Origin of the sequence: Sulfurihydrogenibium sp. YO3AOP1 (assembly GCF_000020325.1) — a bacterium.
GTDB lineage: Bacteria > Aquificota > Aquificia > Aquificales > Hydrogenothermaceae > Sulfurihydrogenibium.
Genome location: NC_010730.1, coordinates 173,014 through 230,684, shown reverse-complemented (window position 1 = coordinate 230,684; position 57,671 = coordinate 173,014). Strand labels below are relative to the sequence as shown.

The window sequence follows — 57,671 nt, the reverse complement described above, 5'->3', positions numbered from 1 at the left end:
AATCGCAAAAGAAAACCTTGAAGATGATTCAAAAGATTTAAAACCATTGTTTGATAAAATCATAGAATATATACCGGCACCATCTTATGACCCGGACATGGGATTACAATTTCTGATTACATCCTTAGATTATGACAACTTCGTCGGGAGGTTAGCAATTGGAAGAATTTTTAATGGTTCTGTAAAAGTAAATCAACAAGTGTCAGTGGTAAAAAAAGATGGAACAATAATTAAAGGAACTGTAAGAACATTATATACTTACGAAGGACTCAAAAGAGTAGAAACAAAAGAAGCAAAAGCAGGAGATATAGTAGCAATAGCAGGATTGGAAGATATAACCATCGGAGAAACTATAGCTGACGCTGAAAATCCTGTAGGACTTCCTCCAATAACAGTAGAAGAGCCAACAATATCTATGATATTCTCAGTAAACGATTCTCCATTTGCAGGAAGAAGCGGAAAATTTTTAACATCAAGACATTTAAGAGATAGATTGTACAAAGAGACATTAACTAACGTTGCTATAAGAGTATCTGACACAGAAAATCCAGACTCATTCTTAGTAATGGGTAGAGGAGAATTACAGCTATCCATACTGGCTGAAATGATGAGAAGGGAAGGCTATGAGTTTCAAGTATCAAAACCGGAAGTTATAGTAAAAGAAGAAAATGGTAAAAAATTAGAGCCGGTAGAAAGGGTTTTAATAGATATTCCGGAAGAGTACGTAGGAACAGTTACTCAAAAGCTTGGTTCAAGAAAAGGCAGAATGATAAACATGATTAATCATGGATTTGGAAGGGTAAGGCTTGAATTTATTGTTCCATCAAGAGGACTGATTGGATACAGGTCAGAGTTTAAAACAGATACAAGAGGCGAAGGCTTAATCAACACAATCTTTGAAGGCTGGGAAGAGTGGCAGGGAGAGATTAAAACAAGACAAAACGGAGCATTGATAGCTGATAGAAAAGGTGTAGCAACACCATACGCAATTTTTGGATTACAAGATAGAGGAGTTTTCTTTATAGAACCGGGTACAGAAGTTTACGAAGGCATGATTGTAGGAGAACACAGCAGAGATAATGACCTTGATGTAAACGTAACAAGAGAAAAGAAATTAACTAACATGAGAGCTTCCGGCTCTGATGAAAACATTAAAATCATCCCGGCTAAAAAGATGGACTTTGAAAGAGCCATGGAATGGATTAATGAAGATGAGCTTATAGAAGTAACGCCGGATGCTATAAGAATAAGAAAGAAAATTTTAGAAGCAAACAAAAGAAAGTGAATCAAGAAATTCTAATAAAAGAAGATGAAGATATCTCACCTTTTATTAGAGGAAAGATAAAAATCATTCAAAAAAGGGAAGGCTATAGGTTTAATATTGATAGCCTTCTTCTTGTTGATTTTTTAAACATCAAATCATCCGGAAAAATCATAGATATAGGAACGGGAAGCGGTATCATACCAATTCTAATTAGTCTTAAATATAAAAATCTTAAACTTTATGCTTTAGAAGTTCAGGAAGATTTATTTGATATTGCCAAAAGAAATTTTCAAATTAACAACGTCCATGTTCAAATAGCACTCGGAAATGTTAAGGATGTAAAAAAGATTTATAATCATCAGTATTTTGATTATGTAGTAATTAATCCACCGTATTTTAAAGAGGGTAATTATAAAAATATTCAAGAAAAGATAGCAAGAAGCGAAGCTTTAGCTAAGCTGGAAGATTTTATCTATGGAAGCTGGTATCTTCTTAAAAATAAAGGAAAGCTTCATCTTATAAACATTACAGAAAGATTTTCAGAAACCGTATCGCTTTTAAAAAAATATAATATTCAGCCAAAACGTTACAGATTTGTTCATCCATCAATCAATGAAAAAGCTACCCATTTTTTAGTAGAAGCATCTAAAAATTCAAAAGAAGGTGGAGAAATTGTAGAAGCACCTTTAATTATCTATGAAAATCCCAAAGAAAAAAAATATACTGATTATGTTTGGAATTTATTAGAAAATGGATTTTAAAGCTAAATGAGAAAGTGAGACGTGAAAAGTTGATAAAATTTATATGAAGATGTTCTAAATTTTTTAAACTGTAGAGTGTATATGTAGATATAACTTTAACTTTATCCGACATCCTAAGGACTTTGGTCCGAAGGATCTCCTCTTTTAAAAAATGAGAGGCAATAGGAAAAAAGTAGGAGATTCTTCGCTCACGCTCAGAATGAAGCTATAGAGAGGCAAAAGAGGATATTCTTAATCGGCTGCAGAATGACAACTTTACTTTCTCTTCCACTTTTCCACTTTATTTTTCATCCTAAGGACGTAAGTCCGAAGGATCTCTTTTTTAAATTCTATTAAAAACCACTAATTTATCTCCCAAGGTATTTTCTCTTTAAACTTTATAATAAAATTTGTAAATGTCTCAACTAAGTTCGTTTTTTTTCAGCAAAACCTTTATATCTCTAAACTTATGCTAAAATATAACCTACATTTTTTAAAAAGGAGGGTTCAATTTGGAATATCACATCAAGGATATTAATCTTGCAGATAAAGGTCTTTTGAGAATACAATGGGCTGAAAAAGATATGCCTGTTTTAAGACAGATCAGAGAAAGATTTTCAAAAGATAAGCCTTTAAAAGGTTTAACGATAGGAGCTTGTCTGCACGTTACAACGGAAACAGCAAACTTGATGATAACATTAAAAGAAGGTGGAGCAAATGTTTATCTAACAGCATCTAACCCACTTTCTACACAAGATGACGTAGCAGCAGCACTTGTAAAATACTTTGAAATACCAGTTTTTGCAATACATGGAGAAGATAGAGACACATATTACAGCCATTTAAACGCGGTTCTTGACAGAAAACCAAACATAACCATGGACGATGGAGCCGATTTAATATCACTGCTACATAAAGAAAGGCAAGATTTAATTGAGAATGTATACGGTGGTACAGAAGAAACCACAACCGGAGTAATCAGATTAAAAGCTATGGCAAAAGATGGAGTGTTAAGGTTTCCGGTTATTGCTGTAAATGATGCATACACAAAACATCTTTTTGATAACAGATATGGAACAGGACAATCAACGATAGATGGAATTTTAAGAGCAACAAACAGGCTTATAGCCGGGTCAAAATTTGTTGTTGCTGGTTATGGATGGTGTGGTAAAGGCGTTGCAATGAGAGCAAGAGGAATGGGTGCAGATGTAATCGTAACAGAAGTTGACCCACTAAAAGCTCTTGAAGCAGTAATGGATGGCTATAGAGTTATGCCAATGGAAGAAGCAGCAAAAATTGGAGACTTTTTTGTAACTGTAACAGGAAATATAAATGTAATAGATAAGCATCATTTAGAAGTTATGAAAGATGGAGCTATTGTAAGTAATTCTGGACACTTTGATGTTGAAATAAACTTGAAAGCACTTGAAGAAATGGCAGTTGCAATAAGAGAAATAAGAGATAATGTTAAAGAATACACCCTAAAAGATGGAAGAAACCTGTATGTATTGGCTGAAGGAAGACTTGTAAACCTTGCAGCAGCAGAAGGACATCCAGCACAAGTAATGGATATGTCTTTTGCAAACCAGGCTTTATCTGCTGAATATGTCTATAAAAATGCAGATAAACTTGAAAAAACAGTATACAAAGTTCCTGATGAGCTGGATTTTGAAGTTGCAAGATTAAAACTAAGTGCAATGGGAATAAAAATAGATACACTTACAGAAGAACAAAGAGAGTATTTATCAAGCTGGCAACATGGTACATAAAAAACTATTCAAGGAGGCAGACATGACAAGAGAAGAAGCAATCAAAAAATTATTAGAGACAGATGAAGAATTTAAGCAAATGTATGAAGAGCATCAAGAATTAGAATGGAAAGTTCAAAAGCTTGAAAAACATTTTCCACCAGACCCAGAAATTGAAGCTGAAGAAGAAAGATTAAAAAGAAGAAAGCTTTTCTTAAAAGATATGATGGAATTAAAAATTAAAGAATTCTTATCAAAAACTCAAGGATAACACTCACACAACGGCAAGCCTTAGAGCTTGCCACTTTCATAAATTTAATCTCAAGGTATAATCACATAGATTTTGTCCTATATTTCAGGTGAGGAATTAGGTAAAAGTTGGAAATTCTTCGCCGACTGCATAATGATAACTTTACTTTCGTAAGGGCGATTCATGAATAACTCCTACACTTACCCTGTCATCCTGAGGCCATAAGACCGAAGGATCTCATTTTTAAATTCTATTAAAAACCACTAATTTATCACCCAAGGTATATAAAAACATAGACTTTACCTATTAATCCATTTGATAGGTAATTTACGAATTATTTTGTACTGAAGTTCATGAACTGTATAGTATTTGCCAATTTGTTCAAATCTCTCAGCTTGGAATCTTTAATAAAAAAGGGAAGTTAGCCGGTGGCCAACTTCCAAAATTCTTGCAGGAGGTGGGTCTTGAAGAAAAAGTGCAGCAGGAGCTATAAGTGATATTAAAAATTTATGCCAATTTTCTATTATGTAAATACAAACACTTTTATATTTTACTGTCCAAAAAAGAACAAATGACTGTCCGATTTGGAACAAGAGAGGTGAAATTTGAAGCTATTGTCTAAAAAATTTATAAAATACATGAGTAAAGCCAGTTATAAATACTATCTAAAAAATAGTTTTAGCTATTGTTATTCTTAGCTTTAATAATTGAGCATAGCCGTTGTGAGAATTGTTAATTTATCGCTTTTTTACTCAATCTTATTGCTAATTAGAACACCATCTCTTAAAGGAATTAAAACACTAAAAAACTCTTTATTTTTAAACATATGCTCATTAAATTCTTTAATTTTTGCTGTTTTTTCATCTGGATTATCCTGTGCAACTTTGCCATACCATAGCGTATTGTCAGCGATAACTAAACTACCAACTTTAAGATTGTCTTTTAATGTTAAAATAGCTTCAAGATATTTAGTTTTTTCTAAATCCAGAAATAAAATATCAATATCTTTATACTCTTTTGCTATCTCAATAGCATTTCCTACTCTAAACTCTGTTTTATCTAACAAACCAAATCTTTCAAAATACGATTTTGCCATAGATAGGTTTCTTTCTTGATAGTCTGTTAATACAACCTTTCCGCCATTCATAGCTTTTGCAAAGTAATAAGCAGAATATCCATAACCAGAACCAAGCTCTACGACTAATTTTGGATTTTTTAACTTTGTAATTAGATAAATTAGTCTTCCAACTGTTCTATCAATGATAGGGAAGTCATTTTTATGAGCATAGTCTTCCATTTCTTTTAAGATTTCTTCATCTTCAATGAAGGCAATTCTGTTTAACTGTTCTATGTAAGCTTCTACTTGCGGATTTAGTATATTCATAGGCTAAATTTTAGCATATCTTATAAGATGCTATAATATTTTTAATCATATTTTTGGAGTAAAGATGGTTATATTCTCAACAGGTTTTAACTATAAAACAGCGCCGGTAGAGATTAGAGAGAAGTTAGCCATAACAGAAAACAATTACGGCTTAATTCTTGAAAAATTAAATTCTATTGAAGATATATATGAAATCTGCGTAATTTCTACTTGTAACAGAGTTGAGCTTTACGGAGTATCTAACGATAATATAGAAAAAGTAAAAGAAGAGATTTTAAGAATTCTATCTCAGTATTCTACTGTTCCTGTCAATACTTTAAAAGATTATTTATTTTTCTATACAAACAAAGAAGCAATCAGACATATATTTAGAGTTTCTTCAAGCTTAGATTCTATGGTGATAGGCGAACCACAGATTGTTTGTCAATTTAAAGATTCGTTTACAAAAGCAAAAGAGTATAAAGCCGTCCGTCATATTCTTACAAGATTATTTGATAAAGCTTTAAACGTATCAAAAAAAATCAGAACTTCTACCGGTATATCAAGAAGGGCTGTATCTATAAGCTATGCAGCTGTTTTGCTTGCAAAGAAGATTTTTGGAGATTTGAAAGATAAAAATGTGCTTATAATTGGTGCTGGCGAGATGGCTGAGCTTGCAGCTAAGCACCTTCATTCTCTAAATGTAAAACATATTTTTGTGTCAAACAGAACATTTGAAAAAGCTGTTGAACTTGCAGACAAATTCAGCGGAAGTGCAATTAGATTTGAAAAAATTCAAGAATTTTTACCGGAGGCAGATATTATAATCGTTTCAACAGGTGCAAAAGAACCAATTCTAAAAAAAGAAGATGTTAAAAGAGCAATAAAAAGCAGAAAAGACCCACTTTTTATAATAGATATCTCTGTTCCAAGAAACGTTGAAGAGAGTGTTAACGAGCTTGAAGGTGTTTATTTATACAACATTGACGATTTAAAACAGGTAGTAAATTCAAACTTAGAAGAAAGAAAAATAGAAGCTCAAAGAGCCGAATTTATAATCGACGAAGAAGTAGAGAAGTTTGTCAAATGGTTAAATGCTCTAAAAGTTAGTCCTATTATTTCAAGTGTTAGAGATTATGCAGATAAGCTTAGACAACAGCAGTTGGAAAAATTGTTTAAACAAATGCCTTATCTAAATGAAAAAGAAAGAGAAACCATTGATTTGGCAATGAGGTCTTTGATAAACAAACTACTTCACAGACCAACTATGTATATCAAAGATAAAGCTGCAAAAGAAGGAAATACAGAAGTAGTAAAAATTTTTGAAGATATGTTTAGCTCAAAATGGGATTTCAGAAAAAAAGGCAAGAATTTAGAGGAGATAGAAGATATTGTTAGAGAAGAGCAGTAGAATCTTCTTGTTAGGCTTGATTTTTCTTGTCATTTCTTACATTTTTAATCAAATTAACGACTATATAGAAAGAGAAAATCTAAATAGATTAAGATATACAAATAACACAATAGAAAATTTTATATACATATCTAAGTCAGATAAAGAGTATAAACTGACAGGGCAAAAGATGGTAAAGGTTAAGGAAAACGTTCATATAGAAAAGCCGTATTTAATTTATAAAAGCGATGATAGGTCTTTTGATTTAACAGGAGATTTAGCAACATATTACGGACAGCAAAAAATAATTGATATTTATAATAATGTAAAAGTTATATCTAAGAATCTTCAACTTACGACCGATAAATTATTTATAGATACAGAAAGAAAGATTGCGTACAACTATAGTCAAAATTATATTAATTCTGAAAAAATGCAAACCGTAGGAAAGAATTTGTTTTTTAATTTTGAAGAAGAAAACATAAGATTACAAAATGTTAAAACAACAGTGAGAGGAAAAGATGCATGATATAAATTTTTTAATTAACAAAGAATCCCCTACTTTCCTTGAATTTTTTGCCAGCCGTATTTATAAATTAGCGTTTTTTATTATTTTATTTTTTGTGTTGGTTGCATACAGTCAAGAAAAAAAAGAAACGAATAAAAAAGAGCCGGTGGTAATAACAGCTGATAAGTTGGAATACTTTAACAAAGATAAAATAGCTATATACACAGGAAAAGTTGAAGCTATAAAGGGAAATATTAAATTAAATGCAGATATGATGAAAATATTTTTAGACGATAAAGGTGATGTCTCTAAAATAATAGCTACCGGTAATGTTTATTTTGAGCAAGAAAACAAATGGGGTAAAGGTAAAGAAGCAGAATACTATAAAGATAAAAATTTGATAATTCTTAGAAATAATGCAGAAGTTCATCAAGATAAAAACGTTGTAGAAGGTGATGAAATTTACTATTACATAGATGAGGAAAAAGCTATAGCAACTTCAAAAACTAAGAGAGTAAGAAGTATAATCTTTCCAAAGGAAAAACAAGAGTAAATGAGTTATTTAGATTTTTTTGGTTTAAAAGAAGATCCATTTAAAATAACACCCGACCCAAGTTTTTTCTACGAATCTTTAACTCATAGAACTGCCAAAAATTTATTAAAATACGTTGTTGAAAATGGAGAAGGTTTTTGTGTAATCGTTGGAGAACCTGGAACAGGAAAAACTACCATTTTGAGAAAATTCTTATCCGACCTACCAGATAAATATATTTATGCATTGATTTTAAATCCAAACCTTCAACCAGAAGAGTTTTTAAAGACATTGATGGATGAGTTTTCTCTGGAATATGATAAGGATATTTCCAAAGATAAAATATTAAAAATATTGAAATTATTTTTACTTGAAAATATTAAAAAAGGCATAAAAACATTAATCATAATAGATGAAGCACAGCTTATGCCAGTAGAAACATTAGAAGAGTTAAGATTGCTATCTAATTTAGAAACTGAAAAAGAGAAATTAATTCAAATTATTTTAGTAGGTCAGCCAGAGTTAGAAGAAAAATTAAAGCTTCCTAAACTTAGACAGTTAGACCATCGAATTACAAATAAAATGTTCCTAAATTTTTTAAACTTAAAAGAAGTTGAAAAATACGTTATGCATCGTTTAAAAATAGCAAATGGTGAGAATATAAATATTGACCCAAAAGTTTTTGAAGAATTATATAAAAATACTGAAGGAATCCCAAGATTAATAAATTCAGTTATGTCAAAAGCTTTAATGTCTGCATATTTGGAAAATAGCCAAGTAATAAAACCTCACCATATAAGATCTGCATTGAAATCTCTTTTGAAAGAGGAAAAAGGAGAAAAAAAATATTTAAAAACTATAATCTTATTAGTCATCCCAGCATTTATCTTAATTTTAATATATCTTGTCTTAAGATTTTTAGGAGGATAATCTATGAATAGATTTGATATGGCAGCGTTTACATGGGATGAAAAACCTGCAAGAGTCAATATAGCAAAAAATGTAGCTGAAAAAATAAAAGAGTTGGTTCCATTAAATCAAAACATGAAAGTCTTAGACTTTGGATGTGGAACCGGATTATTGTCCTTTTTCTTACAGCCTTATGTTGGAGAGATTACAGGAATTGATACATCAAAAGGAATGATAGAGGTTTTTGATAAAAAAATTAAAGAAAATCAAATCGAAAATATGAAATGTCTCAATTTAGACATTTATACAGATAAACTATCAGAAAAGTACGACTTAATCGTTAGCTCTATGGTTTTTCATCATATAAAGGATATAAGTCAGATATTAAAAATTCTTTACGATTATCTAAATGAAGATGGTTATATTGCGATTGCTGACCTTGTTAAAGAAGATGGCAGCTTTCATGATGACAATGAAGGGGTTGAACATTTTGGGTTTGAAATACAAGAGATGGAAAATAAACTTAAAGAAGCCGGATTTAAAGAAATCAAGTCTGAAATAGCGCATATAGTTAAAAAACAAAGAGAGAGCATGGAAAGAGAGTATCCAATTTTTTTAGTTGTAGGAAGAAAGTAATGGATTTAGCCCAGCTTAAAAAGATTGTAAATGGTGAGTTTTTAAATCTTAAAGAAAATAAAAAAATAAATAGATTTGAGATCGACAGCAGGAGAGTAAAAGAAGGGGATTTTTTTATACCGCTTAAAGGTCAAAATGCAGATGGTCACCAATATATAGAAGATGCAATTGAAAAAGGAGCGGTTGGCTATTTTTCTGAAAAGCCTTTAAATTTTAAAAACGGAATCTTGGTTAAAGATACCTATCAAGCATTGGTAGAAGTTGGAAAACATAAAAGAAATCAAGTTAAAGCAGTCATTGGCATTACAGGGACAAGCGGAAAAACATCAACAAAAGAACTTATGAATTTTGTATTATCTAATCTTGCAAGCACCTATGCAACACAAGGAAACTATAACAACGAAATCGGCGTTCCTTTAACTCTTGCCAACATTCCAGAAAACATAGATTTAACAATCATTGAAATGGGAGCTGGAAAGGTAGGAGATATTGATTACCTTGGCAAGATGGTAAATCAAGATATTAGTGTTTTAGTATCCGTAGGACATGGACATGTTGGAAAGTTTGGCTCTTTTGAAAACGTTATAAAAGGAAAAGGAGAGATATTCAATTGCGGAGATTATTCAGTGTTGCCATCTGAATTAAAAAAGTTCTACAATCCAAAAAATCCAATAACATACGGAGAAGATGGAGATATTGAGATAAGAGATATAAAGATTGTCAAAGATGGGACAGTTGGAGTTATTAAATATAAAAATGATAAAATAGAGCTAAAAATACCGGTTTATAATATTGGCGTATTTAAAAATATTGGAGCGGTTGCCGGTGTCTTGTACCATTTTGGTTATGATCCAATAAAAAATCTTGAAGTTTTAAAAGATTTTAAATCTTCTTCCGGAAGAGGAGAAATCATAAATATTGGTAATTTTACAATCATTGATGACTCTTACAATGCAAATCCTTTATCTGTAAAAAATGCAATTGATATTTTAAACAGCATGGAAGGTTTTAAAATTTTCGTTTTGGGAGATATGCTTGAGCTTGGGGATTATTCTCAGGAGCTTCATAGAGAGATTGGAAAGTTTTTAAATGTTTCTTATATTGATTACATAATGCTTTATGGCAATGAAACAAAGTATGTTTTTGAAGAGATTGATGATAAGTCAAGGGTTAAACATTTTGATAACAAAGATGGCATAGTAGAGGATATTTTGAAATTTTCTAATTATCAGCCAGTTGTTTTGGTTAAAGGTTCTCGTGGCATGAAAATGGAAGATGTGATTTTAAAGCTTAGAATTATGCTAAAATAGATTCTGAAAAAATTCCAGGAGGAATATTTATGAGAGTAGCTATTAATGGGTTTGGAAGAATTGGAAGAAACTTTTTTAGAATTGTAAACGGCGTTAAAGGTATTGAAATTGTAGCTATCAACGACATAACAGATACTAAAACATTGGCACATCTTTTAAAATACGACTCAGTTCACGGAATATACGATGCTGATATAAAAGCTACAGAAGACTCTATTATTGTAAACGGAAAAGAAATAAAAATAACAGCTATAAAAGACCCTGCACAACTTCCATGGAAAGATTTAAACGTTGATATAGTCATAGAATCAACAGGGTTGTTTACAAAAAGAGAGGATGCGCAAAAGCATCTTGAAGCAGGAGCTAAAAAAGTTATTATCTCTGCACCGGCTAAAAATCCAGACATTACAATAGTTCTTGGAGTTAACCAAGAAGCTTATGACCCGGCAAATCACAACATTATTTCAAATGCATCTTGTACAACAAACGCACTTGCACCGGTAGTAAAAGTGTTGCAAAAAGAGTTTGGCATAAAGTATGGTTATATGGTAACAACCCACGCATACACAAACGACCAAAGAATATTAGACTTACCACATAAAGATTTAAGAAGAGCAAGAGCGGCGGCAGTAAATATTGTTCCAACAACAACAGGGGCAGCAAAAGCACTTGGAGAAGTTATCCCAGAAGTTAAAGGAAAGTTAGATGGTACAGCAAGAAGAGTTCCTGTTGCTGATGGTTCTTTAATAGATTTAACGGTTGTGGTAGAAAAAGAAACAACTGTAGAAGAAGTTAATGCTGCGATGAAAAAATACGCAGAAGGTGAAATGAAAGGAATTCTTGCATACTGCGAAGATCCAGTAGTATCATCTGATATTGTTGGAAATCCGGCATCTTCTATTTTTGACTCATTACTAACGCAAGTGATCGGTGGAAATCTTGTTCATGCGGCATCTTGGTATGATAATGAATATGGATATTCTACAAGATTAAAAGACCTTGTATTGTTCGTAGGCAGTAAACAATGATATTGATGATAGATAACTACGACTCATTTACATATAACATTGTCCAATATTTCTATGACCTTGGCCAAGAAGTCGTAGTTAAAAGAAATGATGAGATAACGATTGAAGATATTAAAAATATGGAAGGAATTGATGCGATTGTAATATCACCCGGTCCCTGCACTCCAACAGAGGCGGGGATCTCTGTTGATGTTATAAAAAACTTTAAAGGAATCTATCCTATTCTTGGTGTTTGCTTGGGACATCAATCGATTGGGCAGGCTTTCGGGGCCAAGATAGTGAAAGCTAAATGCTTAATGCATGGCAAAACATCAAAAATCTATCATAATGAAAAAGGCTTGTTTGAAGGAATACCAAACCCTTTTAATGCTGTAAGATATCATTCCTTAGTCATTGATGAATCGACTCTGCCGGAGGATATAGAGATAACTGCACGGTCTGATGATGATGAAATAATGGCAATAGAACATAAAAAATATCCAATATGGGGCGTTCAGTTTCATCCAGAGTCTATATTGACAGAGTACGGTCATAAACTTCTTGAAAACTTTTTAAAAATGAGTAAAAAAGAGGATATAAAAGAAAACTTAACAACTTAAATATCAAAAAACAAGAAAGACTGTTCCAAAAACCAACACTGTCATTCTGAGCGTAAGCGAAGAATCTCGTTTTCTCTCTTTTTAAAAGAGTAGATCTTTCAGCCTTTGGCTTCAGGATGACACGGAAAGGGAAGCTTAAAAAAATTTGGAACACTCTCCCTATAAATCAGACAATAATTTTCCACCCTTTGCCCAGTTTTCTCTGTCTACTTCTGTAATTACTATATAAGTAGATTGTGGTGGTTTGTTTGCAACCTCTTCTAATACTTTTGTAATACCTTCTACGATTTTTTCTTTTTGTTCTTTTGTTAGTCTTCCAGTTACCTTAACTTCAACGTATGGCATTTTTACTCCTCCAACTGATGCTGTTTTATTTTTCTATACAAAGACGATAAATCAATATCAAGAGCCTTTGCAACTTCTTTTAAATTTTTATTGTATACTTCCAAGGCTTTTTTAATCATCTCTCTTTCAAGTTCTTCTTTTGCATCTTTCAAAGGTCTTATTGTAATTGGAATGCTTTTTTCTTCATGGGCAGTAGTTTTACCAAACATGTTTGGGGGTAGGTCTTTGTTATAAACATAATCACCACTGTTAAAAATAACAATTCTTTCCATTAGATTTTTTAGCTCTCTTACATTTCCGGGCCAAGAATAGTTTAAAAAAGTTCTTTTTACTTCATCAGTCAGTATTGGTGGTTCTACTTTATTTTCTATTGAAAATTTCTTTATAAAGTACTCTGCAAGTAAGATTATATCTTCTCCTCTTTCTCTCAGTGGTGGTACGGTTAATGGAATTACTGATAGTCTAAAAGCTAAGTCCTGTCTGAAAGTGCCTTTTTCTACTTCTTTTTGTATATCTTTGTTTGTTGCTGAGATTACTCTTAAATCAACCTTTATTTTCGTATTACTTCCAAGTCTTGAAAATTCTTTTTCTTCTAAAACTCTTAAAAGCTTGGCTTGGGCAGATAGGCTCATATCTGCCACTTCATCTAAAAATAACGTTCCTTTGTCTGCAAGCTCTAACTTCCCTATCTTTCTTGTGAAAGCATTAGTAAACGCTCCTTTTTCGTATCCAAAAAATTCTGCTTCAAAAAGCTCGTCAGGTATTGCAGCACAGTTTATATCTACAAATGGATAATCTTTTCTGCTAGATTGATAATGAATGGATTTTGCTACAAGTTCTTTACCGGTTCCGTTTTCTCCAAGAATCATTACCCATGCATTTGTTTTTGCTACTTTTTCTATCTGTTTTTTCAATTGAACTATCTTTTCACTATTTCCGATGATTTCAATCTGACTTTCTTCTTTTTCTTTATAGAATTGAAGGCTTTGTCTCAATTTTATTTCTTTTTCTATTTTTTCTATTACTGCAAAAATCGTGTCTGTAGATAGCGGTTTTTCTAAAAAGTCGAAAGCACCTTCCTTTATTGCTTGAACGGCTATAGGTATGTTTGCATGACCGGAAATCATAACTATAAAGCTGTTTGGCTGATGCTCTTTTATAAAAGAAATCAAAGATATACCGTCTCCATCAGGTAGCCATACATCTAAGAATATCAAATCAAAAACTTCTTTTTTTATTAAATCCTTTGCAGATGTCAAACTTCCGGCAACGCTTACAGAATGACCTTCATCGCTGAGAATATCTTTAATCAAACTTTGAATATTTTTTTCATCATCTACAACCAAAATATTTAACATTTTTCGCACCTTACAACCCTTTTTGAGATACCACACATGATTTCGTATGAAATAGTTCCTACAATGTTAGCAATATCTCCAAAGGTTATTCTTTTATTGCCACTTTCTCCAACTATCACAACCTCATTACCAATATTTATATTCTCAATTTCAGAAACATCAACTATTGTCATATCCATTGTTATTTTACCAAGAATTGGAGCTTCTTTACCATTTACTAAAAAAAACCATCTATTGGATAAACTTCTTGGAAGACCATCTGCATAACCAAATGGTACTATGGCAACCTTCATAGGTTTTTTGGCTACAAAGCTTCCATTATAAGAAACTCTATCCCCTGATTTTACATCTTTAATAGAAATAATTTTAGATTTTACACTCATTACTTGTTTTAGCTCTATCGGATAACTTTCAAAAGGCTTTTCCCCATACATAGCAAGACCAACCCTTATAACATTGCAAAAATCACACTCATAAACAACGCCGGCTGAGTTTTGAACGTGTATGTATTTTGGCTTAACATCAAGAAGATTTAAAATCTCTTTAAACTCTTTAATCTGATTTATTGTATACTCTCTATCAGTATCAGCACTTGATAGATGAGTTAGTACTCCTTCTATCTCAAACTCTTTTAAAAGTGGTTTTATTTTATCCACATTCTCTAAATAAAACCCAAGCCTTCTCATTCCAGTATCAAATTTTAGATGTATTTTTCTATTTTTTAGCTTTCTTGCGATTTCCAACTGGTTAAAGTCTGAAATCACGGGAATTAAGTTGTACTGATTTAAAATCTCAATCTCTTCTTTTAAAACCCCGCCAAGAATAAGAATATTTTTAAAAATTCCATTTTCTCTTAATTCTTTCCCTTCTAAAGGAGTAGCAACGCAGAAAGATTCTATAAAATCTAATTCTTGTAGATATTTAGATACCAAAACCGCATTATGACCGTACGCATCTGCTTTTACCACTGCAAAAATTTTTTTCTTTGAAAAAGAGTATAAATTTTTTACATTATGCTTTAAATTTTCTAAATTTATTTCAGCAAAACTTCTATAAAAGCTAATCTTAAACCCTCCATAAAATTGTGATATTATAGTTTAACAAAAACTTAGAATAAAATGTAGGGATGGGTTAAAAATGCCTGAGAGAAAACCAGTTGTAGAAGGTTATCAGAAAGCCGTAGAAAAATTATCTGGTGTTGATATAAATGCAATAGTTTTTTTGCTTTTTATAATTTTAATTATTATTCTCGCTGTTTTATTTTTAAATAGTTTAAGTAAAAAACTTAAAGCGAAATACCATTATTCAGAATTTGTAAAATATGCTAAAGAGAAAGAGTTGAGCGATGAGCAAGTATCTATTCTTTGGGATTATTCTAAAAAGATGGGTAGAGACCCATTTTTAGCTTTAGAGTTTAAATCACCATTTGAGAAAGTTGTTGACCTTTATATAAAGGATAATCCAAATTTTAATGAAAATTTAATCAAAGATATGAGAGAAAAGCTTGGATTTGATGTCGTACCATCTTTTGTTCCAATCACTGTCACAAAAGATATTGATCTTTTCCAAGGAGGAAGGATTAAATTAGAAGATGGAAGAAGTTTTAATGTTGTCTTATATGACAAAGATGAATTATATATGTACTGGGCAATAACTGATAAAAATGTACCGAATTTAAATGTTGGTGATAAGGTAAAAATATCTTTTATAAGAAAATCAGATGGTGCTTATGTTGTTGAGGGGCAAATAGAGGATATCTTGAAAGAAAGTGGAAATGTTATATTAAAATTTCCTCACACATTTGAAATTCTAAGAATACAAAGAAGAGAATATCCGAGAATAGATACAGATATAGAAGCTGTATTAGGTAAAAAAATAAAGGAAGATGATAAAGAAATCATAAAGTGGCATATTGGTAGAATTCTTGATATAAGCCCATCTGGTGCAAGATTTTGCGTAAGTGTAGAAGAAAAAAATACATTAAACCTACGAATTGGGGATGAAATTATATTAACATTTACATTAGAGGAAAAAGATTTTCAGTTGACAGGTGATGTTGTAAATGTTTATGAAAAGCAAAAGATTATTTGTTACGGTATTAAATTTAAAGAAATTAAAGAAAGTATCCAAAAGGATATATTTAGTTATATAAGAAAAGAGCAGCAAAAAATGTTGAGCTTATATAAAAAACAATCTTGAAATTATATATTTTTTTCATATTATATTGATTTATTTTAAAGGAGGTTTCTTAAATGGATTTAGAAAAAATAAAAAAACAACTCTTAGAAAAAAGAGAGCAGATATTAAAATCTATGGAAGAAGCATTAAAAAATGATTTAAATGAAAAGACCGGTGTTGGTGATGATGCGGATAACGTAACAGAAGAGCTTAGTAGAGAAACGTTTTATAGATTAAACCAAGCAGATAGAGAAACTTTATTTTTAATAGACTTGGCTTTAAGAAAAATAGAAAACGGAACATATGGAATATGTGAAGAATGCGGTGCAGTTATTGGAGAAAAAAGACTTGAAGCAATTCCATGGGTAAGACTCTGCATTGATTGTAGCCAAAATGAAGAAATTGTTAGAGCTTTCCAACAAAAGAACGAAGAAGAGATGCTATATAACATCATACCTCCTGCTCTTGGTGGAGAGGAGGAAGAAAACAAAACTGTACCTTCTGAGTAATTAAATGAATAAGAAGGTTTTAACGTTTTTAGGCATTTCTTTTGTTATTATAGTTTTGGATTTAACAACTAAAAGCTTAGCAGAAAAGTATTTAGCAGATAAGGCTATTGAGATTATACCCGGACTTTTTAATCTGGTTTTGGTTTGGAATAAAGGTGCTGCTTTTGGAATGTTAGCAGAAGCTCCGGAGACTATAAGAAAATTAATGCTTGTAGGCTCTTCTATCATTGCTGCGGTAATCACTGCTGGATATGTTTTTAAGTCAAATGCAAAGCTATCTAATTTAGAGGTCTTAAGTTTAGCTTTAATCTGCGGTGGGTCTGTTGGAAATCTTTATGATAGGTTTATGCTGGGTCAGGTAAGGGATTTTTTAGATTTTTATATAAACGACCATCACTGGCCAGCGTTCAATGTAGCAGATGCTTCTATTACGATAGGTATAGCTTTATTTATTGGGTATGAGCTTTTTTGGAAGAAAAGAAGAATTACGAATTAGAAATATATAATACCTTGGATGAGAAATTAGGAGTTTTCATAGAATTTAAAATGAGATTCTTCGGACCAAAGTCCTCGGAATGACGAGGAGCTTCCGAATGATGTCATTCTGAGCGAAGCGAAGAATCTCCTACTTCCTTAATTTTTAAAATAGGAGATCCTTCGGCCTTCGGCCTCAGGTTGACAGAGAACGTTCTAATGGTGTCATTCTGCAGCCGCCAAAAAGAATCTCTTACTTTTACCCAATTTCTCATCCGACGTGTATAATATATAATAAGAATATTAGAATAACTTAAAGAGGTTTTAAAATTGATAGGATATTTAGTTAAAAAAATCTTTGGAACAAAAAACGAAAGAGAGATCAAAAGATTAAGAGAAATCGTAAATAAGATAAATAAGTTAGAGCCCGAGCTTGATGTTTTAAGTAATAAAGAGCTTATAGAAGAAAGTAATAAATTAAAAGAAAAAATTAGAGGTAACCCGCACCTTTCTGAGGCAATTACACAAGGAGAAATCATTGAAGAGCTTCCTTTAGCCTTTGCTATTGCCAGAGAAGCGTCAAAAAGGACTCTTGGGCTTAGACCTTTTGATGTTCAGCTTATCGGTGCTTTGGCTTTACATAAAGGTATGATTGCAGAAATGAAAACCGGTGAAGGTAAAACGCTTGTTGCAGCAATTGCAATCTATCTTAATGCTCTTACCGGAAAAGGTGTTCATCTTGTAACGGTTAACGATTATCTTGCAAAGAGAGATGCAACTCAAATGGGTTCTATCTATAAATTTTTAGGCTTATCTGTTGGAGTAATAAATACAAACAATGTTTCTTATCTTATCCAGTGGGCTGATGAAGAAAAATTCAAAAAAGCAGTAGAGCTTGATAAAAGAGTTTGGGAAAAAGGATTTTTTGGAGAGCTTTTACCACCAGAAAAGTATGATGTAGAAGCAAAAAAAGATTATTTCACTGTTGCTGTAGATTCAGACAGAAGATCGGCTTACGAAGCAGATATTACATACGGAACAAATAATGAGTTTGGATTTGATTATCTTAGAGACAATATGGTATTTTCAAAAGACCAAATGGTACAGGTAAAAGGACATCACTATGCTATCATAGACGAAGTAGACTCTATTTTAATAGACGAAGCAAGAACACCGCTTATCATTTCCGGACCATCTGGTGAAGATGTTTCTATCTATTACATGACAGATGCATTTGTTAAAACACTTACAAAAGATGAAGATTTTATCGTAGATGAGAAAAATAAAAATGCAGTTTTAACAGAAAAAGGCGTAGAAAAAGCAGAGAAATATTTTAACCTTGAAAACCTGTATGACCCAAAAAATATAGAAATCCTGCACGCAATAAATCAGTCTTTAAGAGCTAACTACCTTTATCATAGAGACAGGGATTATGTTGTAAAAGATGGAGAAGTTGTAATCGTTGACGAGTTTACCGGTAGACTTATGCCCGGCAGAAGATGGTCTGATGGATTACATCAAGCAATTGAAGCAAAAGAAGGTGTAAAAATCCAAGCAGAAAACCAAACCTTGGCATCTATTACGTTCCAAAACTATTTTAGAATGTATAAAAAACTTGCCGGTATGACGGGTACGGCAGAAACAGAAGCCTTAGAGTTTAAAGAGATTTACAACCTTGATGTGCTTGTAATACCAACAAACAAACCTGTAAAAAGAGTTGACCATCCAGACCTTGTATATAAAACCAAAAAAGAAAAATTCAATCAAGTAGTTGAAGAGATAGAAAGACTACATAAACAAGGAAGACCTGTTCTTGTCGGAACTGTTTCTGTAGAAACTTCTGAATTTTTATCAGGACTTTTGGAAAAGAAGGGCATTCCACACAACGTATTAAACGCAAAAAATCACGAAAGAGAAGCAGAAATTATAGCTCAGGCTGGAAGATTAGGAGCTGTAACAATATCTACAAACATGGCAGGTAGAGGAACAGATATTTTACTTGGTGGAAACCCAGACTTTTTGGCAAAAGAGATATTAAAGAAAAAAGGGTTAACTCCAGAAACTGCAACAGAAGAGCAGTACAGCGAAGCTTTAAAAGAAGCACAAAGAATTACGCTTGAAGAAAAGCAAAAGGTTATAGAGCTTGGCGGTCTTGCTGTAATAGGAACAGAAAGACATGAAAGCAGAAGAATAGACAACCAGCTTAGAGGTAGAGCAGGAAGACAAGGAGACCCAGGAAGTTCAAGATTTTTCCTATCTCTTGAAGATGATCTACTAAGACTTTTTGGCGGAGATAGATTGATTGCATTGATGGATAGGCTAAAAATACCGGAAAACGAACCAATAGAAAGCACGATGGTATCAAAAGCAATAGAAAACGCACAAAAAAGAGTAGAAGGTCAAAACTTCCAAATAAGAAAAAGGCTTTTAGAGTTTGACGATGTAATGAACAAACAACGTCAAGTTATATACTCTCTAAGAAGAGATATCTTAGAAGGAATAAACTTAAAAGATGAAATAAAACTTTGGCTAACTGATGTAGTTTTATACTTTTTAGATAAATACGCACCAGCTGAAGAATATCAAGAAAAATGGGATTTAGAAGAGCTAAAGAAAACATTTAAAGAATGGCTTGGGGTAGATATAGATATTCCAACAGACAAAGAATGGGACAGAAAAGAATTAGAAGAATACATATTAAAACAACTTGAAGAGTTTTACAATCAAAAAGAAGAAAAACTTGGCAGTTCTTTAATGAGAGAGTTTGAAAGATACATGACTCTTCAAGTATTAGATAATCTTTGGAAGGAACATTTACACAACTTAGACAGACTAAGAGAAAGCGTATATTTAAGAGGCTATGCACAAAGAGACCCACTTGTTGAATACAAAAAAGAAGCATTTGACTTGTTTGAAGATATGATGTTTAAACTAAAATACAACACACTTGAATACTTATACAAACTCCAAGTTCAATCTGAAGAAGAGATAGAAGAAGAAAGAGCTAAAAAAGAAAAAGAAGCTGAGAAAATACTTCAAAAAGCAGAAACAAACATTCAGCCAGAAGAGAAGAAAAAGAAAGTAATAAAGTATAAAAACAGAATGGAAAGAAGAAAGAATAAATAAGTGAGAAAATGAGGTGCGAGAGTATTGTAAAAATTTTTGTAATGAGATTCTTCGCTTTACTCAGAATGACACCATTGGTCGTTCTTTGTCATCCTGAGGACGTTAGTCCGAAGGATCTCCTCTTTTGATTTTTTGACTTAAAAAGAAAAGTATTAGGTTCTTCGCCGGCTGCATAATGACGGAATATGGGCATGAAGGCGGAGGTTCTTCGCCGGTTGCAGGATGACGATCAAAGGATTAATTAATTTTTAAACTTAGTTAAAATTTTAAAGCACGATAGATTGGGAGTGAGTAAATGAAAAACCTATTTCCTAACCTCTTATTTACTACCATCAAATAAAATGGAGAAAAAGTTAAATATTACTTTTTTAATTTTGTTTTTCGTTTTGATTGGAGTTATTTATTTAAGTAGCAAATATCCAGAAATTGCCATCTTAAAAATATTAAAGTTTGGGCTTGAGGCGTCTTTTGTTGGATTTATTGCAGATTCTTATGCCGTCTATGGGCTATTCTACAAGCTTGGACCACACACGGATATAATTTTAAGAAAAAGAAAAAGTATAGAAAACAAAGTTATTGATTTTGTAGCCAACTTTTTATTAAGCAAAGAAGTAATAGAAAAAGAACTCAGCAACATTAGGTTTGATGTAGATATAATCTCAAAAATAGAAAATCCAGAAACAAAAAAGAAAGTTGTTGATTTTTTAAAGTCTGTAATTGAGAAAAAAATAAAAGAAAAAAAAGATTATCTTGAAGAGTTTAAAGAACTTCCATTGGGAGCTTTTGTAAAGACCGCTTTTTATGATTTTGCAGAAAAGTTTTTAGCTAAGTATTTAGACAAAAATTTAGAAAGCATAGTTGACGAGCTTTTAAAAAAGATTAAAGATGATGAGAATATAAAAAAATCTTTAAATAGCGAGCTTAAAGAAGAAATAACAAAAATTATATTGGAGAATCACGATTTTATTGTTGATTTAATAAAGAAAAGACTTGAAAGCATATCAGATGAAGAGTTTATAGATGCAGTTAAAAAAGCTTCTTGGGATGAATTACAGTGGATAAGATTTAATGGAGCAGTTTTAGGCTTTGTAATTGGAATATTCTTAGGAATTTTAAATTTGGATTGGTAAAGTTTTATAATACTAAATTTTTTGTTTTATTCCTTTAAGATAAACTCAAGTTGCTGTAAAATAAAGACGAGTAAAGTTGTATGATAATATATTTATTATATGACTTGTTGTTTTGTTAAAGTTAAGAAATTATAAATTATCATAGAATTTACTTATTTATGGGATAAATGGTATATGTGGTATTATATGTTAATATAAATGTAATTATATTAAAGGAATTCTTTTCATAAAATTCTTCTGATACCAAAAAGTAATGGCTTATATCCAAATCTATTTCTTCTACGATTTTTAGCTTATCTTTAATTTCTTGACCTAATTCATCATAATATTCCTTAAATATCGCTCCAGCATCAGCTTTTCCATTTAATAAAGAATTTATGATTTCATCAAAAGATTCATATAAAATAACTTCTTTATTATAAAGACCTGTTTTGTTTAAAATACAATAAGAACTAAGTTTATCAACTATTGCTATATTTTGGAAATCCTTTTGATTATTTAAACTAATTAAAAGAAATTTATCGTAATAACCTTTAAATCTTCCTATAAGTTTGTAATTTTTTTGTAAAAGAATTAAAGCAGCATCAAAGCTTGCATAATATATATCTGGTTTAAAATTATCTACTGATATTAATGCTTCTTCTTCGTAGAAGTTTTTATAAGGTTTAAAATCTACTTCTTGTTTAAAAATTTGCTTTATTTTATCTGAGATTTTAAGCCATTTTTCCAGTCCCTCTTTTGTATCATGCGGACAAACTCTAAAGGTAATCATGAACCTCTTCCTTTATAATTTAATATAATTACATTTATCCAAGAATTAGATTTACAAGAGATTTCTCAAGACGAAATCAATAAACTTAAAGAATATCATGAACTTGGAAAAATAGTTAGGAATTTAATAATACAGAGGATTCTTATAGAAAGCTTAAAAGATATTAATCAGCTAATTATATCTGCAGAAACAGAAGAGGAATTATTTCAAAGAATATGTGAAAGCCTTGTAGAAAAAAATCATTTTAAATTTGTGTGGATTGGAAAGAGAGAAGGAGACTTTATTAAGCCAGTATGTAAGTATGGCAAAGACGATGGATATATAGATAATTTAGTTGTAAGTGTCAGAGAAGACCTGCCGGAGGGAAGAGGTCAATCAGGAAGAGCTTACAGAGAAAATAGAATTATTATAAATGAAAATACATTAACGTCAGAATTTATGACTCCATGGAAAAATCAGCTTCTAAAAAGAGACATATATTCATCGTTAGCTATTCCGGTAGAAAAAAATGGAGAAGTTTATTTAGTAATTACTATCTATTCAACAAAGCCATTTGTATTTAGAAAAGACTTTCTAACTTTATTTGAAGAACTTAAACAAGATATATCTTTTGCTTTAAATAAAATAGAAAAAGATAAAGAAAATATACTTTTAAGAAAGGCTGTAGATAATTCAAAAATGTGGCTTTTAATCACTGATTCAAATGGAACAATAGAGTATGTAAATCAATATGTTATAGATTTGACAGGATACACAAAAGAAGAAATAATTGGCAAAAATCCAAGAATATTTAAATCTGGAATACAGGATATAGAATTTTACAAAGAATTATGGAACACTATATTGTCGGGCAAACCATTTTCAGCAGTATTTGTAAATAAAACAAAAGATGGAAGACTAATTTATATAGACCAAACCATCTATCCAATTAAATTAAAAAATAAAACACTTAAATTTGTTTCCATTGGAAGAGATATAACACAAGAGAAACTACTTTCAGAGGAAATAGAAAAATATAAATACTATGATAGTTTAACTGAGCTTCCAAATTTTATATCATTTAAAATTCAATTCTCAGAAATAATTAAAAACAAAATATACGAAAAATTTGGATTAATATTGATAGACATTTATAACATGTCTGTAGTTAATGCTTCTTATGAATTTGAAACAGGCAATGAAATTTTAAAAGAAGTAGCAAAAAATCTAAAAAAAGAATTTCCAGATGGATATGCAGCCAGAATTGGAAGTGATGAGTTTGCAATACTTATTCCAAATATAGAAAACGAGTCAATACTTATTTATAAGATTAGAGATGCTTTAGATAAAGATTTAAATACTTCCAAAGGCAAAATTCATATTTCTTACAACGCTTCAATTGTCTTATACAATGAAGATGGTCAAACATTTGAAGAGCTTTATAATAACGCTGTTCTCACTTTAAACACAGCTAAAAAAGAAGGAGAAAATGTAATAAAATTCTATGAATCACAGTTAAATAAAAAATTAGAAGAATATCTAACAGCTGAAAAGATTGTAGAAAAAGCATTTAAAAAGAAATTATTTAAATTTTACTTCCAGCCATACTTTAAATCAGAAGACTTTTCAGTAGCAGGATTTGAATCATTAGTCAGGATAGTAGACGAAGATGGAACTGTTTATCCACCTATAAAGTTTATAGATTATCTTGAAAACAGCAAATATATCACAAAATTTGAAGAATGGGCTTTAGAAGAAGTTTCTCAAAAGATAAAAAAATTTAACTCTTTGAATGATAAAAAAGATAGAACAATATCTCTAAACCTATCACCAAAAGGACTGCTTGGATACTCATTAAACTTAACATCAGATGAACTATCAGATAAAAACTTTGTTGAAAGGTTAAAATCTTTGCCAATAGAAACTCAAAATAACTTAGTAATAGAAATCACAGAAAGAAATGTCATAAAAGATATAGAAAAATCTAAGAAGATATTTAAAGACATTAAAGATTTAAATAAAAACATAAAAATAGCGATAGATGACTTTGGAACAGGATATTCATCTTTAACATATTTAAGAGATTTAGCTATTGATATACTGAAAATAGATATGTCTTTTGTAAGGAACATTGCAAGAAGTAGACAAGACTTATCGTTAGTAAAATTCATAATTGGATTAGCTAAAGATTTTGGATTAAAAACAATAGCTGAAGGTGTAGAAACAGAGGAGCAGGTAAAACTTTTATCCTTACTTGGAGCTGATTATCTACAAGGATTTTATTTTGCAAAACCAATGCCAGAAGAAGAAGCTATTAAGTTAATTATGGAGAATATATAGATAAAAGAGTAAAGATAAAGTGATGAGTGATATGTAAGGAATTTTATCAGCGTTTCACTTATCACTTTTTGCAGCAGAGATGAAGAATAATATTTGCCTTTTTGCCATTCTGTTGTCGGCAAAGAATCCCGTTTTTTTAAAAAACATTAAAAGAGGAGATCCTTCAGTCTTTGGCTTCAGGATGACGAAAGAATTTATGAGTGAAGTGTGTCAGGTTAAAAGATAAACTTTATAAACGCCCCACCTCTCACTTTCTCGCATTTCATATCATGATGTTTAAAATAAATTTCTTGTGCTATAATATTTCTTTAAAATTTTTCAGCGGAGGAAGAATTATGCACCAATTAATTAGAGAAATTGAACAAAAATATTTACCACAAGACATTCCTGAATTTAAAGTAGGAGATACTGTAAGACTTCACTTAAAAGTTAAAGAAGGTGAAAAAGAAAGAACGCAGATTTTTGAAGGTTTAGTTATAAGAGTTAGAGGCAGCGGAACGGGGAAAACTTTTACAGTTAGAAAAGTTTCTTACGGCGTTGGAATGGAAAGAATTTTTCCAATAGCATGTCCATCTATTCAAAAAATAGAAGTGGTTAAACGCGGTAAAGTTAGAAGAGCTAAACTCTACTACATCAGAAATCTCAAAGGTAAAGCTGCTAAAATTAAAGAGCTTAAAGAATGGGAAATCAAGAAAAGACAAGCAGAATCTCAAGCTTCTAAAGAAAATAATGGATAATGTTGAAAAAGAACTTTTTAGTCAAGGTTATGAAAAAATTGTTGGTATAGATGAAGCAGGAAGGGGACCGTTAGCCGGTCCTCTTGTTATTGCATCAGTCATTTTTCCTAAGCATCAAAAACCATTCATACATACTGATTCAAAAGGTCTTTCAGAAAAAGAAAGAGAGTATCTCTTTGAAAAAATTCATGATTATGCTGAAGAAATAAATATTACAATCGTAGAAAATACAGAAATAGATAAGTTTGGCATATCAAATGCTGCAAAAATATACATGGAAAACAATCTAAAATCTTTAAAATCAAAATGGGATATAGCTTTAGTTGATTTTGTAAAATTAGATGAAAGTATAAATCACCTACCTTTAATCAAAGGAGATGAAATATCTCATACAATAGCAGCAGCAAGTATAATTGCGAAAGTAGTTAGAGATAGAATAATGATTGAGTATAAAGAAAAATATCCTAACTTCTCTTTTGATAAACATAAAGGCTATGCAACTAAACAACATTATCAAGAGATAAAAAAATTCGGCATTACTCCAATCCATAGAAGAAGCTTTAATCTTGGAGTTAATGATGATTAAAGATATTATAAAAAAACTTACAGAAAGACAAGACCTAACAAAAGAAGAGATGACCTATCTTTTTGATAATCTAATGGAAGGTAATCTAACCGATGCACAGATTGGAGCTGTTTTAATTGGCTTGAAGATGAAAGGAGAGTCTGTTCTTGAAATAGAAACAGCAGCAAGAATTATGAAGGAAAAAGCTGTTAAAGTTGTAGTTAAAGATAAAAGCAAACTTGTGGATACATGCGGGACAGGTGGAGATAGGTTAAACACTTTTAACGTGTCTACAATATCGGCGTTTGTTGTGGCGGGAGCAGGTGGTAAAGTTGCAAAGCATGGTAACAGGTCTATCTCTTCAAAATGCGGAAGTGCAGATATAATGGAAGCTTTGGGAATAAAAATAGAGCTTACAGCGGAAGAAGTTTCAAGGCAGATTGAAGAAATAGGCCTTGGTTTTATGTTTGCTCCATTGTTCCATCCGTCAATGAAAAATGTAATAAAACAAAGAAGAGAGATAGGCGTTAGAACAATTTTTAACATTCTTGGACCACTTTCAAATCCGGCTGATGCAAATTATCAAGTGATGGGCGTATATGATAAATCCTTAGTTGAACCACTAACAAAAGTCTTACAAAATCTTGGAGTAAAAAAAGCTTACGTAGTCCATGGATTAGATGGGTTAGATGAAGTATCTATCACAGCAGAAACTTATGTTGGAGAAATTAATGAATCTGATATAAACTTTTATACAGTAAAACCGGAAGATTTTGGATTAAAAAGAGCTGAGATTTTTGAAATTCAAGGTGGAGATGTAGAATGTAATAAAGAGATTGCTTTAAGTATTTTACAAGGCAAAGATTATTCTTCAAAAACAGATTTTGTGGCTTTAAATTCAGCATTTGCTTTAAAAGTTATAGGTCTTGTTGATTCTATAAAAGATGGAATAGATCTGGCAAAAGAGACTATTTATAATAAAAAAGGCTATGAAGTTCTTGAAAAATTAAGAAATTTCTCATAAAGGGGGATTGATATGGTTTTAGAAGGAAAGTTGGCATTTGTAACAGGAGCAAGCAGAGGAATTGGAAGAGCAATAGCTTTAAAATTGGCTTCTATGGGAGCCGATGTAATTATTAATTACTATAAAAACAAAGAAAAGGCTGAAGAAGTCAAACAAGAGATAGAAAAGCTTGGAAGAAAGTCTTATATAGTTCAAGGAGATTTTGGAGTTAAGGAAGAGATTGACAGAGTATTTGATGAAATCACAGAAAAATTTGGCTACTTAGATATTTTTGTAAGCAACGCAGTAGCATCAGGAAGAGAAGTAATCGGTGGTTTTGCACCATTTTTAAGACTTAAAGAAAAAGGCACTCTAAGAATATACAACATAACAACCTTTGGTTTTATATGGTCTTCTCAGAGAGCCGTTAAGCTTATGGAAGGAAGAGAAGGAAAGATTATAGCTATTTCATCAACCGGGACAAGGGATTATATGCCAAATTATGCAATACACGGTTCAGCAAAGGCAGCATTAGAAACACTTGTTAGATACTTAGCAGTAGAAGTTGGTCCAATGGGAATTAATGTAAACTGTGTATCCGGTGGACCAATAGATACAGAAGCAATCCAGCTTTTTCCGAACTATGAAGAAGTTAAAGAAGGAACAATCAAGCTAACGCCACTTGGTAGAATGGGACAGCCGGAAGATTTAGCCGGGGTGGTTGGATTTTTATGCACTCCGGATGCAAGATGGATACAAGGTCAAACTATAGTAGTTGACGGTGGATTATCTTTAGTTAGGGGTGGAAGATAAGTGATTAGGTGAGAAAATGAAAAGTCATTTTTTATCATTCTGAAGCCGGCAGAGAATCTTACATTTTTTTAATATATTACATTCCACCTTTTACGTACGGGCAATTCATGAATTGCCCCAACATACTTTTTATATCTCACCTTTATAAGGAAATGTGATGTTTAAGTTAAAAAGAAAAAGATTAAATCACAAAACATTTGTAAAAAGATTCAAACTGTTTTTATACAATCTTTTAGAAAATGATAGAAATTCTCTAAATCATATCTATTCTATCTTTGCAATTTTTTTAGTTTTAACATCCTCAATTACGGTTTTTCTATTAATATCTCCAAAAAGTGAAAAGCTTCCTCATGATTTACATACTTTTCTTATAGACTTTGAAGAGTTTGCATTATTTTTCTTTTTGATTGAATACATACTTAGATGGTGGGTTGTTTCTGATTTTACAGAAGATTTTAAAGATTATTTAACTGAACATAAACAAAGAAATTTAAAAGTATATTTTAATGCCTTTTTATATGCTTTAAAGCCAAAGCTTAAGTGGATGATAAAGCCTTATTCAATCGTAGACCTTCTTGCAATATTGCCAATCATAAGACCTTTAAGAATGCTTAGGATATTCCAACTAATTAGACTACTAAAACTTTTAAGATACTCTTCTGTATTTAGAAATTTCTTTTTTGCGTTTAAAGAAAATGGCTTTGTCTTTACATTTACTTTTTCAAGTTTGTTTGTAAATATTATTTTCTTCTCTTTTTTAACATACATCTATGAACATAACGCAGGAAATAAAAATTTTGACAGCATCTGGGCAGCCATTTACTGGGGTATCATAACATCTTTTACAGTTGGATATGGAGATATAGTTCCTATTTCTGATGTAGGAAAGATTGCAGCATCTTTAATGGTAATTATTAATGTTATTTTAGTATCAGTTTTAACGGCGGGTTTTTCTGTTTCTTTTATAAACAAACTTTTAGAGTTGAAGGAAGGAGAAATAGTCATGAGAGATTTAAAAGACCACATAGTTATTTGTGGATACAATGAAACATCTGAAGAAATCCTTGAAAAAATAATGGAAAGCGATATAGATAAAGAAAAACCTGTTGTGCTTTTAACAAACTATGATAAAAAAGACTTAGGAATAGAATTATCAAGGTATATCATTTATAAAAAAGGGGATTTTATCTTAGAAAAAAATCTTTTAGATGTTGGAATAGAAAATGCTTCAGATGTAATCATCGTCGGTGAAAAGCTACTAAATCTATCTGAGAGAGATATAGATGCAAGAACAGCTTTAGCAGGTATGCTTATTAGAACGCTTAATCCAACAGTAAAACTTTATATAGAAGTTCTTTTGGATGAAGATGCAGAAATTTTTAAAAAACGAGTTGGAGCAAGGGAAGTTTTGATTCATGGTCAGATAGTAGGAAAGATAATGTTTTCAAGTTTATTAAATCCGGGTGCAACAAACTTAATAGAAACGTTATTAGATGTAGAGACAGGAATTCAAAAAGTAAAAGTTAGAGAACTTGGAAGTTATAAAACTTTCGGAGAGATTATAAAAATCGTTAGAAAAGATGGCTATTTACCGATTGCAGTAGAAAGAAGTAAAAAAATAATCTTAAATCCGGAAGATGATTTTGAAATTCAAGAAAGTGATGCAATATTTTTAATACCAAAAGGCGAATCTCAATGAAAAACATAATCATCACGAGAGAAGCGTCAGGTTTTGAAGAAGTAAAAGATTTATTCATAAAAGCAGGATTTAATCCTATATCTTTTCCATTAATCAGATTTGAGCCGGTAGAAATTAAAAATTTTAATCTTGAAGATTATAAATATTTAATCTTTACAAGTAAAAATGCAGTCAAGTATTTCTTTTCTCAAATTCCAAAGATTGATAAAAAAATCATAGCTGTTGGAGAAAAAACAGCAAAATACTTAGAAAAACTTGGATATAAAGATATAATCGTTCCGGAAGTCTTCAGTGCAGAAGGCCTTAAAGCATATTTTGAAAAAAACATAGATACATTTAAAGATAAAAAAATAGCTTTAATAAGAGCATCAGAAGGAATGGACACACTTTTAAACAGCAATTTCAAGATAGACCTTATTCCGGTGTATGAAACGAAGCTAAACATTCCTGAAAATGTTGACGAAATAAAGTCATTAATAGAGAATGAAAAGGTTTATGCAATAGTATTTTCAAGTCCCTCAACTTTTAAAGGTTTTTTAAATATTTTTAAAGAAGAATCAAAAAAGCTTTTAGACAAAATGCTGACTGTCGCTATTGGAAAAACTACAAAAAATTTTATAGAAAGTCAAGGATTTAAAGTTGATGTAGTGCCTGACAAGTTTACATTTGAAGAGATTGTGAAGAAGTTAAAAGTGATAAGTAAGGATTGATTTAATACCTTGCATAAGTCATACCAGTTTGAGAAAATTAAAAAAATGAAAGATATGAGACTCCTTTAGCTAGCTGACAAAAGCTACTCAATGGTGCTATTCTGCAGCTATGCAAAGAATCTCTACCTTCATACCCATACTCTGTCATTCTGCAGCCGTGCGAAGAATCTCCTTCCTTTTACCTCTTGCTTATTCACTGTATGGGCAATTCATGAATTGCCTCTACTCACTTTCTCACCTTTTTAAAAGAGGAGATCCTTCAGCCTTCGGCCTCGGGATGACAGACAAAGGTAATAATGTATCACTCTAAGGCTACAGCAAAGAATCTCAACAATCCTTTTTGAAATCTATTTCCCATACTTCTTTTAACTTATACAACACACTTATCCAAGCATAGAAGAAATTTTTTCAAAATTACCCGTCATTAAAAGAATACCTATTAGAATAAGTAAAATTCCACCTATAAACTCAATAACTGCAAAATATTTTCTAACTACATTAAAGAATTTAAAAAATACATTTATCGCAGCTGCTGTTAGAATGAATGGAATTCCAAGACCCATAGAGAATGCAAACAATAAAATTGTCCCTTGTGCTACTGTTTCTTGTTGAGAAGCTACTAATAAAATTGCTCCAAGAATTGGACCTATGCAAGGTGTCCAACCAAGAGCAAAAGCAATACCTACCAAGAAGGCCCCAATTGGTCCAGGTGGTTTTTTCTTTACTTCTGTAGTTTTTTGCTCATAAAGTATTTTATAAATACCGGTAAAATAAAACAACGCAAGTGCTACACCTACCAAGAAAACATAAAACCCGGTTCCAAAAATCTCTTTTGATGTGTAATAATCATAACCGTAGAACAATAACGTTAAACCCAAAATAAGTCCAACAATCTGCTTTGCCTTTTCGGATTGTAGGATACCTGTAAAATGAATGCCAAGCAAAATTACAATTATTGCAGCCATTTTGGATATAATCGATTTATACTCCTGCAAAAACTGACCTACAAACGTAGAAGCAGCACCAAGAGATGTAAAGACTATAGAAAAACCAATTACGAAAGCTACAGCAGAAATTATTACATTCCAATCAAATGTTTTTTCTTGCTGACCTGAAGCAGTAATTCCTGAAATATAAGCAATATAACCCGGAATGATTGGCAAAACACAAGGAGATAAAAATGCTAATATACCCCCTAAAAACGCTGCTAAAACGGTAATATTTTCCATCACTAACTCCTATTTAAGATTTTAAAGCCTTTTCTAATACTTCTTTGAACTTATTGATATCTTGCGGACCGATAAAGATTTTTACAATCTTGTTATCTTTTCCAATTATATAAGTTATTGGAGTTCCTATTATTCTATATTTTTCCATTACTTCATAGTTGCCAATTAAAACAGGAAATGAAAAGCCCCATTCTTTCTTTACTTGCTTGATTTTACTCACATTGTCAGTATCTATGACGATAGCATAAAATTTTACTTTGTCTTTATAGATTGGATAAAGCTTTGATTGAAGTTCTGGCAGTTCCTTTTTACAAGAATGACAAGTAGTAGCCCAAAAAGTTATTAAAACTACATCATTTTTTAAATCTGATAATTTAACTATTTTCCCATCCTCATCTTTAAGCTGAAAATCCGGTGCTTTTAACTCAGCATAAGATATGTTAAATAAAACAATTAGAAGTAAAATAATCCTTTTCATTTAATTCCTCCTTACATGCCTTATACAAATATATAATTAATACATTGTGTAAGAAATTCAATAAAAGTATGAGATTCTTCATTTACGCCTAAGAATAACGAAATTAGATTGTTCCTCTCATCCCAAGGACGTAAGTCCGAAATATCTCCTTTTTAAATTTTATAAAAACCACTAATTTCTCACCCAAAGCATGCTTGTAGAATAAAATAATATAATAATTACATCATATATGCAAATTTATGAGAAAAATCAGGAGAGAATTTGAGAGAGTTAAGACCAACGTCAAACTTAGTAAAGCAAGCTTTGTTTAATATTCTTTATAGCGTGAAAGGTAAAGACTTTTTAGATTTATTTGCCGGAACCGGTCAAATTGGAATGACTGCATTAGAAAAAGGTGTAAAATCTGTAGTCTTTGTAGATATAGAAAGAGAAAGAATTAATCAGATAAAGGAAAAGCTAAAGAATGTTGAAAATGTTAAATTTGTATCAAAAGATGTTTTAAAATACTTAAAAGACCAACCCGATGAGAGCTTTGATATTGTTTTTGCAGACCCACCTTACGATTATAAATATTATGATAAACTAATTAAAGGAGGTTTAAGAGTTTTAAGAAATGGCGGCATGTTAATAGTAGAACACAGATTTAAAAACGACCTAAGCAGTATTGAACCGGATTTTTATTTAGAATCAAGAAAATATGGAGATACGGTTATTAGTTTTTGGAGAAAACAATGACAGCCAAAATATGCGTTTACCCTGGAACGTTCGACCCTGTTCATTTTGGACATTTAGATATAGTAGATAGAGCATTAAATATTTTTGATACTGTTGTAGTTGCTTTAGCTGAAAATCCAAAGAAAAAACCACTTTTTACTTTGAAAGAAAGAATAGAAATGTTTGAAGATGCTGTCTCAAAGTATAAAGGCAGGGTGATTGTAGAAGGATTTTCCGGGCTTTTGGTAGATTTTATGAAAAAGTATAACACTAAAATCATTGTACGAGGAGTAAGACTTTTTACAGATTTTGAGTATGAGCTTCAAATAGCAATGACAAACTACAAACTTGACAAAGTAGAAACATTTTTCATGATGCCATCTCAAGAACTTATTCATATAAGTTCAACCATCGTAAAGGATGTTGCATTTCATGATGGAGATGTTAGCTCAATGGTTACACCATTTGTAAAGTCAAAATTAGAAGAAAAAGTTAGACAGTTAAGAGAGGCAAGAGAGTGAAAGGTAAGTCAAGAATTTCCTTTAAACTTCTTATTAAAGGTATATTACTGTTGAGTTTAGTTTTTATTTATATGCTCGTAAACGGATGCTCTATTAAAGAATATACAGCAATAAAAAATAAAAATCCTGAAATCTACTGTTTAAAATCAGTAAATGTAAACTATCCAGAACCGACTTTAAGAGATGTTTTGACCAAAAGCATAAGCGATGGGATTTTACAATCCGGAAACAAATTAGAATGCAGTGATAGTACTGAATATTTTGTGTATGCAGATGTTGTGAATCTTAATTTTATACCACTTGGATATTCTCCGGCTCAAAGGGCTAACGTTTATAAAGTTAGCATTGATTTAAGGCTTAAAGTAGAAGATAAACATGGAAATGTTGCTATAGACCGGATGATTAAAGAAAATACTCAGTATGTAGGTGCCGGTTTAAGGTCTGATATTGAAAAAATTTACGCTTTTGAAGAAATTGGAGAATTGATTAAGATAAGAACCCAAGCGGTGCTTACAAAAAATGAGTGAGATAAAAGCAAGCCAGCTTTTAAAAGAATTTAATTTAAGTCAGTTAAAGCCGGTTTTAATTATCTACGGAGATGAGTATCTAACAAAGGCTCTTGTCGTTGAGAAGTTTAAATCGGTTTTGCCTGTAAAAGTTTACTGGGGAGATGAGTTAGATTATACATCTTTTAGAAATCATCTTTTTTCAAAAGATTTATTCTCATCTTCAAAGGCAATAGTTGTTAGAGATTTTGAAGCCTTTACAGATAAGCTTAAAAAGGACGAGTTAAAACAAATCATAGAAGATATTAAAAATATAAAACTACCAGATAGATTGGTTTTAATTGTAAATTTAGAAAAGTTGGATAAAGAGCCTTATAAATCTTTGTTAAAACTTGGTAATGTTGATGTTGTAATTTCTAAAAAATTAACTTTTCAGGGATTTTTGACTTCTTTAAAAAACAAATTGGCAAAGGAAGGAAAAACCGTTTCAGATGAAAATTTAAAATACCTTGCAAGCCTTTTAAACAACGATTTGACAATAGCAAAAAATGAAGTGGAAAAACTTTTATTGTACGTTGGAGATAAGAAAGAAATAACAAAAGAAGATATAGATGCTGTAGTTACTCCTGTTTTTGAAGAGAATGTATTTAATTTTTTAGACAAATTTTTTAAAAAAGATATTTCTGCTTTAAAGATTTTTATCAATCTGCTTAATAACGGCGTTCATCCCTTTGAAATTCAAAGCTTAATCTTATCTCAGTTAGAAAAAGCTTTACAAACAAAGATTTTAATAGAAGCCGGCAACAGTTTAGAAGAAGCTTTAAATAAAGCAGGAATAAACCATCCATTACAAAAGGTAAACATTTCAAATATTTTAAAAAATCTATCTAAGGAAGAGATGGTTAAGCTTTTAGATAATCTTTACAACTTGGAAGTGGCACAAAAAATATACTATCAAGATATAAACGAGACTTCAAAAGAGTTTATTCTTAACTTTGTAAGGAGCTAAAATGGAAAAAAGCAGGCTTGAGCTAAAAAATATAGAAAAAAGCTTTAAAAATAGAACAGTAGTAAATGGTGTGTCTTTGTATGCAGAAGAAGGGGAAATAGTGGGACTACTTGGTCCAAACGGTGCCGGTAAGACAACTACTTTTAAGTGTTTACTTGGTTTTTTAAAGCCGGAAAAGGGAAGTGTTCTACTGAACGGTGAAGATATTACAGACCTTCCTGTTTGGGAAAGGGCAAAAAAAGGAATAAGCTTTCTACCACAAGAATCTTCAATATTTAGAGATTTGACCGTTTGGGACAATCTTATGATGTTTTTAGAGTTTCAAAATTTGACTGTTTCTGAGATGACATCAAAAGCGCAGGAGCTTTTAAAAGAGTTTAATATAGACCATCTTAAACATCAAAAAGCTTCGACCCTTTCAGGTGGTGAAAGGAGAAGGCTTGAGATAGCAAGAAGCTTGATAATAAATCCTTCTTTTTTACTCTTGGATGAGCCATTTGCAGGTGTAGACCCTGTTTCTGTAAAAGATATTAACCAGTTAATCCTATCTTTAAAATCAAGAAATATAGGAATAATCATCACTGACCATAATGTTAGAGAAACATTAAAGATAACAGACAGAGCCTACATAATTGCCCATGGGAGAGTAATAGCAGAAGGAACTCCTCAAGAAATCGTAGAAAATCAAGAAGTTAAAAGAGTTTTTCTTGGAGAGGATTTTGTTTTGGTCTAATTTACCAGTTTTCCAGTAGATTTTTGAGTTTATCCTCTTTTTGTTTTCCTAAATTTAACATTTTTGCTACATATTTGCCGAGAATATCAAATTCAATGTTTACAATATCGCCAACCTTTCTGTATTTTAGGTTTGTATTTTCCCATGTGTGGGGTATGATGTTTAAATCAATGACATTATCGTTTACATAATTAATGGTTAAGCTTATCCCATCTATCGCAATAGACCCTTTTTCTATCACAAGATAATCATACTCAGAAGGAAATTTGATTTTTATGTTTGTATGCTTTCCAAGGTTTGTTATGGAAGTTATTTCTCCCGTTGTATCAACATGCCCCTGTACTATATGCCCCCCAAGCCTGCTTGATGGCGTCATGGCTCTTTCTAAATTAACATATTCATTGATTTTCAAAAACTTAAAATTACTTCTTTTTATAGTTTCATTAGATACTTCAAAGTCTAAGGAGTTTTTATCAATGTTTGCAACTGTCAAGCAGACTCCATTAACAGCCACGCTATCACCAAGCTTTATATCATCTAAAATTTTATTACACTCTACTTTTATTTTTAATCCGTCATTCTTTTTATTTATAGCTGATATTTTCCCTACTTCTTCTATTAATCCTGTAAACATGCTTTCTCACTCCTTGTATTTATAAATAACATAATTCCTTAACACTTTTTTAACATAGTCTCTTGTTTCTTGGTATGGATAAAGCTCTATAAATTCAGCTTCATCTTTTATATTGTTTTTATCTATAAATCTTTTAACCGCTGTCTCTCCAGAATTATAAGATGCAAAAACGTATACTAAATTTCCGTTAAACATATTTAAAAGTTTTTGTACATACCATTTTGCAAAAAGTAAAGCATTATCAGGCTTGTATAAGTCTACCATGTCAAAATCGTTTAATCCTATCTGCTTTGCTGCATAATAACCTGTTTTTGGGATAAACTGAGTCAAACCAACAGCATTAGACCAAGATATGGCATAAGGATTAAAAAAGCTTTCTTGCTTCATGATTGCATAAATGATATTCTCAAATTCCTTTGGCTCAACACTTCCAAACGGTTTTACATAACTACACTCATGAATTTGATTAAAGCATTTAACCCCGGCTTCCGGCAATACTGAATAAACTTCCTCACATTTTCCTTTTTTAACTTGATAAACCCCTTCTATCCAAGCTAATTTATAGTCAATACTTTTTAGCTTATTTAAAATCTCTGATATCTCTCCATATTTGTTAGGACAAGTATTTTCTTTTTTTATGGTTATGCTTTTACCTGTCTTGTACACGATTAAACTTAAATATGGCGTAAATTCTGAGACTTTATAGCTATCTTTAATATTTATCTCGTTTATATTTTTGTTTTCTATTAGCTTACTCCAATATTCTATTTGATACGGATCATTTGAGAATTTTTTATAGCTTAAAAGCTTAGTTTTTGCAAGGTCTAAATCTTTAGACTTGTAATAGTACAAAAATTTTAGCCATTCTAAATCACTGTCTTCTTTATCGTTAAAGCTGTAAAACATTTCATAGTATTTTTGAAAGCTGTTATAATCTCCTTTATAAAAGGCTTTTAAAGCTTTATTTTTTATAAAGTTTATAAATGTTTTAACATCATCTTTTAAAAGCAAAGCACTTAAATACTCTTGTTCGTATATAGGATTTAAATGGCTCATTTTACTTAATGCTTTAAGATAAAATTCTGAATCTTTTGATATCTGATTAAAGTAAAACTCTTTGTCTTGAGAAATACTTAAAAGATAGTAATTTACTGCGTTTTCATCTTTTAGAGTAAACAATAGATTTTTAACTTTTTCATAATGTTTATTTTTTAAGCATGTGTCTAAGGCGTTGTATTTTTCTTTCTCCGTTAGATATGGGTAGATTTCTAAGTATGTTTTATAACCATAGTAGCTGTGGCAGTAGTTTTGTACAAGCTGTTTAAATATGTCTAAATATTTTGAATCTTGCAGGTTTTTTAAAATAGTTCCATAAACATAAAGATAAAAAGGCTTATCTTCTTCTAAAAATGCGTTTACATCTACAAGCTGAATGAATTTAAAGGTTATTTTATAATCTTGTTGATAGGATAAAAAAGAAGCTATTTTTAAAGCTGTATAGCTTGAGATTGCAAAGCTTTGATTTTTCTTGATTAAATCATAAGAATTATCTAAATCTATCTGCTCAAAATCTGATTTATAAATCTTTACTACTTCATCTATTTGTGCGTAGGAATTGGAAAAAAGAAAGAGCATTAGAAGATACATAATTTTGATTAGAGATGAATTCTTTTTCACTTACTTAACTCCTGCAGTATTTCTTCTATTTCTTTTGGTAAGCTTTTAAGCTCTATGCTTAGCATTTGGTTTGTTCTTGGATGTCTGAATGTTAGTTTATATGCTACAAGTGCATGATATTTAAGTTTATCTGATAAATTTTTTGCAAGGTCTGATGATAAGTTCGATTTTTTAAATCCATAAACAAAATCGTTAAATAACGGATGTCCGATGGCTGAAAAATGAACTCTTATTTGATGTGTTCTTCCTGTGTGAAGTTTTATATCAACAAGTGTTAGATTGTGCTTTTCAAAGCGTTTTTCTACCCAGTATTCTGTTAGTGCATCCTTAGGGTTTGTTGCTACCGTTCCCATTTTTTGCCTGTTGTAAATAGACCTTCCAATAGGTAAGTCTATTAAGCCATGGTCTTTTTTTACTATTCCAGAAACGATAGCTTTATACTTTTTGTCTATTTCTCTATCTTGAAACATTTTTTGAAGTTCTTTATGTGCAAATTCTGATTTTGCTACAATCAAAAGTCCGGCGGTATCTTTATCTAACCTATGAACAATCCCTGCCCTTTCTTTTCCTTGATACTGTGATACATTTTTAAAATGATAAAGTAAAGCATTTACCAGCGTTCCCGATGTATGACCAACCGATGGATGAACGACCATTCCGGGTGGTTTATAGACTACTGCTAAATCTTCGTCTTCGTAGTAGATTTCAAGTGGAATATTTTCAGGCTCAATTTCTAAAGGCTCGGGTGGTGGTATGATGATTGTAAACTCTTGCCCGGTTTTTACTTTTGTTGATGATTTTCTAACAGGATTGTTATCTAACAATACAAATCTGTTTTCTATAAGATTTTGATAAAAAGACCTTGAATACTCAGGATAAACTAAGGCTAAAAATTGGTCTAATCTCTTATTTGAAAACTCTTCTTCTACTTTAAAACTGATGATTTCTTCCATACAAATAAGATATTAGAAAAAGCTTTATTTTTCAAGTTTTGATAGAATAATGTTAAGATTATAAATTTAGGAGAGTAAAAATGAACAAGCTTTTTGTAGCAATAAAAACAAAAGAGGGTCATGAAACTGTTATTGATTTTTCAAAAGTAATTGAATTTTTTTATGACTCAAAAGAAGAACAAATTACATTAATTTTTGATATAGATGACGGATTCACCGGAACAATTACACCCTTAGATGTGTCTAAGATGCATTATACTTTAATTTTTGATATTACACCCCAAGAGTATGAAAGAATTAAATCAGTGCTAAAAGTTTTATAGATATTGAAAATTAAGAGATATAAGCGTCAGCGAATTAAGTTAAAACTTCTTCATTTACTTCTTGAGACTGTTCTCCCCTTATTTGATTTATATCCAATGTATAAATGTTAGATATGCCATCTTTTGCTGATACGCCGATTATTCTGTCTGCAAAGCTTGCCATTGCATCTCTATGGGTAACTACTATAAACTGTTCTTCTTTTGATAACTCTTTCATTAACTGACCTACTTTTCTTGCGTTTGCATCATCAAGTGCTGCATCTACTTCATCAAAATAGTAAAATGGTGCCGGTCTGTACTGCTGGACTGCAAATAAAAATGACAAAGCTGTTAATGTTTTCTCACCGCCGGACATCATTTCAAGCCTTTTTACATCTTTGCCCCTTGGTCTTGCCTTTAAGAATACACCACCGCTTAATGGATTTTGCTCGTTTTCAAGCTCTAAGTATGCTTTTCCTGATGGAGATAAGATCTTAAAGTTCTTGGCTAAATTTTTGTTTATGTTTTCAAACACTTCCATAAACGCCTTAACTTTCTTTTCTTCTAAGCTTTCTATAAGCTCTTCTATTGCTTTTTTCTCATTTATTAGTGTGTCTAACTTTTCTTTTATTTCGTTGTATCTTTTTTCTTCTTCTTCATAATCCTCAATAGCTTTTTCATTTACAAATCCAAGATTTCTTCTTCTTTCTTGAAGCTCTTTTAATTTTTTCTCAATCTCTTTAACATCTTCTTCTATTGGCTCGCCGCTGTATTCTTCTTTAAGAAGTATTATCTCTTCTTCTAAATCTGCTATTTTTTGCTCTGCTTTTGCTTTGTCTTGTAAAAGTAAAGTTGTCTGTCTGTTTATGTTGTCTTCTTCGTATCTTAGGTTTTTAAGCTGGTCTTTTAGATTAGATATAGTATTTATAAGCTTTTCTCTTTCTTCTTCCTGTCCTTTTAAGCCTTTCCAAAGTTCTGACAACTGCTTTGTAAGGCTGTCTATCTCCGATTTTATATTTTCTATCTCTGATTTTTTGTCGTGAAACTCTTTTTCTAAAGCAGATTTTTCGCTTTCTATCTGGAACACTCTTATTTTATGGCTTTCTACTTTGGATTTTAATTTTTCTATCTGGTTCTCAAGCTCTTTCTTTTTGTCTCTTAGTGAGTAAACTTTTTGAGTTGTTTCCTCCCATTCTTTTCTTAGTTTGTTTAATCCCATGCTTTCCATACGGCTTAGCATTTTTTCTTTTTTATCTTTTACCTGCGAAAGCATAAGATTTAAGTTTTGTATGCTTTTGTTTATCTCTTCAATCTTGCTTTCAAGTTCTAAACTTTGTTTTTTTAGATTGAAAATCTCATTTTCTATATGTCCAATTCTTAAATTTTTGTTTGTCAGCTCTCTTTCTAATTCTTGTATTCTTGAGTTTACACTTTGAGATTCTGTTTGAAGTTTTACAAGATTTTTTTCATTCTCTGCGATTTTTTGATTTATTAGCTTTAGTTCATTTTCTATTGCTCTTTCTTCTTCTTTTAATTTTTGGTCTATCTCTTCAAGTTTTTTCCTCTCTTCTTCTAAAAATGACCTTCCGATTGTGATGCTTTGCTTTTCTGAGCCACCCGTTATTGTTCCTGATTTTTCAAAGACTTCGCCATCAAGTGTAACCATTCTATAATTTCCAATTCCAAGAACCTTAGCCGTGTCAAATGTATCTATGATAATAGTATCCTGAAATACATACTTTATGGCTTTTTCAACTTTTTTGTCATAATTTACAAAATCTATCGCATAACCTAAAACGCCTTTTGCCAAAGGTAATTTTGGATTGTCTTGAACCTTTATTTTGTTTAAAGGAATAAATGTAACTCTTCCTGCTTTCTCTTGTTTTAGAATATCTAAACATTTTTTTGCTACATCTTCATTTTCAACTACAACGTTTTTAAGCCTTCCACCACCTGCTACTTCAATGGCTGTTTGGACTTTTGGGTCTTTTATTGAAATGATTTCTGAAACAGCTCCATAAACACCTTCTATGTTTTTAAAAAGTAGAGATGTTTTATCTTCTCTAATATTGCTTAGCTGTGCAAGGACTTTTGCAAGCTCTTGGAAGTTTTTTTCAAGCTTTTCTCTGTTTTCTTTTAATCTTTTCTCTAAAACATCTTTTCTGATTTTTAGTCTGTTTATTTCACTTGTGATGTTTAAAACTTCTTTTTGACTGTCCTTTGTGTTTGATTTTATATTTTCTATGGTTTTTTCTATGTTTTCAATCTCTTGTTTTAGGTTTTCAATCTCTTTTTTGTAGTTTTCTGATTTTTCTACTGTGGTTGTGTATTTTAGTTGATATTCTACTTTTTGCTTTTCTAACTCTTTGATTTTGTCAAGCAGCTCTTTTTCTTGTCTTTCTATCTCTCCCAAGTCATTTTTAACAGAAGAGTCAAATATTTCATACTCTTTAAGCTTTTTATTTTTTTCTTCAAGCTCTTTTTCTGCTTCTAAAAGCTCTTTTTCTATATCCGGTAGCTGTTTTTCAAGTGTTTTTATCTCTTCTTCAAGCTTCAGTATATCTTTGACTATCAGTTCTTTTTCTTGTATTAGCTGTTTGATTTTTGAGTCTATGCTTTGTATTTCTTTTTCAAGGGTATCTTTTTTCTCGTTTAAACTTCTGATGCTTGCAGTGATAGAACCTTCCTGCTCTTTTATGGGTAAAAATGAGTTTTGAATTTCATTTAATTTATTTTCTAAATCTCTGATTTGATTTAGTATCTGTTTTTGTTTTTCTATGTTTTCTTCTTTTGATTTATAAAATTGTTGCAGGTCTTTTTCTATGTCTTGAAGATGCTCTAAGGCTTGTTGTTTTTGACTGAGTAGATGATAAAGTTTTGCCCCAAGCAGTCTATTTTCAAGCTCTTTTATCTGGCTTTCTATGTTTATTGCTAAAATTGCGTTTTCTTTTTCTTGCTGTAATTTTTTTAGTGTATGCTCTATCTCTTTTAAAACTGCCTTTACATTGTCTACCTTCTCTTGCGCTTCTTTTAAGTCTGCCAATGCTTTTTGCTTTTTCTCTTCATAGATGGTTATTCCTGCTATCTCGCTTAGAAGCTCTCTTCTCTCTCCGGGAGTCATGTTTACAAATTTATAAATATCTCCTTGCGTGACGATGTTATAGCCTTGGATGGGTATTCCTGCCTGAGTTAATAAGTCTTCTACTTCCTGCTGTTTTACTGTTTTTCCATTTATTTTATATGTAGATTTTCCGCTAAGCTCTACTTTTCTTGATATTCTTACTTCTTCTGAGTTTATAGGAAATGCTCCAAGATTTTTAAAAACTATCTCAACTTCTGCATAAGGTGCTGATTTATCATTTGAAGAAAATATCAAATCTGTAAGCTTTAAAGCTCTCATTGCCCTGGCTGACGCAATACCAAGACAAAAAACTATACTATCACCTATGTTGCTTTTTCCCGCTCCATTTGGACCTACTATCGCAGTAAATCCCGGACCAAGTGGAATGGTTAAATGTCTATCTCCATAAGATTTAAAGCCATAAACGTTGATTCTATCTATATAAGTTTCCATACCTTTTTGTAAACTGCACCTTTTGGATTTAGCATACTTTCAATTATATCAACTGTTATTATTTTTTGTTTAAAAAAGACTTTGTCTTCATACTTTTTTATTTTTTCTAAAAATGATTGTTGCTTCACTTCTTTAATTCTTACGATCGTAACGTGAGGTACAAATCTTTTAATCTCTCTTTTAAATCCAAGATTTGCCATCTGATTTTCTACATACTTATTTATCTCTGTAAGGACTGGGTTTTCTTCTACTTTAAAGTATAAAACTTTTGGCTGGTCTAAATTTGGAAAAACTCCAAGCCCTTTAACGACTATCTGCGTTTCTATCTCTTTATTGATACATTCAGACAAATTATTTTTTATATCTTCTATCTTATCGTCTTCTACATTTCCTAAGAATTTATAAGTTATGTGAAAGTTTTCAGGTTTAACCCAACTACCTGTCAAAACACCCGAAAAATCTTTTTTAATCTCTGTATAATGCTTTTTTAATCCTTTGCTATCAATAAAACTGCCTATAAAAATTCTTTTCATTCTAAAAACTCTCTACTGATGTAGCCACTGCAAATTTCTTGAACTTCTCCGGTCATTTTAATATTCCAATCTTCATCTATGCTAATTTTAAGCTCGCCACCAATCATTTTAATCTTAATTTCTCTATCTGCAAGACCTTTTTTAACAAGCACAGATGCAACCCCGCACGAAGAACTTCCCGAGGCATAAGTAAATCCCGCCCCCCTTTCCCATATTAAAATCTGTGCTTCATTTCTACTTATAGGCTTAACAAACTGAACGTTTATCCTGTTTGGAAAAAGTGGATGATTTTCTATCATTGGTCCATACTTTTTAATCTCTTCTTCATCAAGGTTTTCTTTTATGATTACACAGTGAGGATTTCCAACAGATACACAGTTAACTTCAAACTCTTTATCTCCAACCGTGATTTTTTCTGATATAAACTCTTCTTTGTCTGTATTGATTGGAATTTGTTTTGCGTTAAAAATAGCCTTTCCCATATCAACGGTTATAATTTTTGCCTTGCCAAATTTATTTTTTTCTTCTATTTTTGCTTTTACAATACCACCTTTTGTTTCAACTGTAAACTCTTCGTTGTCTGTATAGCCATAATCATAAAGAAATTTACAGAAAATTCTAAGTCCGTTTCCGCTTTTCTCTGCTTCGCTACCATCCGGATTGAAAATCCTTAGCTTAAAATCCGCTACATCTGAATCGTATTTAACTAAAATCCCATCGCTTCCTATCCCGTAGTGAACATCGCAGATTTTTTTTATCAAACCTTGTGTTAGCTTAAAATCTATTTTATCTGAGTCCAAGACGATGTAATCATTACCAAGTCCATGTGATTTGACAAAAAAGTTATTTTTCTCCAACGCCTATCTCCGTTTTTTTGTTTTAATAGATAATTTTATCAGAATTAAGAAGATGTGTGAGTAGTGAAAAGATATGTGTGACGGGGAAGATGTTTCAAATTTTAACTAAGTCTAAAAATTGATTAACATTTTGATCGTTATTCTAAAGCTGGCGAAGAATCTCCTCCCTTTTACCTCTCACATATTCACCGTATGGGCAATTCATGAATTGCCTCTACTCACTTTCTCATCTTCTTTAAAAAAGGAGATCCTTCGGACTAAAGTCCTCGGGATGACAGCGAAAGGTTGAATTATAAACATTAGAGTAAGGATAACTTTATTCGTCATTCTGAAGCCGGCAAAGAGTCTTATACTTTTATTAAATTTCTCATCATGATATGTAGTAAGTTTTAAATCTTTACAAAAATATTAAAAATCTTTCATCAATCTTAACTTCTTACTCTGTTAACTTTAAAATCAAATTAGCCAAATCGTCCGGAACTTCCATTACAGATAAACGGGGCATTTTAACAAGATAAAAATCTTGAAACTCTTTCATTTTTTTAATCTCAGATAAAGTTAATTTCTTATTCAATCTCTTGTATGGCTGAATATCTACAACGTACAAACCATTCTCGTCTTGATAAGGCTCAGACACTACTTTACCAATTCCAACGATAGCTTTTTCTTTTCCTGTATGATAGATAAAAACCAAATCACCTTTTTTCATCTGTTTTATAAACTTTTGAGCTAACGGATTTTTTACTCCATTCCAAACAGTTTTACCTTCCTTTTCTAACATATCATATGAATACTCTTCAGGCTCTGTCTTGGCTAAATAATACCTTGCCATTAAAAAACCTCATGGTAAAATAATACTATTATGATATCAGAAAAACATTCAATCAGACCGCTCAAGCTTGATGATTTTATAGGACAGGAAGAAGTTAAGAAGCAGCTTAAAGTTTTTATAGAAGCATGTAAAATTCAAGGAAAAACTCTTGACCATACTATACTTTCAGGACCACCCGGACTTGGTAAAACAACCCTTGCGACAATCATAGCCAATGAACTTGCGACAAATATAAAAATAACATCTGCACCTGTTTTAGAGAAAAAGGGAGACCTTATAGGACTACTTACTTCTTTAAAAGAAGGAGATATTTTATTTATTGATGAAATTCACAGACTAACTCCAACATTGGAAGAAATTTTATACTCTGCAATGGAAGATTTTAAAGTGGATGTTATAGTTGGTGGTGGGTCTAACAGGAAGGCAAGGTCTGCCAAAGCTATAAGATTAGATATTAATAAATTTACACTGATTGGAGCTACTACAAGAATAGGCATGTTATCAACACCTTTAATCTCTCGTTTCGGAATAATTTTAAATCTTGATTTTTATGATCAGCAGTCTTTAAAAGAGATTATTTTAAGGTCTGCTAAAATTTTAAACATAAACATTACAGAGGAAGGTGCTTTAGAGATTGCCAAACACTCAAAAGGAACTCCAAGGATTGCAAACAAACTTTTAAAAAGAGTTTATGATTATGCTGTTATTCACAAAAAAGATGTTATAGATAGAGAAACAGCCTTTGACGCACTGAGATTTTTATCTATCGGTAAAGATGGAATAGATGGACTGTCTTTAAAATATCTAAAATCTTTGGTTTATCAGTTTAACGGTGGTCCTGTTGGCTTAAACACAATATCTTTTGCAATATCAGAAGACAAAAGAACGATAGAAGAAGTAATTGAGCCCTATCTTCTTAAGCTTGGATTTATAAAAAGAACGGCAAAAGGAAGAGTTGCATTACCTACGGCGGTTGAGTATTTAGAAAATTATGAAAATACTTGATAAATCAGAGTTTCCATCTTTAAGAAAAGCTAAGTTTATAGAGAGATTAAATAGATTTGTTGGACTGATTGAAATTGATGGAAATATTACAAAATGTCATATTGCAGATACAGGAAGGCTAAAAGAAATCCTTACAAAAGGAAGAGAGATTTTAGTCATAAAAAATAAAGCTGAAAATAAAACAAATTACAAGCTAATTTCTGCAAAGATGGAAGAGGGCTACATTCTACTAAATACTTCTTTCCATTCTAAAATAGCGGAAAAAATTATAGAAAGAGGATATCTTGGCTTTAAACCTAAAAAGATAAAAAAAGAGGTTTTGTATCAAGACAGTAGAATAGATTTTCTCATTGATGACAATTTTTATATAGAAGTCAAAGGCTGTAATCTAAGAAAAGGAAAACTTTGTCTATTTCCTGATGCACCAACATTAAGAGGAGCAAAACATATAAAACATCTGATAGAATTAAAAAATAAAGGTTATGAAGCAGGTATTATGATAATTGCATTTAGAGATTGTGAAGAATTTCTGCCAAATTATGAAACAGATAGAGAGTTTAGTAAATACTTTTTAAAAGCGTTAGAAGTTGGAGTAAAATTTTTAGGCTATAAAGTAAGGTTTGATGGGGAATTTAACATTGTGTTAAATGGTAGCTTAAACCTGAGCGAGGAAATATGGAGTTTGCAAAAGAAATTTTCTTTATAATGAACATTATAGGACTTGTAGCCTTTGCTGTAACCGGTTCTTTGAAGGCAATAAAAGAAGGTTTAGACCTGCTTGGAATTACTGTTTTAGGAGTTATGACTGCACTTGGTGGTGGGATTACGAGAGATTTACTTATAAATACAATTCCAAATGCTTTAAAATCTATCACAGATATGAGCGTTGCACTCTTTGGCGTTTGGGTTGCTGTTGTGATGTATAAAGTTGTTAAAGGTGATATATCAAACAAATACTACATTTTAATTCCTGATGCAATTGGTCTGTCAGCTTTTACTACTACAGGAGCAATCATTGCATACAATGCTGATGTGTCTTTTTTTGGAATTATTATTCTTGCTACACTTACAGGTGTAGGTGGTGGCGTAATTAGTGATTTACTTCTTGGAAAAGTTCCATCTGTACTGAGGGATGATTTTTATGCAAGTTGTAGCATAATAGGATCAATTGGATTTTACATATCTATGGTTTTAACATCCGATTTAACAGTAGCATCTATCGTTTGTAGTTTACTTGTTTTGATGTTTAGAATCGTAGCTATTCTCTATGATTGGAAGCTTCCAAAATTTCAATGAATTTAAAAGAGCTGTTTAGCAAAATAACAGAAATCTTTAAAGAATCAAAAATAGAAAATCCGGCGAATGAAGCTTTAATACTGATTTCTAAAATTCTCAACCTTCCAAAACATCACATTATTTCATATCCGGATTTAGAGATATCGGAAGAAGATGCAAAAAAATTAGTAGTTTTATCTGAAAAAAGAGCTTCAGGCTATCCTATGGCATACCTTACAAAAAACAAAGAATTCTTTGGACTTGATTTTTACATAGAAGAAGGTGTCTTAATCCCAAGACCGGAGACAGAGATTTTAGTAGAGAAAGTTATTGAAAAGTTGCAAAACGCTAAGGGAGAATTAATCGGCTTAGAAGTTGGCGTTGGTAGTGGCTGTATTTCTGTTAGTTTATTAAAAAATATAAAAAACTTGAAAATCATAGGAATTGATATTTCAGAAAAAGCTTTAGAAATTACAGAAAAAAGCGCTAAAATTCATGAAGTTTTAGACAGGTTAAAACTTTTTAAGTTTAATATTATGAATGGAAAAATGAATTCTTTAAACCTTCCAAAGCTTGATTTTGTAGTTTCTAATCCACCATACATAAAAGAAGAAGATTATCAAAAACTTCAAAAAGAAGTAAAAAAAGAGCCAAAAGAAGCTTTAATTTCTGGTAAAGAAGGAACAGAATTTTACGAAAAGATAGTGAATTCTTTAAAAGATTTTCTAAAAGAAGATGGTTTTTTTGCTTTTGAAGTTGGAATAGGTCAAGCTGAAAAGGTAAAGCTGATTTTAGAAGATAACGGATATAAAAATATAGAAATCTATAAAGATTTGGCTGGAATTGATAGAGTTATCATTGCAAGTAAGAGGTTTAAAAGAATAGGAGATTAAAAACGAGGCTGTTTTAAAATTTTTGTAAGTTTAACTTCATCATTTCATGTTGAGGACTTTAGTCTGAAGGATCACCTATTTTAAAAAGCAAGAAAGTGAGTAGAGGCAATTCATGAATTGCCCACTTAGTAAAAATTTTATGGCACTATCGATTAAAAATTTAGATAGATGATAAAAAAACCTGCTAAAATAAAGGAGAAAGATCATGTTAAAGGAAGATGTTAAGTTGAAGGAAGCATTAATTATAGAAGGTGGAAATAAACTAGAGGGTGTATTAGAAGTTTCTGGAGCTAAAAATGCCGCACTTCCTAACATGGCTGCAACCATCCTAACATCTGATGAAGTAATAATAGAAAACCTTCCAGACCTTTTAGATATAGATACAATGAAAAAGCTTTTACAAGAATTAGGAACAGAAATAAATCACATAAAAGATAAAACATACAGTTTTAAACTTACTAATCCAAAATCTTACACCGCCCCATACGATTTAGTAAATAAGATGAGGGCATCTATCCTTGTACTGGGTCCAATGCTTGCAAGGTTTGGCTATGCAGAAGTTGCTTTGCCCGGTGGATGTTCTATCGGAGCAAGACCGGTTGATTTACATCTAAAAGCATTAGAAAAAATGGGAGCCCAGATAAAAATAGAGCATGGGTATATAAAAGCCTATGCACCAAAAGGCTTAAAGGGAGCTCATATTTTCTTTGACAAAATCACAGTTACAGGAACAGAAAATATTTTAATGGCTGCATCTTTAGCAGAAGGTCAGACAATTATAGAAAACGCAGCATTAGAGCCGGAGGTTGTAGATCTTGCCGTTATGCTTAAAAAAATGGGAGCAGATATTGCAGGTGAAGGGACTAATAGAATTGTTATAAACGGCGTAAAAGAACTTCACGGAACCTATCATAAAGTAATTCCGGATAGAATTGAAGCCGGAACTTTTTTAGTATTAGCTGCACTGACAGATGGAAAAATAATAATCAAAAACTATCCAAGTCAATATTTAGAGTACGTGGAAGAAATTTCAAATAAAATCGGCATACACATTGTAAAGCTTTCAGATAACGAAGTTTTAATTAAAAGAGAAGAAAAATTAAAACCTGTAAATATAGAGACAAAAGAATATCCACTATTTCCAACAGACCTTCAAGCTCAGTTTATGACTCTACTTTGTTTTGCTGATGGAATATCTGAGATTACAGAAAATATTTTTGAAAATAGATTTATGCATGTTCCAGAGTTAAACAGACTTGGAGCAGATATTGAGATAAAAGGAAAAACTGCCATTATTAGACCTGTTAAGAAATTTACAGGAGCAGAAGTAAAAGCAACAGATTTAAGAGCAAGTGCTGCAATGGTAATCGCTGGCTTGATAGCAGAAGGAGAAACAAAAATATTTAGCATCTATCATTTAGACAGAGGTTATGAACATATAGATGATAAATTAATCAACATCGGTGCTAAGATAAGAAGGGAAATTGTGGAGCATTAAAGCAAGGGAATAGATGATAAACTCTTGTTATTGGTTAGAAAAGAAAGTGTCGATCCTCTGGATTTTCTACAAGATCATAAATGCAATGTAATGTTCTTATAGTTGATTTGCAAAGTTAACCTTGGCAATTGAATAAGAAAAATTTTTAAGGTTTGTAGCCTACTTATGAGGAATTGAAACAGGATAAACGTCTCACATCTCAAGTCGAACGTAAATAGTATTGCGAAATTTTAGGAAGAGTTTATAGATTTTTGCAACACTCTATATCCTGGACGGAAGATTAGAAATCTTTATAAAAATTTAAGAAGTGAAAAACCTTTTTGTCATTCTGAACGAAGTGAAGAATCTCTTTATTTTAAAACATATGATTGCAGACAAAGTTTATCTCATTTTTAACTACAATAAAATTTTGAAGTACACTTAGCTTCACTCATTTCCAACTTCCACATCTTTAAGCCAATCTCTATTTTCTAAATACCAATCAACAGTCTTTTTAATACCCTCTTCAAAGCTTACCTTTGGCTCCCAGCCAAGAAGATTTTTAGCTTTTGTAATATCAGCCCAAGTTTCTTTTAAATCTGCTTTATGAAAAGGTCTATAATCAATAACAGCCTTTTTACCAAGATGTGCTTCGATGGTTTCAATAACTCTTTTTAAACTTATAGGATTTTTACCACCACCAAGATTTATAATCTCATAACCAAGCTCTTTAGTTGCTAAAATAGTGCCTCTTGCAATATCATCAACGTATGTAAAATCTCTTGATTGAGAACCATCACCGTATAAAATAATTGGTTTTCCTTCATCAATCCATTTTATAAATCTAAAAATACTCATATCAGGTCTGCCGGCTGGACCATAAACTGTAAAATATCTTACAACTGATACATCAATTCCATAAAGATAGTGATAAGTATATGCCATCACTTCTGCAGCTTTTTTTGATGCAGCATAAGGAGATATCGGTGTATTTACAGGCAGGTCTTCTTTAAACGGCATTGGCTGTCCGGCATACAATGAAGAGGTAGAAGCAAGAACAAACTTTTTAACACTGTACTTTTTCATCAAATCAAGTAAATTTAATGTACCATTTGCGTTTGTTGTCATATAAACATAGGGGTTTATCATACTGTATCTTACGCCAGCCCTTGCTGCTAAGTTAATTACTACATCAAATTTGTAGTCATTAAAAAGAATTTCTAAAGCTTGAAGATTTTCAATATCAACTGGATAAAATTTAAAATTCTCATACTTTTCAAGGTCTTTTTTTCTATATTCTTTTAATCTTACATCGTAATAGTTGTTTAAATTGTCTACGCCAATAACTTTATATCCTTCTTTTAATAAAAATTCAGCAGTTTTCCAACCAATAAAACCTGCTGCACCTGTAAGTAATACTGTCTTCATTTGCTACTCCATATTTTTTAGTGTAAGATATTATTTTACCATCTAATTGAGGTTGGCTTATGGACAAATTAAAACATACACTTTTTGGCTTAGAATTTAAAAATCCTGTATGGACAGCTTCAGGAACTTTTAGCTATGGTCTTGAAGTCGCAAAAATATATGATTTATCATTACTTGGCGCTATAGTTGTTAAAGGATTATCATTAAAACCAAGAAAAGGAAATATGCCAGAAAGAATTGTAGAAACGCCAGCTGGAATGTTAAACTCAATTGGTCTTCAAAACCCGGGAGTTGATTATTTTATAAATGAAACACTTCCTAAATTAAAAAAATACGACACTAAAATATTTGCTAATGTTTTTGGAGAGGATGAAGATGAATATCTTGCAGTAGCAGAAAGACTTGATAAAGCAGATGGAGTTCATGGACTTGAGTTAAACGTATCATGTCCGAACGTCAAAAAAGGTGGAATTGCATTTGGAACAGACCCAGAGGTTTTATATAATCTTGTTTATAAAATGAAGAAAATTACAAAAAAGCCACTTCTTGTAAAATTAAGTCCAAATGTTAGCAATATTCTTGATACCGCTGATGCTTGTGTATCTGCAGGAGCTGATGGTTTGGTACTTATAAATACACTTCTTGGTGTTGCTATAGATGTAGAAAGAGAAAAGCCAATTTTGTCAACCATTACTGGAGGACTTTCTGGTCCTGCCATGCTTCCAATAGCTGTTAGGATGATATGGCAAGTTTATCAAAAATACGGCAGCAGAATACCCATCATCGGTGTAGGTGGAATATCAAACTACAAAGATGCACTGCAGCATATATTGGCTGGAGCATCTGCTATACAAGTGGGAACAGCAAATTTTTATGACCCTCTCTCGCCGTTAAAAATAATTGAAGATTTAAAAAATCATTTAGATAAAAAAGGTTATGTGCATTATAGTCAACTAATAGGAAAAGCTCATCAAATGATAATAAAGGAGGTGTAAAAAGATGGTAGTTGTTTTAACAAAATTTCCAATCAAAAAGGAGTTCAAAGAAGATTTTGAAAAAAGGTCTAAGGAAAGATTTGGAGAGCATGGAATCTCTCAAATGGAAGGATTTCTTGGAATGAAAATTTTATCTGGTAAAAGCTTTCCATCAATGCCGGAAAATAACAATGTGTTAATTATTACATACTGGAAAGATATGGAAAGTTTCTTAAACTATACAAATAGTGAAGCTTTTAAGAAAGCTCATGAAAATCCACCACCAAAAGAATGGTTTGCAGGACTACCTTCCGTTGAAATTTATGAGGTAATAAAAGAAATATAAAAAGAATACGTTAATTTTATTTTATTTTAACTTTAAATTAAATGCTTGAAATTGCTTGATAAATATTTTATTATTGATTTAAATCATATTTTAGTAGGAGGTTAACAATGGGAGAAAACACAGCTATCAGATGGTTGCTCTTCTTCTTCTTCCCAGCCCTGTTTGTCTATGGTTTGTTGCATGTTTATTCATCTAAACCTGCTCAAGCTAAAAAGACAGCAGAACTTACAGAAATGGAAGAAGCTGGAAGAAAGGTTTACAACAAATTCTGTGTAGGATGTCACGGTGAAAACGGTGATGGAAACAGTATGGCAGCGCCTTTCTTTAAGGACAAGCCACCAAACTTCCACACCGGCGTATTTAGATGGAAATCTACTCCAGAAGGAACACTCCCAACAGATGAAGACTTGTTACACGTATTAGATTGGGGTATTCCTCAAACACCTATGCCATCTTTCCATTTGGTACCAGAAGTTCAAAAAAGAGCAGTTATTGCTTATATCAAAACTTTCTCTGACAGATGGAAAAAAGAACAACCTGGAGAGAGTGTTTATAGCCAAATCAAAAAAGTTCCTGAATTCTTTGGAACAAAGGAATCTATTGAAAAAGGTAAAGAGTTGTATGCTGCAAACTGTACAGCTTGCCATGGTGAAAGTGGAAGAGGAGATGGTCCAATAGCTTCAACTTTACCAGTTCCACCAACCAATTTAACTTATCCAGTTAGAGCGGCAGGTCCATCACCAAAAGACACGTTTAGAGTTTTAACCGTTGGTCTTGAAGGTTCTCCGATGCCAAAATTTGACCATTTATCAGAAGAAGACAGATGGCATCTTGTTTCTTACATTGCATATTTAATGAATCAAGGAAAATAATATAAGGAGGTGTAAGCAATGGCTACCGCAACAGCAACAGGTGATGTTCAATTAACAAACCTCGTTAACTATACCCTTGTAAAGCTTCACGTTGCAATGGGTCTGATTTTCTTCATTATTGTTGGATTAATGGGATTCTTATACTCTTTACAGCTTGATGGTATCTATCCATTCCCAGGGATAGAATTTTTATCCGCCGGTAGGGTGAGAATGATTCACACAGCAGGTGCTGCTTATGGATTTTTAGTAAACATGTTTACTGGTCTTCTTTATTGGGCAGTTCCAAGATTTACAGGTTATAAAGTTTTTAACGAAAAATACTTAGGTGGTTTTATGTTTATTGGTCTTCAGGCGGCTGTATTAATTACAGTTGTTGCTATTCTTTTCTTAGGTCAAGCTGACAACGTTGAATGGGGTGAGACACCTTGGTGGATTGACCCTATAATTGTTGCTTGGTTATTGTTACATGCAATTCAATTTGGTACTCCAATTTTAAAAGCATCTCAAAAGGCTCCTCTTTATGTTACAGGATGGTATGTATCAGCAATGTTGGTATGGACACCCCTTGTTGTGTTCATGGGTAACTTTATACCAAGATTCTGGTCTGCAGGTTCTGGAGCTGGTGCAGTTCAATCTACATTCATTCACGACTTAGTTGGGTTGTACGTTACACCTGTAGCTTGGGGATTGATGTATTACTTTGTACCAGTTATTATGAAAAAGCCAATGTGGTCTCATGGGTTGTCATTACTTGGTTTCTGGGGATTGGCATTTTTCTATCCAATGAACGGTGTTCACCACTTCATGTGGTCTCCAATTCCAATGTTTGCTCAGTATTCAGCAGTATTTGCAACAGTTGCTATTGAGTTTGCAGTTACATCGGTTTTAATCAACTTCATGATGACATTAAGAGGTTCTGCTGAAGTATTAAAGTACAATGTACCTTTAAGATATATGTATACTGGAGCAATTTTCTACTGGATTACTTGCTTCCAATGTGCATTTCACGTTACATTAACATTCCAAAAAGTTATCCACTTTACAGACTGGGTAACAGGACACGCACACCTAATAATGTTTGGTACATTTGGAATGTGGGTTCTTGGAATGGCTGAATATGTATGGCCAAGGCTCTTTGGAAAAGAAACTATGTATTCTAAGGGAATGTCAGAAGGAGCATACTGGTTATTAACAATTGGTGTAATTGCAATGTTTGTTGACTTAACAGCTGTAGGGTTAGTTCAAGGTTTTGACTGGATTGGATTAAACCCATGGATTGACTCAGTTAATTTCTCAAAACCATTCTGGTACTTCAGATCTGTTGCTGGAATCATGATGTTAACAGGATTATTAATGTATGCTATGAACTTCTATAAAACTGCTACAGCTGGTAAAGGTCTTGAAGCTCAGCTAAAGCAAACAGTATAAGGAGGGAATGAAAAATGGGTAAAATGGAACGTTTCCCTTTTGTGGTATTAGTAGCAGGGTTAGGATTTTTCCTTTTTGCAGACTTTATATCTTGGGCATTGCCAATGTTTGTATTAAAAGATATTCCTATGAAGAAAATCAACGACCTTGCGGCAGAGGCAAAAGCAAAAAATACCTCTGCTTGGGCTGATTTTCAAAGATTAGCTCAATACTATCCAGAACAATTTAAAAAATATTATGGCGAAGTAAATGAAAAATCATTTGCGAAGGCTTTAGATGTTGGTCACCATTGGTATGTTGCCGAAGGTTGCTGGAACTGTCACTCTCAAATGATAAGACCAGTTTCTAATGAAACATTAAGATTTGGTATTCCGGGAGTGTCTAATACTGTCTCTTATCCTTCAGAATATCAAAATGAATTACAAGCTCCTGTATTATGGGGTACAAAAAGAATTGGCCCAGACTTAATTAGAGAGGCGGCAGTTCATAACGTAGACTGGCAAGTTGCACACCTCTATAATCCTCCTTCTACTTCCCCAGGAACAAACATGCCAGGATATCCATGGTATTTTGAAAAGGATAAAAATGGAAATATGGTTCCTAATGAAAGAGGTATTGGACTCTTAACCTACATAATGTGGCTTGGTTCTTGGGAAGTTAAACCAACAAAAGAATGGGCTTTAAAATAATTAGCAATGGAGGGTTAATGCCCCTCCACTTAGCAAATGCGAGGTGGTAAAATGAAGATAACCCAACGAACAGTTTCACTTATGATAATGTTTATTTTTTTATTTGTAGTTGGGTCTATAATTGCAGTAAGAACTGTTGCTTATTTAGAAGCAGGTTTTGAATTAAAAGGATTCTTGGTTGAAGTTATATCTTATATTGTTGCTTTAACTGGGTGGTTGACTCTATTCATTTATTCTTATCTGAAAGGTGATTTTAAGGACATAGAAGGTCCAAAGTATGAACTTTTAGAAAAAGAGGAAAAAATCATTGAATCAGAAAAAAAAGCTGGGAGGTATTAAAAAATGGCTGCACATTTGGAGAATACAAGAGCAATTGATAAGATTACCTATGTAACAGATGCTGTTCCAACATGGTGGATGATGTTCTGGATCGGATATATTCTTTTTACTGTGTCTTACATAGTATTTGATTGGATACCGGACTTCTTAGGTTGGTTAGCAGTTGTAGGACAAGGAACCGAAGCAGCTGATAAGTACATTTGGTTAAGAGAATTAATGAGAAATTAAAAAGATTTAAATCTATATTTTAATTCTTTTTATGAAGAGGCTTTTATGGCCTCTTTTTTATTTTTTTTCTAATTTTAAAAGCCCAAAAATACTCAATTAATTTTCCTAACTATAAAATTTTTTATTTATCACTCTTAAATACTTTGGTGGAAAATTTGATAAAAGAAGGATATTCTTCTCCGGCTTCAGAATGACAAATAAAGTTATCCTTCCTCTAATGCTTATAATTCAACCTTTTCCTGTCATCTTGAGGACTTTAGTCCGAAGGATCTCCTTCCTAAGTTTTATAAAAATCCCTAATTTCTCATCCAAGATATCTTTTATTTATCACTTAAATTGTTAATAAACATAATGACTAATTTTGAAAGATAATCTCACATTTGTTTTAATTCCAAGTTCTAATAATAAATACCAATTATGGTATACTAATGTAAGGAGTTAGGAGATAAGATATGAAAAGATTAATAATTATATTCTTATTGTTTTTTGCGTTATCCCAATTGTCATTTGGAGGAGAAAGAGTGCTTAAAGTAATATATCCAAATAATTTGACTTTAATATACAAACAAACGCAAGGGAAAGGAATAATAGCCGGTAGTATATTTATTAGAGGTGGAAGCTTTGAAGATGGAACAGAAAAAGCCGGTCTCACAAATTTGACATTAAAATTGTTATTAAAAGGTTCAAAGAAATATTCGGATTATGATATAAACAAATTTTTTGAAGACAGCGGTGGGTATATATCCTCTTCGTCCGGGGAAGATTTTTCAAACATTGAATTTGCCACCACTGTAGATAATTTCCCTAAGGCTGTTGAAATTTTAATGGATATTTTAGAAAACCCATTATTTCCGGAGGATAAATTTTCTCAAGAAAAAAGCAATATAATCGCACAAATAAAGGCAAAAAAAGAAGAAGGATTTTCCATAGCCTTTGATGATTTAAGAAAAGTGATATATAAAGATACAAATTACCAATATAGCCCACTTGGAACAGAAGAATCATTGAATAAGATAACATCGGAAGATGTAAGGAAAAGATGGAATGAGCTTTTAAACAGTAACAGGATTGTTATTTCAATAGTTGGGGATGCTTCATTTAAAGAATTTGAAAATCAGTTATATAATTTCTCAAAGCTACAAAAAAAAGAGTATTTTAGTTTTCCAAAAATTGATAAAGTTATTGAAGATAACCAATGTATTACAGTTCACAGAGAAGGTCAACAATCAACTATTTTAATTGCATATAACGCTCCAACTCTTTTAGATAAAGATTACATTCCGTTTAGAGTATTAAATGGAATTCTTGGAAGCGGCTTTACTTCTCGTATGTTTCAAGAGCTAAGAGAAAAAAGAGGACTTGCATACGCAACAGGTTCTTACTTTCCGGCAAGATTAAACATTGGTACAGTTGTTTTATATATTGGCACAGACCCTAAAAAAAGAGAAGATGCAGAAAAAGGTATGAGAGAGGTTGTTAAAAGTTTGAAAGAAGGAATAAAGGAAGAAGAGATAAAAACATCCAAGGAAAAGATACTTGGAACGTTTATGATGGACCATCAAACAAGGTCAAAACAGGCATATTATTTAGGATGGTTTGAAACTGTAGGACTTGGTTATCAAATGGATAAAAACTATCCAAATTTAATAAAAAAAGTAAAACTCAGAGATTTAACTAAGCTTACAATTAAATACTTTACAAAATCTTCTTGTATTATAGTATCACCGTAATTTGCACTTTAAAGTCAGAATTGAGACGTTAAACTGCTACTTATTTTCTCGGTCTCTCACTTTCTCATCTACTTACTGTCTCACTTATTATATAATTATTTCAAATAATCTTTGGAGGTAAAAATTGATCTGGTTTACTGAGTATCAAACACCAAACACAGGATTAACTGTAAAAGTTAAAGAAGCTAAAACAGTGAAATCAAAGTATCAGGAAATCTTGATCTTAGATACTTATGAGTATGGCAAAATGCTTGTTTTAGATGGTGCAGTTCAAACAACAGAAAGAGATGAGTTTATATATCATGAGATGCTTACTCATCCTGCCTTGATAAAACATCCAAACCCAGAAAGAGTTCTTGTTATTGGCGGTGGTGATGGTGGAACAATTAGAGAAGTTTTAAAGCATCCATCTGTAAAAGA

Annotated in this window: 59 protein-coding genes (2 of these 59 only partly in view); 44 read left to right on the top strand and 15 right to left on the bottom strand. The window is 31.6% G+C overall.

Going from position 1 to position 57,671, the window contains the following annotated elements; genetic code table 11:
• From typA to SYO3AOP1_RS01070, 4 genes are all read left to right on the top strand, one after another.
• Positions 1–1,285, top strand: the 3' portion of a protein-coding gene (gene typA, locus SYO3AOP1_RS01085; protein ID WP_012458948.1) for a translational GTPase TypA. The gene continues 542 nt to the left of window position 1, outside the view; only the last 1,285 of its 1,827 coding nucleotides appear in the window; the start codon falls outside the window, past its left edge; its stop codon occupies positions 1,283–1,285.
• The gene (locus SYO3AOP1_RS01080) at positions 1,282–2,025 is read left to right on the top strand and encodes a methyltransferase (RefSeq protein ID WP_012458947.1); all 744 of its coding nucleotides are present in this window, start codon (positions 1,282–1,284) and stop codon (positions 2,023–2,025) included. Before typA ends, SYO3AOP1_RS01080 begins: the two co-directional genes overlap by 4 nt.
• A gap of 491 nt (positions 2,026–2,516) precedes the next feature.
• On the top strand, positions 2,517–3,773 hold the full coding sequence (ahcY, locus tag SYO3AOP1_RS01075) for an adenosylhomocysteinase (RefSeq protein ID WP_012458946.1): 1,257 nt from the start codon (positions 2,517–2,519) through the stop codon (positions 3,771–3,773).
• Between the two features lie 22 nt (positions 3,774–3,795).
• Positions 3,796–4,023, top strand: coding sequence for a YdcH family protein (locus SYO3AOP1_RS01070; protein WP_012458945.1), 228 nt, complete (start codon positions 3,796–3,798; stop codon positions 4,021–4,023).
• A 727-nt stretch (positions 4,024–4,750) separates the two neighbouring features.
• Here the strand turns inward: SYO3AOP1_RS01070 and SYO3AOP1_RS01065 are convergent.
• Entirely contained in the window at positions 4,751–5,386 is a 636-nt protein-coding gene (locus SYO3AOP1_RS01065; RefSeq protein WP_012458944.1) for an O-methyltransferase, read from the bottom strand.
• Between the two features lie 64 nt (positions 5,387–5,450).
• Between SYO3AOP1_RS01065 and hemA the strand changes: the two genes are divergently transcribed.
• From hemA to SYO3AOP1_RS01025, 8 genes are read left to right on the top strand one after another with little or no spacing between them, the layout of a single operon-like run.
• Positions 5,451–6,776, top strand: coding sequence for a glutamyl-tRNA reductase (hemA, locus tag SYO3AOP1_RS01060; protein ID WP_012458943.1), 1,326 nt, complete (start codon positions 5,451–5,453; stop codon positions 6,774–6,776).
• Positions 6,757–7,284, top strand: coding sequence for an LPS export ABC transporter periplasmic protein LptC (gene lptC / locus SYO3AOP1_RS01055; RefSeq protein WP_012458942.1), 528 nt, complete (start codon positions 6,757–6,759; stop codon positions 7,282–7,284). Before hemA ends, lptC begins: the two co-directional genes overlap by 20 nt.
• The gene (gene lptA, locus SYO3AOP1_RS01050; RefSeq protein WP_012458941.1) at positions 7,277–7,816 is read left to right on the top strand and encodes a lipopolysaccharide transport periplasmic protein LptA; all 540 of its coding nucleotides are present in this window, start codon (positions 7,277–7,279) and stop codon (positions 7,814–7,816) included. The genes lptC and lptA overlap by 8 nt, the downstream gene beginning before the upstream one ends.
• Complete coding sequence (locus SYO3AOP1_RS01045; RefSeq protein WP_012458940.1) at positions 7,817–8,725, top strand: AAA family ATPase; 909 nt, start codon at positions 7,817–7,819, stop codon at positions 8,723–8,725.
• 3 nt (positions 8,726–8,728) lie between these two features.
• Entirely contained in the window at positions 8,729–9,340 is a 612-nt protein-coding gene (locus SYO3AOP1_RS01040; protein WP_012458939.1) for a class I SAM-dependent methyltransferase, read from the top strand.
• Positions 9,340–10,650 carry a UDP-N-acetylmuramoyl-tripeptide--D-alanyl-D-alanine ligase gene (murF, locus tag SYO3AOP1_RS01035; RefSeq protein WP_012458938.1) on the top strand — a complete coding sequence of 437 codons (1,311 nt, stop codon included), beginning with the start codon at positions 9,340–9,342 and terminating at the stop codon, positions 10,648–10,650. Before SYO3AOP1_RS01040 ends, murF begins: the two co-directional genes overlap by 1 nt.
• Before the next feature lie 29 nt (positions 10,651–10,679).
• On the top strand, positions 10,680–11,678 hold the full coding sequence (gene gap, locus SYO3AOP1_RS01030) for a type I glyceraldehyde-3-phosphate dehydrogenase (protein WP_012458937.1): 999 nt from the start codon (positions 10,680–10,682) through the stop codon (positions 11,676–11,678).
• Positions 11,675–12,277: an aminodeoxychorismate/anthranilate synthase component II gene (locus SYO3AOP1_RS01025; protein WP_012458936.1), complete on the top strand. Its 603-nt coding sequence runs from the start codon at positions 11,675–11,677 to the stop codon at positions 12,275–12,277. The genes gap and SYO3AOP1_RS01025 overlap by 4 nt, the downstream gene beginning before the upstream one ends.
• Before the next feature lie 159 nt (positions 12,278–12,436).
• Here the strand turns inward: SYO3AOP1_RS01025 and SYO3AOP1_RS01020 are convergent, their stop codons facing one another.
• The 3 genes from SYO3AOP1_RS01020 to alr are packed head-to-tail and all read right to left on the bottom strand — an operon-like array spanning position 12,437 to position 15,017.
• Positions 12,437–12,622: a 4-oxalocrotonate tautomerase family protein gene (locus SYO3AOP1_RS01020; RefSeq protein WP_012458935.1), complete on the bottom strand. Its 186-nt coding sequence runs from the start codon at positions 12,620–12,622 to the stop codon at positions 12,437–12,439.
• Positions 12,623–12,624: 2 nt separating this feature from the next.
• Positions 12,625–13,980: a sigma-54 dependent transcriptional regulator gene (locus tag SYO3AOP1_RS01015; RefSeq protein WP_012458934.1), complete on the bottom strand. Its 1,356-nt coding sequence runs from the start codon at positions 13,978–13,980 to the stop codon at positions 12,625–12,627.
• Positions 13,974–15,017 (bottom strand): alanine racemase, encoded by a 1,044-nt coding sequence (gene alr / locus SYO3AOP1_RS01010; RefSeq protein ID WP_281340808.1) that lies wholly within the window; start codon positions 15,015–15,017, stop codon positions 13,974–13,976. Before alr ends, SYO3AOP1_RS01015 begins: the two co-directional genes overlap by 7 nt.
• Before the next feature lie 100 nt (positions 15,018–15,117).
• Between alr and SYO3AOP1_RS01005 the strand changes: the two genes are divergently transcribed.
• The 5 genes from SYO3AOP1_RS01005 (at position 15,118) to SYO3AOP1_RS00985 (ending at position 21,397) form a co-directional block, all read left to right on the top strand.
• Positions 15,118–16,179 carry a PilZ domain-containing protein gene (locus SYO3AOP1_RS01005; protein WP_012458932.1) on the top strand — a complete coding sequence of 354 codons (1,062 nt, stop codon included), beginning with the start codon at positions 15,118–15,120 and terminating at the stop codon, positions 16,177–16,179.
• 53 nt (positions 16,180–16,232) lie between these two features.
• Positions 16,233–16,667, top strand: coding sequence for a TraR/DksA family transcriptional regulator (locus tag SYO3AOP1_RS01000; RefSeq protein ID WP_012458931.1), 435 nt, complete (start codon positions 16,233–16,235; stop codon positions 16,665–16,667).
• 4 nt (positions 16,668–16,671) lie between these two features.
• The gene (lspA, locus tag SYO3AOP1_RS00995; protein ID WP_012458930.1) at positions 16,672–17,163 is read left to right on the top strand and encodes a signal peptidase II; all 492 of its coding nucleotides are present in this window, start codon (positions 16,672–16,674) and stop codon (positions 17,161–17,163) included.
• 308 nt (positions 17,164–17,471) lie between these two features.
• On the top strand, positions 17,472–20,267 hold the full coding sequence (secA, locus tag SYO3AOP1_RS00990; protein WP_012458929.1) for a preprotein translocase subunit SecA: 2,796 nt from the start codon (positions 17,472–17,474) through the stop codon (positions 20,265–20,267).
• A gap of 341 nt (positions 20,268–20,608) precedes the next feature.
• Positions 20,609–21,397 (top strand): DUF445 family protein, encoded by a 789-nt coding sequence (locus SYO3AOP1_RS00985; protein ID WP_012458928.1) that lies wholly within the window; start codon positions 20,609–20,611, stop codon positions 21,395–21,397.
• 148 nt (positions 21,398–21,545) lie between these two features.
• Here SYO3AOP1_RS00985 and SYO3AOP1_RS00980 read toward each other — a convergent pair whose 3' ends face one another.
• On the bottom strand, positions 21,546–22,169 hold the full coding sequence (locus SYO3AOP1_RS00980) for a hypothetical protein (RefSeq protein ID WP_012458927.1): 624 nt from the start codon (positions 22,167–22,169) through the stop codon (positions 21,546–21,548).
• A 24-nt stretch (positions 22,170–22,193) separates the two neighbouring features.
• Between SYO3AOP1_RS00980 and SYO3AOP1_RS00975 the strand changes: the two genes are divergently transcribed.
• From SYO3AOP1_RS00975 to SYO3AOP1_RS00945, 7 genes are all read left to right on the top strand, one after another.
• The gene (locus SYO3AOP1_RS00975) at positions 22,194–24,488 is read left to right on the top strand and encodes an EAL domain-containing protein (protein ID WP_343122255.1); all 2,295 of its coding nucleotides are present in this window, start codon (positions 22,194–22,196) and stop codon (positions 24,486–24,488) included.
• Positions 24,489–24,823: 335 nt separating this feature from the next.
• Positions 24,824–25,225: a 50S ribosomal protein L19 gene (gene rplS, locus SYO3AOP1_RS00970; protein ID WP_012458925.1), complete on the top strand. Its 402-nt coding sequence runs from the start codon at positions 24,824–24,826 to the stop codon at positions 25,223–25,225.
• Positions 25,218–25,811 carry a ribonuclease HII gene (locus tag SYO3AOP1_RS00965; RefSeq protein ID WP_012458924.1) on the top strand — a complete coding sequence of 198 codons (594 nt, stop codon included), beginning with the start codon at positions 25,218–25,220 and terminating at the stop codon, positions 25,809–25,811. The genes rplS and SYO3AOP1_RS00965 overlap by 8 nt, the downstream gene beginning before the upstream one ends.
• The gene (gene trpD / locus SYO3AOP1_RS00960; RefSeq protein WP_012458923.1) at positions 25,804–26,814 is read left to right on the top strand and encodes an anthranilate phosphoribosyltransferase; all 1,011 of its coding nucleotides are present in this window, start codon (positions 25,804–25,806) and stop codon (positions 26,812–26,814) included. The genes SYO3AOP1_RS00965 and trpD overlap by 8 nt, the downstream gene beginning before the upstream one ends.
• Positions 26,815–26,826: 12 nt before the next feature.
• Positions 26,827–27,606 carry an SDR family oxidoreductase gene (locus SYO3AOP1_RS00955; protein WP_012458922.1) on the top strand — a complete coding sequence of 260 codons (780 nt, stop codon included), beginning with the start codon at positions 26,827–26,829 and terminating at the stop codon, positions 27,604–27,606.
• A gap of 157 nt (positions 27,607–27,763) precedes the next feature.
• A complete protein-coding gene (locus SYO3AOP1_RS00950) occupies positions 27,764–29,305 on the top strand; it encodes an ion transporter (RefSeq protein ID WP_012458921.1) in 1,542 nt (513 codons plus the stop codon).
• Positions 29,302–30,015, top strand: coding sequence for a uroporphyrinogen-III synthase (locus tag SYO3AOP1_RS00945; RefSeq protein ID WP_012458920.1), 714 nt, complete (start codon positions 29,302–29,304; stop codon positions 30,013–30,015). The genes SYO3AOP1_RS00950 and SYO3AOP1_RS00945 overlap by 4 nt, the downstream gene beginning before the upstream one ends.
• Before the next feature lie 383 nt (positions 30,016–30,398).
• Here the strand turns inward: SYO3AOP1_RS00945 and SYO3AOP1_RS00940 are convergent, their stop codons facing one another.
• Both SYO3AOP1_RS00940 and SYO3AOP1_RS00935 read right to left on the bottom strand, forming a co-directional pair.
• On the bottom strand, positions 30,399–31,244 hold the full coding sequence (locus SYO3AOP1_RS00940; RefSeq protein WP_012458919.1) for a cytochrome c biogenesis protein CcdA: 846 nt from the start codon (positions 31,242–31,244) through the stop codon (positions 30,399–30,401).
• Positions 31,245–31,257: 13 nt separating this feature from the next.
• Positions 31,258–31,722 carry a TlpA disulfide reductase family protein gene (locus SYO3AOP1_RS00935; protein ID WP_012458918.1) on the bottom strand — a complete coding sequence of 155 codons (465 nt, stop codon included), beginning with the start codon at positions 31,720–31,722 and terminating at the stop codon, positions 31,258–31,260.
• A 261-nt stretch (positions 31,723–31,983) separates the two neighbouring features.
• Here SYO3AOP1_RS00935 and SYO3AOP1_RS00930 point away from each other — a divergent pair, with 261 nt between their 5' ends.
• The 5 genes from SYO3AOP1_RS00930 to lptB are packed head-to-tail and all read left to right on the top strand — an operon-like array spanning position 31,984 to position 35,205.
• Positions 31,984–32,457 (top strand): RsmD family RNA methyltransferase, encoded by a 474-nt coding sequence (locus SYO3AOP1_RS00930; RefSeq protein ID WP_012458917.1) that lies wholly within the window; start codon positions 31,984–31,986, stop codon positions 32,455–32,457.
• The gene (gene coaD, locus SYO3AOP1_RS00925) at positions 32,454–32,957 is read left to right on the top strand and encodes a pantetheine-phosphate adenylyltransferase (RefSeq protein WP_012458916.1); all 504 of its coding nucleotides are present in this window, start codon (positions 32,454–32,456) and stop codon (positions 32,955–32,957) included. The genes SYO3AOP1_RS00930 and coaD overlap by 4 nt, the downstream gene beginning before the upstream one ends.
• Positions 32,958–33,007: 50 nt before the next feature.
• A complete protein-coding gene (locus tag SYO3AOP1_RS00920; RefSeq protein WP_281340765.1) occupies positions 33,008–33,484 on the top strand; it encodes a hypothetical protein in 477 nt (158 codons plus the stop codon).
• A complete protein-coding gene (gene holA, locus SYO3AOP1_RS00915; RefSeq protein WP_012458914.1) occupies positions 33,477–34,472 on the top strand; it encodes a DNA polymerase III subunit delta in 996 nt (331 codons plus the stop codon). The genes SYO3AOP1_RS00920 and holA overlap by 8 nt, the downstream gene beginning before the upstream one ends.
• Before the next feature lies 1 nt (position 34,473).
• Complete coding sequence (lptB, locus tag SYO3AOP1_RS00910; protein WP_012458913.1) at positions 34,474–35,205, top strand: LPS export ABC transporter ATP-binding protein; 732 nt, start codon at positions 34,474–34,476, stop codon at positions 35,203–35,205.
• 1 nt (position 35,206) lies between these two features.
• Here lptB and SYO3AOP1_RS00905 read toward each other — a convergent pair whose 3' ends face one another.
• Genes SYO3AOP1_RS00905 through SYO3AOP1_RS00895 form a run of 3 tightly spaced genes read right to left on the bottom strand, consistent with a single transcriptional unit; the run spans position 35,207 to position 38,469 of the window.
• Complete coding sequence (locus SYO3AOP1_RS00905; protein WP_012458912.1) at positions 35,207–35,839, bottom strand: riboflavin synthase; 633 nt, start codon at positions 35,837–35,839, stop codon at positions 35,207–35,209.
• 6 nt (positions 35,840–35,845) lie between these two features.
• Positions 35,846–37,516: a lytic transglycosylase domain-containing protein gene (locus SYO3AOP1_RS00900; protein WP_012458911.1), complete on the bottom strand. Its 1,671-nt coding sequence runs from the start codon at positions 37,514–37,516 to the stop codon at positions 35,846–35,848.
• Positions 37,513–38,469 carry an RluA family pseudouridine synthase gene (locus SYO3AOP1_RS00895; RefSeq protein ID WP_012458910.1) on the bottom strand — a complete coding sequence of 319 codons (957 nt, stop codon included), beginning with the start codon at positions 38,467–38,469 and terminating at the stop codon, positions 37,513–37,515. The genes SYO3AOP1_RS00900 and SYO3AOP1_RS00895 overlap by 4 nt, the downstream gene beginning before the upstream one ends.
• An 80-nt stretch (positions 38,470–38,549) precedes the next feature.
• On the opposite strand from SYO3AOP1_RS00895, the gene SYO3AOP1_RS00890 reads away from it, so the two are divergent.
• Entirely contained in the window at positions 38,550–38,792 is a 243-nt protein-coding gene (locus tag SYO3AOP1_RS00890) for a hypothetical protein (protein ID WP_012458909.1), read from the top strand.
• A gap of 34 nt (positions 38,793–38,826) precedes the next feature.
• Here SYO3AOP1_RS00890 and smc read toward each other — a convergent pair whose 3' ends face one another.
• From smc to SYO3AOP1_RS00870, 4 genes are all read right to left on the bottom strand, one after another.
• Entirely contained in the window at positions 38,827–42,345 is a 3,519-nt protein-coding gene (gene smc, locus SYO3AOP1_RS00885; protein ID WP_012458908.1) for a chromosome segregation protein SMC, read from the bottom strand.
• Positions 42,330–42,878 carry an RNA 2',3'-cyclic phosphodiesterase gene (thpR, locus tag SYO3AOP1_RS00880; protein ID WP_012458907.1) on the bottom strand — a complete coding sequence of 183 codons (549 nt, stop codon included), beginning with the start codon at positions 42,876–42,878 and terminating at the stop codon, positions 42,330–42,332. Before thpR ends, smc begins: the two co-directional genes overlap by 16 nt.
• Positions 42,875–43,735, bottom strand: coding sequence for a diaminopimelate epimerase (gene dapF / locus SYO3AOP1_RS00875; RefSeq protein WP_012458906.1), 861 nt, complete (start codon positions 43,733–43,735; stop codon positions 42,875–42,877). The genes thpR and dapF overlap by 4 nt, the downstream gene beginning before the upstream one ends.
• A 436-nt stretch (positions 43,736–44,171) precedes the next feature.
• Positions 44,172–44,567, bottom strand: a complete 396-nt coding sequence (locus SYO3AOP1_RS00870; RefSeq protein ID WP_012458905.1) for an EVE domain-containing protein — start codon at positions 44,565–44,567, stop codon at positions 44,172–44,174.
• 30 nt (positions 44,568–44,597) lie between these two features.
• Here SYO3AOP1_RS00870 and ruvB point away from each other — a divergent pair, with 30 nt between their 5' ends.
• From ruvB to murA, 5 genes are all read left to right on the top strand, one after another.
• Positions 44,598–45,572, top strand: coding sequence for a Holliday junction branch migration DNA helicase RuvB (gene ruvB, locus SYO3AOP1_RS00865; protein WP_012458904.1), 975 nt, complete (start codon positions 44,598–44,600; stop codon positions 45,570–45,572).
• Positions 45,559–46,278, top strand: a complete 720-nt coding sequence (sfsA, locus tag SYO3AOP1_RS00860) for a DNA/RNA nuclease SfsA (RefSeq protein ID WP_012458903.1) — start codon at positions 45,559–45,561, stop codon at positions 46,276–46,278. The genes ruvB and sfsA overlap by 14 nt, the downstream gene beginning before the upstream one ends.
• Positions 46,248–46,868: a trimeric intracellular cation channel family protein gene (locus tag SYO3AOP1_RS00855; RefSeq protein WP_012458902.1), complete on the top strand. Its 621-nt coding sequence runs from the start codon at positions 46,248–46,250 to the stop codon at positions 46,866–46,868. The genes sfsA and SYO3AOP1_RS00855 overlap by 31 nt, the downstream gene beginning before the upstream one ends.
• On the top strand, positions 46,865–47,740 hold the full coding sequence (gene prmC / locus SYO3AOP1_RS00850; protein WP_012458901.1) for a peptide chain release factor N(5)-glutamine methyltransferase: 876 nt from the start codon (positions 46,865–46,867) through the stop codon (positions 47,738–47,740). The genes SYO3AOP1_RS00855 and prmC overlap by 4 nt, the downstream gene beginning before the upstream one ends.
• A 205-nt stretch (positions 47,741–47,945) precedes the next feature.
• A complete protein-coding gene (gene murA, locus SYO3AOP1_RS00845; protein ID WP_012458900.1) occupies positions 47,946–49,238 on the top strand; it encodes a UDP-N-acetylglucosamine 1-carboxyvinyltransferase in 1,293 nt (430 codons plus the stop codon).
• 426 nt (positions 49,239–49,664) lie between these two features.
• Here murA and SYO3AOP1_RS00840 read toward each other — a convergent pair whose 3' ends face one another.
• Positions 49,665–50,645: an SDR family NAD(P)-dependent oxidoreductase gene (locus tag SYO3AOP1_RS00840; protein WP_012458899.1), complete on the bottom strand. Its 981-nt coding sequence runs from the start codon at positions 50,643–50,645 to the stop codon at positions 49,665–49,667.
• Between the two features lie 59 nt (positions 50,646–50,704).
• Here SYO3AOP1_RS00840 and SYO3AOP1_RS00835 point away from each other — a divergent pair, with 59 nt between their 5' ends.
• The 9 genes from SYO3AOP1_RS00835 to speE form a co-directional block, all read left to right on the top strand.
• Positions 50,705–51,640 carry a dihydroorotate dehydrogenase gene (locus SYO3AOP1_RS00835; protein ID WP_012458898.1) on the top strand — a complete coding sequence of 312 codons (936 nt, stop codon included), beginning with the start codon at positions 50,705–50,707 and terminating at the stop codon, positions 51,638–51,640.
• Positions 51,641–51,644: 4 nt separating this feature from the next.
• Positions 51,645–51,965 (top strand): antibiotic biosynthesis monooxygenase, encoded by a 321-nt coding sequence (locus SYO3AOP1_RS00830; protein WP_012458897.1) that lies wholly within the window; start codon positions 51,645–51,647, stop codon positions 51,963–51,965.
• Positions 51,966–52,072: 107 nt separating this feature from the next.
• On the top strand, positions 52,073–52,837 hold the full coding sequence (locus SYO3AOP1_RS00825) for a cytochrome c (RefSeq protein ID WP_012458896.1): 765 nt from the start codon (positions 52,073–52,075) through the stop codon (positions 52,835–52,837).
• Between the two features lie 18 nt (positions 52,838–52,855).
• Complete coding sequence (locus tag SYO3AOP1_RS00820) at positions 52,856–54,265, top strand: cbb3-type cytochrome c oxidase subunit I (RefSeq protein ID WP_012458895.1); 1,410 nt, start codon at positions 52,856–52,858, stop codon at positions 54,263–54,265.
• Positions 54,266–54,279: 14 nt separating this feature from the next.
• Complete coding sequence (locus SYO3AOP1_RS00815; RefSeq protein ID WP_012458894.1) at positions 54,280–54,954, top strand: cbb3-type cytochrome c oxidase subunit II; 675 nt, start codon at positions 54,280–54,282, stop codon at positions 54,952–54,954.
• A gap of 81 nt (positions 54,955–55,035) precedes the next feature.
• Positions 55,036–55,293 (top strand): hypothetical protein, encoded by a 258-nt coding sequence (locus SYO3AOP1_RS00810; protein ID WP_281340764.1) that lies wholly within the window; start codon positions 55,036–55,038, stop codon positions 55,291–55,293.
• A 3-nt stretch (positions 55,294–55,296) separates the two neighbouring features.
• Entirely contained in the window at positions 55,297–55,521 is a 225-nt protein-coding gene (locus tag SYO3AOP1_RS00805; protein ID WP_012458892.1) for a hypothetical protein, read from the top strand.
• A 452-nt stretch (positions 55,522–55,973) separates the two neighbouring features.
• Positions 55,974–57,251: a pitrilysin family protein gene (locus SYO3AOP1_RS00800; RefSeq protein WP_012458891.1), complete on the top strand. Its 1,278-nt coding sequence runs from the start codon at positions 55,974–55,976 to the stop codon at positions 57,249–57,251.
• A 124-nt stretch (positions 57,252–57,375) separates the two neighbouring features.
• Positions 57,376–57,671, top strand: partial view of a polyamine aminopropyltransferase gene (gene speE / locus SYO3AOP1_RS00795; protein WP_012458890.1) — the start only. It continues 535 nt past the right edge of the window; the window shows 296 of its 831 coding nt (coding positions 1–296); its start codon is at positions 57,376–57,378; the stop codon falls past the right edge of the window.

Excerpts from the sequence above, each read along its gene's own strand:
- SYO3AOP1_RS00870 (WP_012458905.1), bottom strand. The coding sequence starts at position 44,567 with ATGGCAAGGTATTATTTAGCCAAGACAGAGCCTGAAGAGTATTCATAT.
- lptA (WP_012458941.1), top strand. The coding sequence starts at position 7,277 with ATGCATGATATAAATTTTTTAATTAACAAAGAATCCCCTACTTTCCTT.
- SYO3AOP1_RS01005 (WP_012458932.1), top strand. The coding sequence starts at position 15,118 with ATGCCTGAGAGAAAACCAGTTGTAGAAGGTTATCAGAAAGCCGTAGAA.
- murF (WP_012458938.1), top strand. The coding sequence starts at position 9,340 with ATGGATTTAGCCCAGCTTAAAAAGATTGTAAATGGTGAGTTTTTAAAT.
- SYO3AOP1_RS00980 (WP_012458927.1), bottom strand. The coding sequence starts at position 22,169 with ATGATTACCTTTAGAGTTTGTCCGCATGATACAAAAGAGGGACTGGAA.
- SYO3AOP1_RS00895 (WP_012458910.1), bottom strand. The coding sequence starts at position 38,469 with ATGGAAGAAATCATCAGTTTTAAAGTAGAAGAAGAGTTTTCAAATAAG.
- trpD (WP_012458923.1), top strand. The coding sequence starts at position 25,804 with ATGATTAAAGATATTATAAAAAAACTTACAGAAAGACAAGACCTAACA.
- SYO3AOP1_RS01020 (WP_012458935.1), bottom strand. The coding sequence starts at position 12,622 with ATGCCATACGTTGAAGTTAAGGTAACTGGAAGACTAACAAAAGAACAA.
- coaD (WP_012458916.1), top strand. The coding sequence starts at position 32,454 with ATGACAGCCAAAATATGCGTTTACCCTGGAACGTTCGACCCTGTTCAT.
- SYO3AOP1_RS01000 (WP_012458931.1), top strand. The coding sequence starts at position 16,233 with ATGGATTTAGAAAAAATAAAAAAACAACTCTTAGAAAAAAGAGAGCAG.
- SYO3AOP1_RS00805 (WP_012458892.1), top strand. The coding sequence starts at position 55,297 with ATGGCTGCACATTTGGAGAATACAAGAGCAATTGATAAGATTACCTAT.
- SYO3AOP1_RS01040 (WP_012458939.1), top strand. The coding sequence starts at position 8,729 with ATGAATAGATTTGATATGGCAGCGTTTACATGGGATGAAAAACCTGCA.
- SYO3AOP1_RS00945 (WP_012458920.1), top strand. The coding sequence starts at position 29,302 with ATGAAAAACATAATCATCACGAGAGAAGCGTCAGGTTTTGAAGAAGTA.
- prmC (WP_012458901.1), top strand. The coding sequence starts at position 46,865 with ATGAATTTAAAAGAGCTGTTTAGCAAAATAACAGAAATCTTTAAAGAA.
- SYO3AOP1_RS01070 (WP_012458945.1), top strand. The coding sequence starts at position 3,796 with ATGACAAGAGAAGAAGCAATCAAAAAATTATTAGAGACAGATGAAGAA.
- hemA (WP_012458943.1), top strand. The coding sequence starts at position 5,451 with ATGGTTATATTCTCAACAGGTTTTAACTATAAAACAGCGCCGGTAGAG.
- SYO3AOP1_RS00940 (WP_012458919.1), bottom strand. The coding sequence starts at position 31,244 with ATGGAAAATATTACCGTTTTAGCAGCGTTTTTAGGGGGTATATTAGCA.
- SYO3AOP1_RS00955 (WP_012458922.1), top strand. The coding sequence starts at position 26,827 with ATGGTTTTAGAAGGAAAGTTGGCATTTGTAACAGGAGCAAGCAGAGGA.
- SYO3AOP1_RS00905 (WP_012458912.1), bottom strand. The coding sequence starts at position 35,839 with ATGTTTACAGGATTAATAGAAGAAGTAGGGAAAATATCAGCTATAAAT.
- rplS (WP_012458925.1), top strand. The coding sequence starts at position 24,824 with ATGCACCAATTAATTAGAGAAATTGAACAAAAATATTTACCACAAGAC.
- ruvB (WP_012458904.1), top strand. The coding sequence starts at position 44,598 with ATGATATCAGAAAAACATTCAATCAGACCGCTCAAGCTTGATGATTTT.
- murA (WP_012458900.1), top strand. The coding sequence starts at position 47,946 with ATGTTAAAGGAAGATGTTAAGTTGAAGGAAGCATTAATTATAGAAGGT.
- gap (WP_012458937.1), top strand. The coding sequence starts at position 10,680 with ATGAGAGTAGCTATTAATGGGTTTGGAAGAATTGGAAGAAACTTTTTT.
- SYO3AOP1_RS01045 (WP_012458940.1), top strand. The coding sequence starts at position 7,817 with ATGAGTTATTTAGATTTTTTTGGTTTAAAAGAAGATCCATTTAAAATA.
- SYO3AOP1_RS00965 (WP_012458924.1), top strand. The coding sequence starts at position 25,218 with ATGGATAATGTTGAAAAAGAACTTTTTAGTCAAGGTTATGAAAAAATT.
- SYO3AOP1_RS00815 (WP_012458894.1), top strand. The coding sequence starts at position 54,280 with ATGGGTAAAATGGAACGTTTCCCTTTTGTGGTATTAGTAGCAGGGTTA.
- SYO3AOP1_RS01015 (WP_012458934.1), bottom strand. The coding sequence starts at position 13,980 with ATGTTAAATATTTTGGTTGTAGATGATGAAAAAAATATTCAAAGTTTG.
- SYO3AOP1_RS00855 (WP_012458902.1), top strand. The coding sequence starts at position 46,248 with ATGGAGTTTGCAAAAGAAATTTTCTTTATAATGAACATTATAGGACTT.
- SYO3AOP1_RS00825 (WP_012458896.1), top strand. The coding sequence starts at position 52,073 with ATGGGAGAAAACACAGCTATCAGATGGTTGCTCTTCTTCTTCTTCCCA.
- SYO3AOP1_RS00810 (WP_281340764.1), top strand. The coding sequence starts at position 55,036 with ATGATAATGTTTATTTTTTTATTTGTAGTTGGGTCTATAATTGCAGTA.
- SYO3AOP1_RS00820 (WP_012458895.1), top strand. The coding sequence starts at position 52,856 with ATGGCTACCGCAACAGCAACAGGTGATGTTCAATTAACAAACCTCGTT.
- SYO3AOP1_RS00935 (WP_012458918.1), bottom strand. The coding sequence starts at position 31,722 with ATGAAAAGGATTATTTTACTTCTAATTGTTTTATTTAACATATCTTAT.
- lspA (WP_012458930.1), top strand. The coding sequence starts at position 16,672 with ATGAATAAGAAGGTTTTAACGTTTTTAGGCATTTCTTTTGTTATTATA.
- SYO3AOP1_RS01025 (WP_012458936.1), top strand. The coding sequence starts at position 11,675 with ATGATATTGATGATAGATAACTACGACTCATTTACATATAACATTGTC.
- holA (WP_012458914.1), top strand. The coding sequence starts at position 33,477 with ATGAGTGAGATAAAAGCAAGCCAGCTTTTAAAAGAATTTAATTTAAGT.
- lptB (WP_012458913.1), top strand. The coding sequence starts at position 34,474 with ATGGAAAAAAGCAGGCTTGAGCTAAAAAATATAGAAAAAAGCTTTAAA.
- smc (WP_012458908.1), bottom strand. The coding sequence starts at position 42,345 with ATGGAAACTTATATAGATAGAATCAACGTTTATGGCTTTAAATCTTAT.
- sfsA (WP_012458903.1), top strand. The coding sequence starts at position 45,559 with ATGAAAATACTTGATAAATCAGAGTTTCCATCTTTAAGAAAAGCTAAG.
- thpR (WP_012458907.1), bottom strand. The coding sequence starts at position 42,878 with ATGAAAAGAATTTTTATAGGCAGTTTTATTGATAGCAAAGGATTAAAA.
- SYO3AOP1_RS00830 (WP_012458897.1), top strand. The coding sequence starts at position 51,645 with ATGGTAGTTGTTTTAACAAAATTTCCAATCAAAAAGGAGTTCAAAGAA.
- SYO3AOP1_RS00800 (WP_012458891.1), top strand. The coding sequence starts at position 55,974 with ATGAAAAGATTAATAATTATATTCTTATTGTTTTTTGCGTTATCCCAA.
- SYO3AOP1_RS00835 (WP_012458898.1), top strand. The coding sequence starts at position 50,705 with ATGGACAAATTAAAACATACACTTTTTGGCTTAGAATTTAAAAATCCT.
- SYO3AOP1_RS01065 (WP_012458944.1), bottom strand. The coding sequence starts at position 5,386 with ATGAATATACTAAATCCGCAAGTAGAAGCTTACATAGAACAGTTAAAC.
- SYO3AOP1_RS00890 (WP_012458909.1), top strand. The coding sequence starts at position 38,550 with ATGAACAAGCTTTTTGTAGCAATAAAAACAAAAGAGGGTCATGAAACT.
- SYO3AOP1_RS00985 (WP_012458928.1), top strand. The coding sequence starts at position 20,609 with ATGGAGAAAAAGTTAAATATTACTTTTTTAATTTTGTTTTTCGTTTTG.
- SYO3AOP1_RS00840 (WP_012458899.1), bottom strand. The coding sequence starts at position 50,645 with ATGAAGACAGTATTACTTACAGGTGCAGCAGGTTTTATTGGTTGGAAA.
- SYO3AOP1_RS00950 (WP_012458921.1), top strand. The coding sequence starts at position 27,764 with ATGTTTAAGTTAAAAAGAAAAAGATTAAATCACAAAACATTTGTAAAA.